Annotated in this window: 63 protein-coding genes (2 of these 63 cut by a window edge); 9 read left to right on the forward strand and 54 right to left on the reverse strand. The window is 54.5% G+C overall.

Annotated elements, in window-relative coordinates:
- Nucleotides 1-146, forward strand: the final stretch of a protein-coding gene (locus ACR1UW_RS13345; protein ID WP_044743145.1) for a 4-hydroxy-3-methylbut-2-enyl diphosphate reductase. It extends 805 nt beyond the left edge of the window; the window shows 146 of its 951 coding nt (coding positions 806-951); its start codon lies off the left edge, out of view; its stop codon occupies nucleotides 144-146.
- A gap of 79 nt (nucleotides 147-225) precedes the next feature.
- Here ACR1UW_RS13345 and ACR1UW_RS13350 read toward each other — a convergent pair whose 3' ends face one another.
- The 20 genes from ACR1UW_RS13350 to rpsU form a co-directional block, all read right to left on the reverse strand.
- The gene (locus tag ACR1UW_RS13350; protein WP_033007938.1) at nucleotides 226-1,347 is read right to left on the reverse strand and encodes a Nif3-like dinuclear metal center hexameric protein; all 1,122 of its coding nucleotides are present in this window, start codon (nucleotides 1,345-1,347) and stop codon (nucleotides 226-228) included.
- Nucleotides 1,344-2,048, reverse strand: coding sequence for a tRNA (adenine(22)-N(1))-methyltransferase (locus ACR1UW_RS13355; protein WP_033007937.1), 705 nt, complete (start codon nucleotides 2,046-2,048; stop codon nucleotides 1,344-1,346). Before ACR1UW_RS13355 ends, ACR1UW_RS13350 begins: the two co-directional genes overlap by 4 nt.
- A 144-nt stretch (nucleotides 2,049-2,192) precedes the next feature.
- Nucleotides 2,193-2,555, reverse strand: coding sequence for a cytochrome c550 (cccA, locus tag ACR1UW_RS13360; protein ID WP_050367558.1), 363 nt, complete (start codon nucleotides 2,553-2,555; stop codon nucleotides 2,193-2,195).
- A 108-nt stretch (nucleotides 2,556-2,663) separates the two neighbouring features.
- Nucleotides 2,664-3,182 (reverse strand): hypothetical protein, encoded by a 519-nt coding sequence (locus ACR1UW_RS13365; RefSeq protein ID WP_050367559.1) that lies wholly within the window; start codon nucleotides 3,180-3,182, stop codon nucleotides 2,664-2,666.
- A gap of 75 nt (nucleotides 3,183-3,257) precedes the next feature.
- On the reverse strand, nucleotides 3,258-4,388 hold the full coding sequence (gene rpoD, locus ACR1UW_RS13370) for an RNA polymerase sigma factor RpoD (protein WP_050367560.1): 1,131 nt from the start codon (nucleotides 4,386-4,388) through the stop codon (nucleotides 3,258-3,260).
- A gap of 34 nt (nucleotides 4,389-4,422) precedes the next feature.
- Nucleotides 4,423-6,219, reverse strand: a complete 1,797-nt coding sequence (gene dnaG / locus ACR1UW_RS13375) for a DNA primase (protein WP_050367561.1) — start codon at nucleotides 6,217-6,219, stop codon at nucleotides 4,423-4,425.
- 535 nt (nucleotides 6,220-6,754) lie between these two features.
- Nucleotides 6,755-7,555 carry a pyruvate, water dikinase regulatory protein gene (locus ACR1UW_RS13380; protein ID WP_033009661.1) on the reverse strand — a complete coding sequence of 267 codons (801 nt, stop codon included), beginning with the start codon at nucleotides 7,553-7,555 and terminating at the stop codon, nucleotides 6,755-6,757.
- Nucleotides 7,556-7,573: 18 nt separating this feature from the next.
- Nucleotides 7,574-8,200 carry a transcriptional regulator CcpN gene (gene ccpN / locus ACR1UW_RS13385; RefSeq protein ID WP_255350126.1) on the reverse strand — a complete coding sequence of 209 codons (627 nt, stop codon included), beginning with the start codon at nucleotides 8,198-8,200 and terminating at the stop codon, nucleotides 7,574-7,576.
- 82 nt (nucleotides 8,201-8,282) lie between these two features.
- Nucleotides 8,283-9,059 (reverse strand): DNA repair protein RecO, encoded by a 777-nt coding sequence (gene recO, locus ACR1UW_RS13390; protein WP_033009656.1) that lies wholly within the window; start codon nucleotides 9,057-9,059, stop codon nucleotides 8,283-8,285.
- A 31-nt stretch (nucleotides 9,060-9,090) separates the two neighbouring features.
- The gene (locus ACR1UW_RS13395; RefSeq protein ID WP_064502498.1) at nucleotides 9,091-9,234 is read right to left on the reverse strand and encodes a YqzL family protein; all 144 of its coding nucleotides are present in this window, start codon (nucleotides 9,232-9,234) and stop codon (nucleotides 9,091-9,093) included.
- Between the two features lie 102 nt (nucleotides 9,235-9,336).
- Nucleotides 9,337-10,245, reverse strand: a complete 909-nt coding sequence (gene era, locus ACR1UW_RS13400) for a GTPase Era (RefSeq protein WP_033009655.1) — start codon at nucleotides 10,243-10,245, stop codon at nucleotides 9,337-9,339.
- On the reverse strand, nucleotides 10,238-10,636 hold the full coding sequence (locus ACR1UW_RS13405) for a cytidine deaminase (protein WP_033009654.1): 399 nt from the start codon (nucleotides 10,634-10,636) through the stop codon (nucleotides 10,238-10,240). Before ACR1UW_RS13405 ends, era begins: the two co-directional genes overlap by 8 nt.
- 122 nt (nucleotides 10,637-10,758) lie before the next feature.
- Nucleotides 10,759-11,112, reverse strand: coding sequence for a diacylglycerol kinase family protein (locus tag ACR1UW_RS13410; RefSeq protein WP_033014681.1), 354 nt, complete (start codon nucleotides 11,110-11,112; stop codon nucleotides 10,759-10,761).
- 2 nt (nucleotides 11,113-11,114) lie between these two features.
- Nucleotides 11,115-11,585 (reverse strand): rRNA maturation RNase YbeY, encoded by a 471-nt coding sequence (gene ybeY, locus ACR1UW_RS13415; RefSeq protein WP_033009652.1) that lies wholly within the window; start codon nucleotides 11,583-11,585, stop codon nucleotides 11,115-11,117.
- Nucleotides 11,582-13,684, reverse strand: coding sequence for an HD family phosphohydrolase (locus ACR1UW_RS13420; RefSeq protein ID WP_044743138.1), 2,103 nt, complete (start codon nucleotides 13,682-13,684; stop codon nucleotides 11,582-11,584). The genes ybeY and ACR1UW_RS13420 overlap by 4 nt, the downstream gene beginning before the upstream one ends.
- A gap of 54 nt (nucleotides 13,685-13,738) precedes the next feature.
- Nucleotides 13,739-14,701, reverse strand: a complete 963-nt coding sequence (locus ACR1UW_RS13425) for a PhoH family protein (protein WP_033009649.1) — start codon at nucleotides 14,699-14,701, stop codon at nucleotides 13,739-13,741.
- A 2-nt stretch (nucleotides 14,702-14,703) separates the two neighbouring features.
- The gene (gene yqfD, locus ACR1UW_RS13430; RefSeq protein WP_498933690.1) at nucleotides 14,704-15,891 is read right to left on the reverse strand and encodes a sporulation protein YqfD; all 1,188 of its coding nucleotides are present in this window, start codon (nucleotides 15,889-15,891) and stop codon (nucleotides 14,704-14,706) included.
- Complete coding sequence (gene yqfC / locus ACR1UW_RS13435; protein WP_033009643.1) at nucleotides 15,888-16,181, reverse strand: sporulation protein YqfC; 294 nt, start codon at nucleotides 16,179-16,181, stop codon at nucleotides 15,888-15,890. Before yqfC ends, yqfD begins: the two co-directional genes overlap by 4 nt.
- Before the next feature lie 105 nt (nucleotides 16,182-16,286).
- Complete coding sequence (locus ACR1UW_RS13440; protein WP_033009641.1) at nucleotides 16,287-16,733, reverse strand: GatB/YqeY domain-containing protein; 447 nt, start codon at nucleotides 16,731-16,733, stop codon at nucleotides 16,287-16,289.
- Nucleotides 16,734-16,762: 29 nt separating this feature from the next.
- Nucleotides 16,763-16,936 (reverse strand): 30S ribosomal protein S21, encoded by a 174-nt coding sequence (gene rpsU / locus ACR1UW_RS13445; RefSeq protein ID WP_008879912.1) that lies wholly within the window; start codon nucleotides 16,934-16,936, stop codon nucleotides 16,763-16,765.
- A gap of 165 nt (nucleotides 16,937-17,101) precedes the next feature.
- Between rpsU and ACR1UW_RS13450 the strand changes: the two genes are divergently transcribed.
- On the forward strand, nucleotides 17,102-18,037 hold the full coding sequence (locus ACR1UW_RS13450; RefSeq protein ID WP_033009640.1) for a Na/Pi symporter: 936 nt from the start codon (nucleotides 17,102-17,104) through the stop codon (nucleotides 18,035-18,037).
- On the opposite strand, the gene deoC is transcribed toward ACR1UW_RS13450, so the two are convergent.
- The 13 genes from deoC to gpr all read right to left on the reverse strand — a co-directional run bounded on the left by deoC (nucleotide 18,034) and on the right by gpr (nucleotide 33,003).
- Nucleotides 18,034-18,705: a deoxyribose-phosphate aldolase gene (deoC, locus tag ACR1UW_RS13455; RefSeq protein WP_033009639.1), complete on the reverse strand. Its 672-nt coding sequence runs from the start codon at nucleotides 18,703-18,705 to the stop codon at nucleotides 18,034-18,036. The genes ACR1UW_RS13450 and deoC overlap by 4 nt on opposite strands.
- Before the next feature lie 166 nt (nucleotides 18,706-18,871).
- A complete protein-coding gene (gene mtaB, locus ACR1UW_RS13460) occupies nucleotides 18,872-20,221 on the reverse strand; it encodes a tRNA (N(6)-L-threonylcarbamoyladenosine(37)-C(2))-methylthiotransferase MtaB (protein ID WP_033009637.1) in 1,350 nt (449 codons plus the stop codon).
- A 67-nt stretch (nucleotides 20,222-20,288) separates the two neighbouring features.
- Nucleotides 20,289-21,065, reverse strand: a complete 777-nt coding sequence (locus ACR1UW_RS13465; protein WP_033009635.1) for a 16S rRNA (uracil(1498)-N(3))-methyltransferase — start codon at nucleotides 21,063-21,065, stop codon at nucleotides 20,289-20,291.
- Nucleotides 21,066-21,083: 18 nt separating this feature from the next.
- Nucleotides 21,084-22,022: a 50S ribosomal protein L11 methyltransferase gene (gene prmA, locus ACR1UW_RS13470; RefSeq protein ID WP_033009663.1), complete on the reverse strand. Its 939-nt coding sequence runs from the start codon at nucleotides 22,020-22,022 to the stop codon at nucleotides 21,084-21,086.
- 5 nt (nucleotides 22,023-22,027) lie between these two features.
- Nucleotides 22,028-23,176, reverse strand: coding sequence for a molecular chaperone DnaJ (gene dnaJ, locus ACR1UW_RS13475; RefSeq protein WP_047818718.1), 1,149 nt, complete (start codon nucleotides 23,174-23,176; stop codon nucleotides 22,028-22,030).
- 129 nt (nucleotides 23,177-23,305) lie between these two features.
- Entirely contained in the window at nucleotides 23,306-25,126 is a 1,821-nt protein-coding gene (gene dnaK, locus ACR1UW_RS13480) for a molecular chaperone DnaK (protein WP_033009632.1), read from the reverse strand.
- Nucleotides 25,127-25,148: 22 nt separating this feature from the next.
- Complete coding sequence (grpE, locus tag ACR1UW_RS13485; protein WP_044743134.1) at nucleotides 25,149-25,820, reverse strand: nucleotide exchange factor GrpE; 672 nt, start codon at nucleotides 25,818-25,820, stop codon at nucleotides 25,149-25,151.
- Nucleotides 25,821-25,917: 97 nt separating this feature from the next.
- On the reverse strand, nucleotides 25,918-26,952 hold the full coding sequence (hrcA, locus tag ACR1UW_RS13490) for a heat-inducible transcriptional repressor HrcA (protein ID WP_498729810.1): 1,035 nt from the start codon (nucleotides 26,950-26,952) through the stop codon (nucleotides 25,918-25,920).
- A gap of 83 nt (nucleotides 26,953-27,035) precedes the next feature.
- Entirely contained in the window at nucleotides 27,036-28,175 is a 1,140-nt protein-coding gene (hemW, locus tag ACR1UW_RS13495) for a radical SAM family heme chaperone HemW (protein ID WP_033009628.1), read from the reverse strand.
- Between the two features lie 107 nt (nucleotides 28,176-28,282).
- Nucleotides 28,283-30,112: a translation elongation factor 4 gene (gene lepA / locus ACR1UW_RS13500; RefSeq protein ID WP_033009627.1), complete on the reverse strand. Its 1,830-nt coding sequence runs from the start codon at nucleotides 30,110-30,112 to the stop codon at nucleotides 28,283-28,285.
- 144 nt (nucleotides 30,113-30,256) lie between these two features.
- The gene (locus tag ACR1UW_RS13505; RefSeq protein ID WP_033009625.1) at nucleotides 30,257-30,595 is read right to left on the reverse strand and encodes a DUF3679 domain-containing protein; all 339 of its coding nucleotides are present in this window, start codon (nucleotides 30,593-30,595) and stop codon (nucleotides 30,257-30,259) included.
- A gap of 15 nt (nucleotides 30,596-30,610) precedes the next feature.
- Nucleotides 30,611-31,810, reverse strand: coding sequence for a stage II sporulation protein P (gene spoIIP, locus ACR1UW_RS13510; protein ID WP_498933698.1), 1,200 nt, complete (start codon nucleotides 31,808-31,810; stop codon nucleotides 30,611-30,613).
- A gap of 74 nt (nucleotides 31,811-31,884) precedes the next feature.
- Nucleotides 31,885-33,003, reverse strand: a complete 1,119-nt coding sequence (gene gpr / locus ACR1UW_RS13515) for a GPR endopeptidase (RefSeq protein WP_033009621.1) — start codon at nucleotides 33,001-33,003, stop codon at nucleotides 31,885-31,887.
- 172 nt (nucleotides 33,004-33,175) lie between these two features.
- Between gpr and rpsT the strand changes: the two genes are divergently transcribed.
- Nucleotides 33,176-33,445 (forward strand): 30S ribosomal protein S20, encoded by a 270-nt coding sequence (gene rpsT / locus ACR1UW_RS13520; protein WP_033009618.1) that lies wholly within the window; start codon nucleotides 33,176-33,178, stop codon nucleotides 33,443-33,445.
- A 105-nt stretch (nucleotides 33,446-33,550) separates the two neighbouring features.
- Here rpsT and holA read toward each other — a convergent pair whose 3' ends face one another.
- On the reverse strand, nucleotides 33,551-34,588 hold the full coding sequence (gene holA, locus ACR1UW_RS13525; RefSeq protein ID WP_044743129.1) for a DNA polymerase III subunit delta: 1,038 nt from the start codon (nucleotides 34,586-34,588) through the stop codon (nucleotides 33,551-33,553).
- Nucleotides 34,589-34,872: 284 nt separating this feature from the next.
- Between holA and ACR1UW_RS13530 the strand changes: the two genes are divergently transcribed.
- Nucleotides 34,873-35,007, forward strand: a complete 135-nt coding sequence (locus tag ACR1UW_RS13530; protein ID WP_011231993.1) for a YqzM family protein — start codon at nucleotides 34,873-34,875, stop codon at nucleotides 35,005-35,007.
- A 70-nt stretch (nucleotides 35,008-35,077) separates the two neighbouring features.
- Here the strand turns inward: ACR1UW_RS13530 and ACR1UW_RS13535 are convergent, their stop codons facing one another.
- From ACR1UW_RS13535 to ACR1UW_RS13545, 3 genes are all read right to left on the reverse strand, one after another.
- Nucleotides 35,078-37,327, reverse strand: coding sequence for a DNA internalization-related competence protein ComEC/Rec2 (locus ACR1UW_RS13535; RefSeq protein ID WP_498933702.1), 2,250 nt, complete (start codon nucleotides 37,325-37,327; stop codon nucleotides 35,078-35,080).
- Complete coding sequence (locus ACR1UW_RS13540) at nucleotides 37,324-37,791, reverse strand: ComE operon protein 2 (protein ID WP_033009609.1); 468 nt, start codon at nucleotides 37,789-37,791, stop codon at nucleotides 37,324-37,326. Before ACR1UW_RS13540 ends, ACR1UW_RS13535 begins: the two co-directional genes overlap by 4 nt.
- A 129-nt stretch (nucleotides 37,792-37,920) precedes the next feature.
- Nucleotides 37,921-38,544 (reverse strand): helix-hairpin-helix domain-containing protein, encoded by a 624-nt coding sequence (locus ACR1UW_RS13545; protein WP_033011974.1) that lies wholly within the window; start codon nucleotides 38,542-38,544, stop codon nucleotides 37,921-37,923.
- Nucleotides 38,545-38,646: 102 nt separating this feature from the next.
- On the opposite strand from ACR1UW_RS13545, the gene comER reads away from it, so the two are divergent.
- Nucleotides 38,647-39,465, forward strand: a complete 819-nt coding sequence (gene comER, locus ACR1UW_RS13550) for a late competence protein ComER (protein ID WP_289668569.1) — start codon at nucleotides 38,647-38,649, stop codon at nucleotides 39,463-39,465.
- Between the two features lie 279 nt (nucleotides 39,466-39,744).
- Here the strand turns inward: comER and ACR1UW_RS13555 are convergent, their stop codons facing one another.
- The 8 genes from ACR1UW_RS13555 to ACR1UW_RS13590 are packed head-to-tail and all read right to left on the reverse strand — an operon-like array spanning nucleotide 39,745 to nucleotide 44,790.
- Nucleotides 39,745-40,488, reverse strand: a complete 744-nt coding sequence (locus tag ACR1UW_RS13555) for a class I SAM-dependent DNA methyltransferase (protein ID WP_498933705.1) — start codon at nucleotides 40,486-40,488, stop codon at nucleotides 39,745-39,747.
- On the reverse strand, nucleotides 40,485-40,841 hold the full coding sequence (rsfS, locus tag ACR1UW_RS13560) for a ribosome silencing factor (RefSeq protein ID WP_033014722.1): 357 nt from the start codon (nucleotides 40,839-40,841) through the stop codon (nucleotides 40,485-40,487). The genes ACR1UW_RS13555 and rsfS overlap by 4 nt, the downstream gene beginning before the upstream one ends.
- Nucleotides 40,838-41,416, reverse strand: a complete 579-nt coding sequence (yqeK, locus tag ACR1UW_RS13565) for a bis(5'-nucleosyl)-tetraphosphatase (symmetrical) YqeK (protein ID WP_033011967.1) — start codon at nucleotides 41,414-41,416, stop codon at nucleotides 40,838-40,840. Before yqeK ends, rsfS begins: the two co-directional genes overlap by 4 nt.
- Nucleotides 41,325-41,975: a nicotinate-nucleotide adenylyltransferase gene (locus tag ACR1UW_RS13570; RefSeq protein WP_047818731.1), complete on the reverse strand. Its 651-nt coding sequence runs from the start codon at nucleotides 41,973-41,975 to the stop codon at nucleotides 41,325-41,327. The genes yqeK and ACR1UW_RS13570 overlap by 92 nt, the downstream gene beginning before the upstream one ends.
- A gap of 40 nt (nucleotides 41,976-42,015) precedes the next feature.
- Complete coding sequence (gene yhbY, locus ACR1UW_RS13575) at nucleotides 42,016-42,309, reverse strand: ribosome assembly RNA-binding protein YhbY (RefSeq protein WP_033014727.1); 294 nt, start codon at nucleotides 42,307-42,309, stop codon at nucleotides 42,016-42,018.
- Between the two features lie 3 nt (nucleotides 42,310-42,312).
- On the reverse strand, nucleotides 42,313-43,143 hold the full coding sequence (gene aroE, locus ACR1UW_RS13580) for a shikimate dehydrogenase (protein ID WP_095859687.1): 831 nt from the start codon (nucleotides 43,141-43,143) through the stop codon (nucleotides 42,313-42,315).
- A gap of 19 nt (nucleotides 43,144-43,162) precedes the next feature.
- Entirely contained in the window at nucleotides 43,163-44,272 is a 1,110-nt protein-coding gene (gene yqeH / locus ACR1UW_RS13585) for a ribosome biogenesis GTPase YqeH (RefSeq protein WP_498933709.1), read from the reverse strand.
- A gap of 2 nt (nucleotides 44,273-44,274) precedes the next feature.
- Nucleotides 44,275-44,790 (reverse strand): YqeG family HAD IIIA-type phosphatase, encoded by a 516-nt coding sequence (locus ACR1UW_RS13590; protein ID WP_033011962.1) that lies wholly within the window; start codon nucleotides 44,788-44,790, stop codon nucleotides 44,275-44,277.
- 340 nt (nucleotides 44,791-45,130) lie between these two features.
- On the opposite strand from ACR1UW_RS13590, the gene ACR1UW_RS13595 reads away from it, so the two are divergent.
- Nucleotides 45,131-45,271: a sporulation histidine kinase inhibitor Sda gene (locus ACR1UW_RS13595; RefSeq protein WP_498933712.1), complete on the forward strand. Its 141-nt coding sequence runs from the start codon at nucleotides 45,131-45,133 to the stop codon at nucleotides 45,269-45,271.
- A gap of 47 nt (nucleotides 45,272-45,318) precedes the next feature.
- Here ACR1UW_RS13595 and ACR1UW_RS13600 read toward each other — a convergent pair whose 3' ends face one another.
- Nucleotides 45,319-46,098, reverse strand: a complete 780-nt coding sequence (locus ACR1UW_RS13600; RefSeq protein ID WP_498933714.1) for a phosphatidylserine decarboxylase — start codon at nucleotides 46,096-46,098, stop codon at nucleotides 45,319-45,321.
- A 122-nt stretch (nucleotides 46,099-46,220) separates the two neighbouring features.
- Between ACR1UW_RS13600 and pssA the strand changes: the two genes are divergently transcribed.
- From pssA to motB, 3 genes are all read left to right on the forward strand, one after another.
- Nucleotides 46,221-46,760 (forward strand): CDP-diacylglycerol--serine O-phosphatidyltransferase, encoded by a 540-nt coding sequence (pssA, locus tag ACR1UW_RS13605; protein WP_049624293.1) that lies wholly within the window; start codon nucleotides 46,221-46,223, stop codon nucleotides 46,758-46,760.
- A gap of 171 nt (nucleotides 46,761-46,931) precedes the next feature.
- Entirely contained in the window at nucleotides 46,932-47,729 is a 798-nt protein-coding gene (gene motA / locus ACR1UW_RS13610) for a flagellar motor stator protein MotA (RefSeq protein WP_498933716.1), read from the forward strand.
- Entirely contained in the window at nucleotides 47,722-48,516 is a 795-nt protein-coding gene (gene motB / locus ACR1UW_RS13615) for a flagellar motor protein MotB (protein ID WP_498933718.1), read from the forward strand. Before motA ends, motB begins: the two co-directional genes overlap by 8 nt.
- Nucleotides 48,517-48,638: 122 nt before the next feature.
- Here the strand turns inward: motB and ytvI are convergent, their stop codons facing one another.
- The 8 genes from ytvI to mtnN all read right to left on the reverse strand — a co-directional run.
- Nucleotides 48,639-49,664: a sporulation integral membrane protein YtvI gene (gene ytvI / locus ACR1UW_RS13620; RefSeq protein ID WP_498933720.1), complete on the reverse strand. Its 1,026-nt coding sequence runs from the start codon at nucleotides 49,662-49,664 to the stop codon at nucleotides 48,639-48,641.
- Nucleotides 49,665-49,798: 134 nt separating this feature from the next.
- Nucleotides 49,799-51,067 (reverse strand): cation:dicarboxylate symporter family transporter, encoded by a 1,269-nt coding sequence (locus tag ACR1UW_RS13625; RefSeq protein WP_498933722.1) that lies wholly within the window; start codon nucleotides 51,065-51,067, stop codon nucleotides 49,799-49,801.
- A 207-nt stretch (nucleotides 51,068-51,274) separates the two neighbouring features.
- The gene (sigK, locus tag ACR1UW_RS13630) at nucleotides 51,275-51,988 is read right to left on the reverse strand and encodes an RNA polymerase sporulation sigma factor SigK (protein ID WP_498935315.1); all 714 of its coding nucleotides are present in this window, start codon (nucleotides 51,986-51,988) and stop codon (nucleotides 51,275-51,277) included.
- 217 nt (nucleotides 51,989-52,205) lie between these two features.
- Nucleotides 52,206-52,361, reverse strand: coding sequence for a hypothetical protein (locus tag ACR1UW_RS13635; RefSeq protein WP_160149213.1), 156 nt, complete (start codon nucleotides 52,359-52,361; stop codon nucleotides 52,206-52,208).
- A gap of 321 nt (nucleotides 52,362-52,682) precedes the next feature.
- A complete protein-coding gene (locus ACR1UW_RS13640; RefSeq protein WP_047818773.1) occupies nucleotides 52,683-52,928 on the reverse strand; it encodes a YrhC family protein in 246 nt (81 codons plus the stop codon).
- Between the two features lie 62 nt (nucleotides 52,929-52,990).
- Nucleotides 52,991-54,124 (reverse strand): bifunctional cystathionine gamma-lyase/homocysteine desulfhydrase, encoded by a 1,134-nt coding sequence (locus tag ACR1UW_RS13645; protein ID WP_033011952.1) that lies wholly within the window; start codon nucleotides 54,122-54,124, stop codon nucleotides 52,991-52,993.
- Nucleotide 54,125: 1 nt separating this feature from the next.
- Nucleotides 54,126-55,049, reverse strand: coding sequence for a PLP-dependent cysteine synthase family protein (locus ACR1UW_RS13650; RefSeq protein ID WP_033011950.1), 924 nt, complete (start codon nucleotides 55,047-55,049; stop codon nucleotides 54,126-54,128).
- Between the two features lie 57 nt (nucleotides 55,050-55,106).
- Nucleotides 55,107-55,417, reverse strand: the 3' end of a protein-coding gene (gene mtnN, locus ACR1UW_RS13655; RefSeq protein ID WP_033011949.1) for a 5'-methylthioadenosine/S-adenosylhomocysteine nucleosidase. It continues 394 nt past the right edge of the window; the window shows 311 of its 705 coding nt (coding positions 395-705); the start codon falls outside the window, past its right edge; the stop codon is at nucleotides 55,107-55,109.

Below are 55,417 nucleotides of genomic sequence, written 5' to 3' on the forward strand. Positions count from 1 at the left end.
GCGCTTCGACCCCAACGCCGATCACCAAGGAAGTGATCGACTTCCTCGAGCAATTTGACCCGAACGACCCGGCGACATGGCAGCGGGAGCGGAAAGTGCCGCTGCACAAAATTTTGCCAAAAGTAAAAGCAAAGAAAGACGAGTAACAGCTCGCCCCGTTTATAAACAAAGGCTGTCCCGCAGTCGGCAAAACCGCCTGGTGGAACAGCCTTTTTCGCTTGCCGCTTAGATGAACTGAAACGGATCCGTATGAACGCTGGAGGCGATCACGTCCGTTTCCCACTGCCGCTTCCGGAGCTCTGCCATTAAATAGCGGGCTAATCCTTGCTTCATCACTTTTTCAACATTATGGCCCGGGTCGACAAGGCGCAAGCCGAGCGCCTGGGCGTCATGGGCCGTATGGTAGTACACATCGCCGGTCACGTACACGTCCGCTCCAGCCGAGGCGGCAGCAGCGACAAACTTGTTCCCGTCCCCGCCCAGTACGGCGACGGTTTGCACAAGGTCATCGAGCCGGCCGACGACGCGCACGGCCGGAACGGAAAATGCGGTTTTCACTTGTTCGGCGAAGGCGCGCAGCGTCACCGGCTGCGGCAGCCTCCCGATGCGGCCAAGCCCAAAGCGGCGCCCCTCGTTGTCAAGCGGATAAAGATCATAGGCCACTTCTTCATACGGATGGGCAGCCAGCATCGCTTGAATGACATTCCGTTCCAAGGAAGCAGGAACGATCGTCTCAATGCGCACTTCCTCCACTTCTTCGAGCTTCCCTTGTTCCCCGATAAACGGCTGCGCTCCTTCTTCCGGCAAAAACGTTCCGATGCCGTGGCTGTTGAACGTGCAATGGCTGTAGCGTCCGATATGGCCGGCGCCGGCATCGCCTAACGCCGCCCGCACCGCCTCGGCATGACTCGCCGGCACGTAGACAACGAGCTTTTTCAACGGTTCTGTATATGTTGGCACGAGCACCGCCGTCTCGCTTAAACCAAGCGCCTCGGCGAGCCAATCATTGACCCCGCCAAATGCGACGTCTAAATTCGTGTGGGCGGCATACACAGCGATGTCGTGCTTGATGCACGCCGCGATCGTCCGCCCGTGCCCGTCGTCCGTCAACAGCTGCTTAAGCGGGCGGTAGAGCGGCGGATGATGGGCGATAATCAAATCGACTCGTTGATTGATGGCTTCGGCGACGACGTCTTCCAGCACGTCGAGGGCGATCATCACTTTCCGGACCGGCTTGTTCAACGTCCCGATTTGCAGGCCGATCCGGTCCCCTTCCATGGCGAGCTGTTTCGGGGCAAGCCGTTCCACAAGCTGAATAACTTCATGACCGTACGGAACCCGGCTCATCGCAACGCCTCCTCTACCAATTGGACTTTTTTCTCCAGTTCGCGCATTTTCACCCTAGCCGCCTCGCTTTCCCCTTTCTCCGCCAAATCGGCGATAATCCGTTTCCAATGCAGAAGCTCGCGCTGCCATTTTTCGCGGAACACCTCGCTGTTTTCCCGGCGCAAAAACGGCCCAAGGAGCAATTCCGCCTCGAGATGGCGGTACGGCCGCCGGGCGTCGCCGCGCTCGGCGACAAGCACTTCGTAAATTTGCCCATCTTCCTTCAGTATGCGTTCGGCAATCAACTCCCACCCATGATCGAAGAGCCAGCGGCGGATCAGTTCAGCGCCAATGTTCGGCTGCAAAATGAGCCGTTGGACACCGACGAGCTTTTCTTTCCCCTCATCCAAAATGCGGGTGATAAGGGAGCCGCCCATGCCGGCGATCGTGATGCAATCCACTTCCCCCGGAGCGATGACAGCCAATCCGTCTCCTTTGCGCACCGAAATACGGTCGGAAAGCCCCGTCTTTTCCACTTGTTGCTGCGCGGAGCGAAGCGGGCCGTCAGCGACCTCGCCGGCAATGGCTTTTGACACATACCCGTGCAGGCAGGCATAGCAAGGCAAATACGCATGATCCGACCCAATGTCAGCGAGCACGGCTCCTTTCGGAATGAAGGAAGCGACCGTTGCCAACCGCTTTGATAGGCGAAACTCGTTCATGGCTCCTTTGGTGCAGCCCGCCTTCCTTCCACCGCTGGGCGAAGGCGGCCGCTCCTTCCTCCTTTCCTGTTCTCAAGGTCGCGCGCCTCTATTGTACTAAACAAAACATCCCTCTGCCAAAAGCAAAGGGATGTTCACCATCCATTATTTTAAACCGGCGAGCCATTTCGTCATCGCGTCGATGTTGTCAGCCGGCACAAGCCCGCCCGGCATGCCGCCGCGTCCGTTTTGCAGGACATCTTTAATTTGGTCCGCCGATAACCGTTCGCCGACTCCTTTTAATGCCGGGCCGACGCCGCCTTCATAGTTTTGGCCGTGGCAGCTAGAACACGTTTGTTGGTAAAACTGTTCCGGATTGAATTCAGCCGTTTGTTCCGTTTTTTCGCCGCCTTTTTTCTCTTTGGCCATTTCCTTCGCATCGCCTAGCCCTTTAAACGACAAGACGAACGTCAGCACAATCCCGAATGCCATGATGATGAAAAACGGGATGAGCGGATTGCGGTTCATCTCTTTTACCTCCTTTATGTATGATGAAGAACGCTGCAAACAACTTTATTTTACTGTAAATAATGGACAAGGAAAAGCCCTAAGTTGCTGAAATGGCTGCAATGCGCCTCAACGCCACCAGATGGCGGCGGCTACAAGCAGCGGTCCGCTGACAGCGGCGAGCGAAAAGTAGCGAAGGCGAAGCAGACGGCCGACTACAAACCAGAGAACACAGTTTCCGATCACGGCAGCGGCTAGCGCACCCGCTTGCCCCTGGAAAAAGCGGTCAACCTCCAACATGGATGCCACGAGCAAAATCCAAGCGCTTCCGATGAGCGGAAAGTGAAGAAGTTGTCGTTCGTTCCGCCACCGCCAGCAAAAAAACAGGCAAACAGCGAAAAAAAGGGCACAAAGGAGTGTTTGCAAAACGAATGACAATTCAGTAAAATAAATGGCAAGGGCGGCAGCTGGCAACAATAAACAAAGGCTGGCCTCCAGCCGGCTGCGCAACGGGCGGCGCGGGCTCAGGGAAGCATCGCCCTCGGTATAAAGCGCGAGCAAATAATTGCAATAATGCTCTGGCAGGAGGCGCGAACGTTTCCAATACTCGATTTCTCGGATAATCGTTTCCCGCCGTCTCCGGTTCATTTGCATTCCACCTTTCGCCAAAAGAAGAAGAAAAAAATAGTTTACTTCCGAAGAAGTAAACTATGGAACGAACGGTCATTCCAAAAAGTCTTTCAGCCGTTTGCTGCGGCTCGGGTGGCGCAGCTTGCGCAACGCTTTGGCTTCGATTTGGCGAATGCGTTCGCGCGTCACACCAAACACCTTGCCTACTTCTTCCAGCGTCCGCGTCCGGCCGTCGTCAAGCCCGAAACGGAGGCGGAGCACGTTCTCTTCGCGGTCGGTCAGCGTATCAAGCACATCTTCAAGCTGCTCTTTCAACAGCTCATAAGCGGCGTGTTCCGATGGCGACGTCGCTTCTTGGTCTTCGATGAAGTCGCCAAGATGCGAGTCGTCTTCTTCGCCGATCGGCGTCTCGAGCGACACCGGCTCTTGGGCGATCTTCAAAATTTCCCGCACTTTTTCCGGCGTCAAATCCATTTCCTCGGCGATTTCTTCCGGCGTTGGTTCGCGCCCGAGGTCTTGGAGCAGCTGCCGTTGGACGCGGATCAGCTTGTTGATCGTCTCGACCATATGCACCGGGATGCGGATCGTCCGCGCTTGATCGGCGATCGCCCTCGTAATGGCTTGACGGATCCACCACGTCGCGTACGTGCTGAACTTGTAGCCCTTGCGGTAATCAAACTTTTCAACCGCCTTGATCAGCCCCATGTTCCCTTCCTGGATCAAATCGAGGAAAAGCATGCCGCGGCCGACATACCGTTTGGCAATGCTGACGACGAGGCGGAGGTTGGCTTCCGTCAGCCGGCGCTTCGCCTCTTCATCGCCTTGTTCGATCCGCTTCGCCAGCTCAATTTCTTCTTCCGCTGATAAAAGGGGGACACGGCCGATTTCTTTTAAGTACATGCGCACCGGGTCATTGATTTTCACGCCGGGAGGAACGGATAAGTCATTTAAGTCGAATTCCGCCTCCTTGGCCAGCTCATCGATGTCCGGATCGGCTTCCAAATCGGATTCGCTGATGACTTCAATGCCTTGGTCAGCCAAGTATTCATAATATTCGTCCATTTGGTCGGAGTCCAAATCAAAGCCGGAAAGCCGCTCGGCAATTTCTTCGTATGTGAGGATGCCGCGCTTCTTGCCGAGCTCAGCGAGCTGCTCTTTCACCTGCTCCAGCGTTTCGCCGGCAGCCGCCTCGGCCTGCTTTGATTGGGCTGGTTTTTCGGCCATTTCATTACCTCCTTTAAAAACTCATACCACCATATTATGAGGAAGATAACATTTTTTTCATTTCAATCATTTCTTTGGCGATGCGGGCAGCTGTCAAAAAGTCCTTTCTTCGCTCCGCTTCCGTTTTTTCTTGTTCTTTTTCCTTTAGCATTAACCATTTCGGGCGATTCAACACATGCCTGATATAATCCTCGAGCTCCTGTTCGGAAACGTCATCTGCGATCAATAAAAGCGACAGCTCGCTCGCGAGCGGCTGCAACTCGCCGGGGATTCTTGAGATGAGCGCGCCCGGGTCGGCTTCATGCCCTTCTTCGTAAAAGGCGTAAATATAAGCGGCTAACGCCCGATGCTCCTCGATGTTAAACCGGCCGCCAATCCGCTCTTGAACGATCAGCGCCACATCGCGGCTTCTCATCATATGAGCAAGCAGCAGCCGTTCCGCATTTTGAAAAGCCGGCAGCAGCTTTTTCGCCAGCATCGGCCGCGCGGTTTCCCCATCGGGCGCCTCCCGCGGCTTTGTCCTCTCGCGCTGGTTGCGGGACAGCTGCTCATGAAGAGCGGAAAGCGACAACGAAAACTCTTCGGCGAGCTGGCGCAAATAATAATCTTGTTCCACCGGGCTCGACAGCTTGCCGATCTCCCGGAGCGCTTCATCAATATAGCGGAGCCGCTCCCCTTCGTGCTGCAAATTTTTTCCGCGCCGCAAATACGCCATTTTAAACGCCACGAGCGGCCGGGCGGCAGCCACTTCTCCGGCAAACCGTTCACCGCCATAAACACGTATATATTCATCCGGGTCAAGACCGTTCGGAAGGGATGCCACCTTGACGCGGCATCCCAATGCGCTCAGCTGCTCAGCAGCGCGCCAAGCGGCTTCGATCCCGGCGCCGTCGCCGTCATAACAAATCGTTATAGTGTCCGCATGGCGGCGCAAAATGCGCGCCTGCTCCTCGGTCAGCGACGTCCCCATCGTCGCAATGGCATAATCGATGCCGGCCTGCGCTGCGGAAATGACATCGGCAAACCCTTCGACAAGCAGCGCCTCCTGCCGCTTGCGGATCGGCACCCGCGCCGCATGAAAGTGGTATAGAATCGCCCCTTTGCGGAAAACGGGCGTTTCTGGGCTGTTGACATATTTCGGATGCCCTTCGCCGAGCAGGCGGCCGGAAAACCCCACCGTTTCGCCGCGGTGGTCGTGGATCGGAAACATAATGCGGTTCCGGAACCGGTCGACGTATCGCCCGTCCTCTTTTTTCGTCAACAACCCCGCCTTTTCCATCATCGGAAGAGAAAAGGAATGGCTCTCCAGCAACTTGGCCGCCGCATCGGGTGCATCCGGGGCATAGCCGATTTCAAACCGGTCGATCGTTTCTTTTGTCCATCCGCGCGCCTGCAAGTAATCAAGCGCGGCTTGTCCTTCTTTTGTATGAACAAGCAAATGATGGTAAAATCGTTTCAGCAAGGCATGCGCTTCCGTCATCGCCTTCGCCTCGTCCGTCTGACCGTCATCGCGCCCGCGAACATCCAGCTCATAGACGGACAAATCGACGCCTGCCTTGGCCGCAAGCCGTTTGGCCGCTTCCACAAACGGAATGCCCTCGATGTCCATTAAAAACGTGAAGGCATTCCCTCCTGCTCCGCAACCGAAGCAGTGGAAAATTTGCTTTTCCGGAGAAACGGAAAACGACGGCGTCTTTTCCCCATGAAAGGGGCATAAGCCAAAATAGTTGCGGCCCTGCCGTTTCAGCTGGACGTATTCGCCGATGACATCCACAATATCGACGCCGCGGCGAATGGCTTCAATCGTTTCTTCGGGAATGCGATGTCCCATACGAACAACCCCGTATCATAATTTAATTTATTCTCGGCTGTCAGCCGATTTCCCTTTTACTTTCGACAAATTTTTTCAATTCCTCCGTTTTGCCTTCCCCCTTGCCCGCAACAGCCGGCCCTCCCAATCCGTCCGCCGCCTCCGTAAAGCAAACGGCGTCAAGCTGGCGAAAGGGCGCTTCGATATATTATATTTCAAGGCCAAAGGGAACATTTCATTTTTTTTTTGACTTTGTTGCAGCGGACAACCTGGCCCCTAAAGCAAGGGAAGGCTTCACACCCCCTATTATTCTACATCATCCCCAAAAATCCTTCTTTTTTTTCGGGCGCCCGGCGGTTTTTGTCGAAAACTTTTCCCTTGTTTTCCTTGACAAACAGCTATAAATAGTTTACTCGCCTTATGCCCGCTCTAAACCTATGCAGGGTCATTTTTCCCGCAATTTTTTATTATAATATAACTCAGGGACGTATGCCATAAAAAAGCGCACGATTACCGGCAGGAAATCGTGCGGACAAAACAGGCGGATCCAACGTTCTTAACACTTCAACTTTTTCATAATGATGCTTGCCGTTTCTTCCACAGCTTTGTTCGTTACATCGATGACATCGCAGCCGATTTTTTTTACGACTTCGTCAAAATAAGCCAGCTCTTCTTTAATGCGATCCATGTTCGCATAGATGGCTTGGTCGTTCAAGCCGAGCGATTTCAAACGCTCGCGGCGGATCGACAGCAGCTTGTCCGGGCTGATTTTCAAACCGAAGCATTTGCCTGGCCCGACTTGAAACAGCTGCTCGGGCGGCTCGACTTCCGGAACGATCGGTACGTTTGCCACCTTCAGCCGCTTATGCGCCAAGTATTGCGACAGCGGCGTTTTCGATGTGCGCGATACGCCGATCAACACAATATCAGCGCGCAAAATGCCGCGTGGGTCGCGGCCGTCGTCGTATTTGACGGCGAATTCGATCGCTTCGATTTTTTTGAAGTAATCTTCGTCGAGCACGCGCACCTGGCCCGGCTCATACCTTGGCGTCAGCTGGAACAAGCCGCTCATTTTTTCGATGAGCGGGCCGATGATATCGTAAGCGACCACCCCTTCGCGCGCCGCCTCGGCAAGCAAAAATTCGCGCATTTCCGGAACAACGAGCGTAAAGGCAATAATGGCTTGGTTCATTTTGGCCAACGCGACCACTTCGGCTAACGTCGTTTTATCCTCTACGTATGGAACGCGCTTGATTTGAACCGGCGAGGCGTAAAACTGGCTGGCCGCCGCCTTGACGACAAGCTCAGCCGTCTCCCCGCCCGAGTCGGATACGACATAAACGAGGCGTTGATTCATTTTGTTCCTCCTTTTCGCTCACACATCGTCTTTGGCTAATGAGACGAACGCTTTCGTCATATTCGTTTTCGTAATGCGGCCGATCACTTCATACCCCTTCTCCGTTTTGCGCACGACCGGCATAGCGTCGATTTGCTTCTCGATCAGCCGTTCGGCCACCTCAATCAGCGGATCATCTTTATAACAAACAGCGATGTTCGGCATCCTTGTCATGATAATATTAACGGGAATCGCTGTCAGTTCCTGTTTGCCGATGCTCGCGCGCAGCAAGTCTTTGCGCGACAAAACGCCCGCAAGAAGCGACTCCTCATCGACGACAAACAGCGTGCCGACGTCTTCCAAAAACATCGTGACGATCGCATCATAGACGCTCACGTTTTCGTTGACGACGACCGGGATGGACTGGTAGTCTTCAACTTTTAATTTTTTAATCTTATCGGCGAACAGCTGCGTGCCCGTTTTTCCGGTATAAAAATAACCGACGCGCGGCCGCGCTTCCAAATAGCCGGCCATCGTCAAAATCGCGAGATCGGGCCGCAGCGTCGCCCGCGTCAAGTTCAGCTTTTCGGCGATGCTCTCGCCGGTGATCGGCCCGTAGTCTTTGACAATTTGCAAAATTTGTTCCTGGCGTTTATTCAGTTCGATCGTCGCTCACCACCTTGCCAAAAGGTCCCACACGCTATCATCCTTGTTTATATTATACTACATCACGCGTTTACAAGGAAAATTAAGCATCCTGGCCGCTATCGGGGGCGAGTGTGTCTTTCAGCACGCTCATTTGCTGCAAAAAGCGTTTCGCCTTCAGCGACAGGCCGGCATATTCATCGTAGTACGCCGACAGCACCGCCTTCAATTCCGCCTTTGTCGTTTCTTTGACCGAAATCGCGCCCAGCCGGGCAAGATCAATATGGAAAAACAGGCGCAACAGCCGGGCCGACGCCGGCGACAACGGCATCCGGTGCGGGTCGGCCTCCTCGCAGCGATGACAAAGGAAGCCCGCCTCCTTGACCGAAAACGAGACGCTCCCTTCTGTCGCCCCGCAGCGCGCGCAACGGTCAAGCACCGGCGGAATGCCGAGCACTGGGAGCATTTTCATCTCATAAATCAACGCCATGATCTCTAAATCGCGCCCTTCGCTCATATACTGTAACGTCTGCCGCAACAGCTCAAACAAGTACGGATTGCGCTTTTGCTCTTCTGTGCTTTTGTCGGTGAGCTCCACAATATACGCGGCATAGGCAGCGGCAAACAAATCTTCACGCAGCGCCCGCATCGAATCAATGAGCTCCCCTTGATGGAGAACGCCGACGCCGCGGCTGCGGCGGATCAAATAATGGCCATAGGCGAGCGGCTGCGTAACAGCAGAAAGGCGGCTGCTTGGCTTTTTCGCACCTCGCGCCATCACAGCCACCTTTCCCCATTCCCTTGTAAACAATGTGACAATTTTATTCGTCTCGCCATAATCGATGGTCCGCATCACGATCGCTTCACACTTTTCAAACATTGAACCACCACCAATTGGGCCAGCGACGATGCTAAGAGATCGGCTGGTCGATTTCTTTCTGGTCGGTGTTCTGCTCCTCACCGCCGAGCCGCTGCTCCCGTTCCAACTCTTTAAACAACAAGTACGTATCGATATTGCCTGTTTGGCTAAACAACTTCCACGTAAACTCAAGCATGGAATGACACCTCTTTCCGCCTGCAGGCATTGCATATTGGTGGTTTTACCTATAGGTTGGCTCGGTCAAAACCCGTTTATGTCGCGTAAAATTTTCTAGCCGTCAATACTCGTCCTCGCGAAACCCGAAGTCGCGCAACTGCGAAAGGCGGTTGCGCCAGTCCTTTTGCACCTTCACCCACAGCTCCAAAAACACTTTGGATCCAAGCAGCGCCTCAATGTCAGCGCGCGCCCGCTGTCCGATTTCCTTTAACATCCGGCCTTGCTTGCCGATGATGATTCCTTTTTGCGAATCGCGCTCAACAACGATGACAGCCCCGACGTAAACCGTGCCCGTCTCTTCGCGCCGCTCAATGCGTTCGACGACGACGGCGATCGAATGTGGAACTTCCTCGCGCGTCAAGTGAAGCGCTTTCTCGCGAATGAGCTCGGCGATGATAAACTGCTCCGGATGGTCGGTGACTTGATCCGGTGGATAATATTGCGGTCCTTCCGGCAACCGCTCTTTAATTTGCTCCAGCAGACGCTCGACATTGTTTCCTTCAAGCGCTGAAATCGGCACAATTTCCGCAAAAGGGTGCAAATCCTTGTACTGGTCAATGAGCGGCAGCAGCTCATCCGGGTGAACGCGGTCGATTTTGTTGATCACCAAAAACACCGGCGTATCGACTTCTTTCAAGCGCTCCATAATGAACGCCTCGCCGCGCCCAAACCCTTCCTCGGCATTGACCATAAACAAAATCAAATCGACTTCGCGCAGCGCATTGAGCGCCACTTTCATCATAAAATCGCCGAGTTTATGCTTCGGTTTATGCACCCCGGGAGTGTCGATAAAAATGATTTGCGCGTCCTCATCCGTGTACACGCCTTGGATTTTATTGCGCGTCGTCTGCGGCTTGTCGCTCATAATGGCGATTTTTTGCCCGACGACACGGTTTAAAAACGTCGATTTTCCTACGTTCGGTCTTCCGATAATGGCAACAAACCCTGATTTGTATCCTTCCTTATTCATGCATATCCTCCGCTGAAAAAGCATCTGGCAGCAGTTCTTGAACGGTGACGATTTTGACATCGCCGTTGATATTGGCCAAAATGACTTTCATATCGCTAGGGCAAAGCTCAGCGATCACTTGACGGCATGCGCCGCACGGCGGAACCGGGCGGGGAGTGTCGGCAATGACCGCGAGGGCGGCAAACTCCGTTTCCCCTTCGGAATACGCCTTAAACAGCGCGGTCCGCTCCGCGCAATTGCACACGCTGTAAGCGGCGTTTTCAATGTTGCAGCCGCGGTACACACTGCCGTCTTTCGTCAGCAACGCGGCGCCGACTTTGAATTTCGAATAAGGCACGTATGCGAATTCGCGCGCTTTTTTCGCTTCGGCAATGAGCTGTTCGATCTCCATGAATGGCTCTTCCTTTCCTGAAAGCAAACGCTGCTTTCTTTTATTTTACAAAAAATCGCCGCCAATTTCATCATTTGAAACGAAAATGTAACAGAAAAATTAGAATTTTCTCTCTCGTTCGTTCAGCGAAGATGCGGCCAAAACAGCAGCGCCCCGATGATGACAGCAACCCCGGCAGCCACGAGCACAGCCGCAGCAGCGATATCTTTCGCCGCTTTCGCCAGCGGGTGAAACTCCCCTGTCACCAAGTCGACCGTGCGCTCGATGGCTGTATTCACCAGCTCGAGTGTAACGACCGCACCAACTGTCAGCACTAACACAATCCACTCCCAGCGCGACAGCCCGACAGCGAAACCGAGCGCAAAGGCAACAACGGCGGCCGCCAAGTGAAAACGCAAATGCGCCTCCTCCTTCACCGCCGCCTTCATTCCCGCCCAAGCCCAGGCGAAACGATCCCGTTCCCTCGCACCTCGCATGGCTATCGCGTCAATCCGAACCGCGTCAATATTTCCTCTTGCTTGGCAAACATGACGCGCTCTTCCTCTTCCGTTTCGTGGTCATAGCCAAGCAAATGCAAAAAACCGTGCACGGCCAAAAACCCGAGCTCGCGCATGAACGAATGCCCGTATTCCGCCGCTTGCTCTTTCGCCTTCGGAATGGAGATGACGATGTCGCCAAGCACCAGCGGCATATCGGCGCCGATGATGTCGACTTCGCCCTCTCCTTCCTCTTCCAACGCGAACGAAAGCACATCAGTCGGAGCGTCTTTGCCGCGATAGTCGCGGTTCATCAGGCGAATGCGCTCGTTGTCCACGAATGAGACGCCCACTTCCGCCCCGTCCGGCACGTTCTCGCTCGCTGCCGCTTCGCGAAGGAGTTGCTCGAGCATCTCAAGCTGCTCTGCGGTCACTTCGCCCGTTTCGTCGATAAAGTCGATGTGAATGGTCATGCATGCTTCACCTTTTCCTTTCGTACTTCCGGGTATTCAATGCGCGAATGGAAGACGCCGTTGAGCGTCTCACAAAGCGAACGGGCGACGATCTCCAACTCTTTCATCGTGATGTCGCACTCGTTCAACTGGTTGTCCTGCAGGCGGTCGGCGATGATCCCCCGGACGATCTTTTCGATTTTTTCCTGCGAGGGGTTGGCCAACGAACGGACAGCCGCCTCGACGCTGTCGGCAATGTTGATGACCGCCGCCTCTTTCGTCTGCGGCTTCGGCCCGGGATAGCGGAACTCGGCTTCGGAGACCACTCCCGTTTGCTCGAGCGCTTTATGATAAAAATACTTGAGCAGCGTCGTGCCATGATGCTGTTCGGCGATGTCGACAATCTCCTTTGGCAGCCGGTGCTTGCGAAGCAAGGCGACGCCGTCGGTGACATGGGCGATAATAATATTTTTGCTCAATTGCGGCGACAAATGATCGTGCGGATTGCCGCCCATTTGGTTTTCAATGAAATAGCGGGGCCGCTTTGTCTTGCCGATGTCGTGGTAATAGCAGGCGACGCGCGCTAGCAAGCCGTCGGCGCCGATCGCCTCGCACGCCGCTTCCGCCAAATTGGCGACCATGATGCTGTGATGATACGTCCCCGGCGCCTCCGTCAACAATTTGCGCAACAGCGGGTGATTTGGATTCGACAGCTCAATGAGGCGAAGCGGCGACAAAATGCCGAATGCCGTCTCAAACACCGGCAGCAGCCCGATCGTCAAAATGGCGGAGAAAATGCCGGAGGCCGCCGCCATGAGAAGAAAAAGGCCGATCTCAGCCAGCGAGTAGCGGCCATTTTTCATTAGCAACAACGATAGGAGCAAACCCGTATTGACGACGGCAACAAGCACACCGGCCCGCCAAATTTTCGCCTTCGCCAGCTCCTTCGGCAGGCAAAACGTCCCAGCCAGGCCGCCAGCGAGCAAATAAACAGCCAAGGACACCGATACGGCGCCAGTCGCCCCGATTTCTTCATTAAACAAGATGCTGCCGCACACCGCCCCAATGATGGCGGTCATCACCGCCAGCCGCTCGCCAAGCAGCACGCGGACAAGCATCGGACCGAACGCTGCCGGAACGAGATAGCCGGCCGAAACGGCCCCGCCGGACGGCAGCAGGCGAATGAGCACCGTCACCGCCATCATCAACGTGAACACCGCTCCATAAAGCAGCAAGTTTTCATTCGTCTTCTCGGCGCGGAAATAGTAAACGAGCGGCGCAAGCAAGAGCAGCACGAACAAACAAAGCCCCGCGGCCGGCCAATGCGGGCGTCCGCCGCCAAGCAGGCCGACGAGCTCAAGCCGGTGGTAAATGTCACTCGTAATAAATTGCCCTTCCTCCACGATCACTTGCCCTTGCAAAATTTTCACCGGCTTCACTTCATCCATCGCCTGCCGCCGCTTTTCTTCCGTCGCCGTCCGGTCGTAGACGACGTTCGGAATGACAGCCTGCCGGCACAACTTGGCGACGGTTTCGCGCAACGCCGGCGACAGCGCCGCATACTTGAGCTCTGTCGCTGCTTTCGCGCGCGCCTCGTCAAGCTCCGCCTGGGAAATGCGCTCGCTCATGGCCGCATGCACGGCCGTCAACGCTGCTTCTTTGGCTGTCTCGAGTTCACCGGGAGAAGCGCTGAGCAGCCGCCGCCATTCTTCAGAGGACAGGTAGGCAAACCACTCCGGCGGCAGCCGTTCCTCGAGCTTCGCTGTCAAATCACCGGGCGAACGGCCCGAACCCGCCTCGTTTTGCACGCTCTCAATGGCGGCAAACAGCGAGGAAAGAAGATCGACACGGTTTTCGGCATATTCTTTTTTCAACGTATAAACGTCTGCCACTTTGGCGGCTGCTTCTTCTTTCAGCCTGGCTGTCGCTTCTTTGTCCTCAACCGTCACCGGCGAGCGGATCGTTTCTTTAGCGACGTCAAACAGGCGCAGCTCATATTGGCGCGGTTTCACTTGCCAGTACAACACAGCAAACAACAGCGCAGCCAAAAACAAAAACAGCCAAAAGCGGACGAAGCGGACGTCTTTTGTCCGCTCGAGAAAAAAACGAAGCCTTCCCACCGGTTTTCCCCTCGCTTTGTAAGAAAAGCTGTGCCATCCATCCCGGTCTGTGCTCTATAAGCCGGCCTCATCGTAGGCATTAATAATTTTCGCCACAAGCGGATGGCGGACAACATCAGACTGCTCCAAAAACACAAAAGCAATGCCGCTGATGGAAGCCAAAATGCGCTTCGCGACCGACAGCCCCGACTCGACTCCTTTTGGCAGGTCGACTTGGGAAATATCGCCGGTGATCACCATTTTTGACCCAAAACCAAGCCGGGTTAAAAACATTTTCATTTGCGCCGGCGTCGTATTTTGCGCTTCGTCCAGAATGACGAACGCATCCTCAAGCGTCCGGCCACGCATATAGGCGAGCGGAGCGATCTCAATCGTGCCGCGTTCAATGAGGCGCTGCACGTACTCCGCTCCGAGCACGTCGTTTAGCGCATCGTACAGTGGGCGCAAATACGGGTCGACTTTCTCCTTCAAGTCGCCGGGCAAAAAGCCGAGGCTTTCCCCCGCCTCGACAGCCGGTCGGGTCAAAATGATGCGTTTGACGCTGCCGTTTTTCAGCGCCTTCACCGCCATGACAACCGCCAAGTACGTTTTCCCGGTGCCGGCCGGCCCGATGCCAAACGTCAAGTCGTGTTGTTCAATCGCCGCCACGTAATAACGCTGGCCGAGCGTTTTGACGCGGATCGACTTCCCTTTGGCATTTTTCGTAATCTCTTCTTCGTACAGCTGGATGAGGCCGTCAAGCGCCCCTTTTTTCGCCAGCTGGACGGCATAGATGATGTCGCGCTCGCTGACGGCCACCCCTTTGCGGATGACAATCAATAAATGGCGAAGCAGCTCATCGACGAGCTGGACTTGCTGCGGCGTTCCGGAGACGTTGACCGTCTCCCCGCGCGTCACAATCGACACGCCAAGCTCTTCCTCAATCCGCTTTAAATGGGCGTCATGAACGCCAAAGAGCGCCGCCGCTTCCTGTTGATTGCGCACGTGTTGGCTGATCGTGACAAACTGCTCTGACATTCTCAATCTCCTTGAACGATGGGTTGTGGTACAGCAATATTTTCGATGACTTCGTAATGCAATTCTACCCTTACTTTACCATTCTCTTTCGTCTGATGCAAAACTTTTTCGCCGCGAATGACCGCCTCTTCCGGCAGCTTGGCCCGCAGCTCGCGGCGGGCGATCTTTTTCGCTTCTGCAAACGCCTCTTGCCACGTATAGCTCCGTTTCACTTCCTCGGCTTCACGAATCGTAACACGCTCGTAATACACCGGCAAGTCCCATTTCCAAAACCGAAACGGCCGCTTTTTCGTTTCGATGACCGTATGGGCGAACGCCGGCTTCTCCCACCCCCAGATTGGAAGGGAAAAGCGGCCCATTGCGATATAATGCCGTTCGGCGAACGCGCCGGTCAACACATGAAACGTCGTCTCAAGCGGCAGGACAACGGTGGACTTGTACCATGTCTCGCCAAGCACCTTTCCGGTCGCCGGTACAAATTTCGTTCTCCCCTCGGCGCCGATCACGCCGGAAACGAGAAGCTGACCTTTTTGTACATAATCATTGACGGAAACGAGCGGTTGTCCTTCTTCAACGAACAAATCGGCGATCACCGCCTCTTTTTTGGCGACTAAATGGCGCGGGGGGATCGGTTCTTTCGGTTCCGGAATTTCTTTTTCCACGACGCGGAAATGCAGCGACGTCCCTTCCCACTCGACGCCGACCCATGTAATGTCATGGATGCGTTCGGTCAGTTTCCTTTGCAACGTTTCCGGGTCATCGATCAGGAATTGAAACACGCCGCGCTCGACGCCCATCCGTTTTAGTTCGCGGACGATTTGATGTTCTGTCTCGGGGGAGGCGCCTTCAATGTCAATGCTCCACACAACGTTGGACAGCAGAAATACAATGGCCGCAAAAAGGAGCAGCCCGAGCCCAAACCCGCTGTTTCGCCGCGCCCGTCGCCAAAAAAACGGCAACCCTCTTCTCCCGACAAACGAAAGCTTGCACTCGCTTTGCCGGGCGATATGGCGAAACCGCTTGACATCGCTGAGCTTAATGAAAAATGTCGCCGTCTCCCGGCTATGATTTTTCACATTCCATACGGCGATGCCCTGGCGCACGCAGGCGTTGATCAGCCGTTCGATCCCTTTTCCTTCCGCCTTGACACGCACGCTGCCGGCTAACGTGTCAACCCATTCATTTTTCATCGTTTGTCCTCCTCTATATAAACGACTTGGCTGATTTTCCCCTCCAATAAAATTTCTTCCGGCAAAATCGTTTTGATGACAAACTGTTCGCCGCGGACAAGCAGCTGCCCGTTCCGCAGCAAAAGGCGGAGCTCTTTATCGCTGAACGCGAGCAGCCCGCGGTGGTTTTCAATGTAAATATGTATGTGCCCCACCATCGTGATGCGGGGCAGATCCATGACGATATCGGCGGGAAGCTCGAGCTTTTCCGCCATCCACCGCTTCATCTGCTGGCGCCATTTCTTCACCATACAAAAAGACCCCCCTTTCATCTCATATGTATGAGACAAAAGGGGGTTCTAGCACCGCTTTTCAAAAACAACGGGCCCGCCTGCCGGCAAGGCCCATTGCTTGTTTTATGAAAGCTGTTGTTGCACCAATTTATTGACGAGCGAACCGTCCGCTTTGCCTTTCACTTTCGGCATGATGGCGCTCATCACTTTTCCCATATCCGCCTTCGACGAAGCCCCGACTTCCTTGATCGTCTGCTCGATCAGTTCACGAAGTTCGTCCTCTGTCAGCGGTTTCGGCATATACGACTGAACGATGTCAATTTCGGTTTTTACTTTTTCGACAAGATCTGAACGGCCAGCGTTTTCAAATTCGCGGAGGGAGTCTTTACGCTGCTTCAGTTCACGAGAAAGAACGGTCAGCTCTTCGTCTTCCGAAAGCGGGCTTTTGCCGAGCTTGATCGCCTCGTTTTGCAGCGCCGCCTTCAGCATACGGAGAACAGACAGCTTTTCTTTCTCCTTGTTTTTCATCGCCTGCTTCATATCGTCATTCAAACGATCGAGAAGACTCACCGATTATACACCCTCTTTAATGCATGCTCTTAGTGCTTGCGCTTTCTAGCCGCTTCAGATTTTTTCTTCCGTCTGACGCTTGGTTTTTCATAAAATTCGCGCTTTCTCACTTCTTGCAAAGTACCCGTTTTCGAAACGGCGCGTTTAAAGCGACGAAGAGCGTCGTCGATCGACTCGTTTTTGCGAACGATCGTTTTGGACATCCTGCTTCCCTCCCTCCGAACAACAACCATTGCATATTGTACTTGTCAATTATAATACATGCCGGCGGAAAAGGTCAATAAAAAAAGCGCGATCCCGGCGCCGAAAAAAGTGGTCATCGTCCGCGGACGAGGCCCATACATATAGGATGAAAGGGGAGATCGCCCGTGGGGCCGCTTTTGATGCTGTTTGCCATTTACACCGCCATTTTTCTGATCGGCATGTTCATGATGAAGGCCGGGTTTTACGCGTTATCCGGCCATCGGTTGAAACGATGGCTCATGCGCTTTACCGCTGCGCCATGGCAAGGATTTCTCACCGGGATGGCGGCAACCGCCCTCGTGCAAAGCAGCTCGGCGGTCATGGTGATGACGGTCGGCCTCGTCGCCACCGGCTATTTATCGTTTCGCCAGTCCATCGGCATCATTTTAGGCAGCAACATCGGCTCAACCGTCACAACCGAGCTGATGACACTCGATATCGGCGACGGCGCCATTCCGCTTCTCATCGGCGGCGCACTTCTCGTCTTCATAGGACGCCGCCGCTTCGTTTACAGCATCGGGATGATCGCCGTCGGCCTTGCCGCCTTGCTGTTTGCCATGAACGGCTTCTCCAGCCTCGCCAAGCCGCTCGCCGATTACCCGCTTGTTGACGCCTGGCTCAAGCAAACGAACAGCTCGACCGCCATCGGACTCTTCGTCGGCATTGCCTTGACCGCCCTCGTCCATTCGAGCGCGGCGACGATCGGCATCGCCATGGGGTTTTTAAACGAACAGTTGTTGACGCTTCCAGCCGCCATCGCGATATTGCTTGGCGCCAACATCGGCACGTGCATTACCGGGCTGCTGGCCTCCATCGGTTCAAGCAAAGAAGCCCAGCTGACCGCTTATACCCATTTATGGCTGAACGTCGCCGGCGTTGCCGTCTTTGCCTTCTGGACGGAGCCGTTCGCCCGTTTTGCCGCCATGCTCAGCCCGGCGCCGGATGTGCAGCTCGCCCATGTGAGCGTCTTGTTTAACACCATTTGTTCAGCCGCCGCGTTGCCGTTTGTCGGCATCATCGAAACGGCCATCTTGCGTTTGCATGGCCAAAAGCGGGCTTAATAATCGGCGCGCCCAGTTTGGCCGCTGACGATGGCAACCCCGGAGCTCGTCCCGATGCGCGTCGCCCCAGCCTCGATCATCGCCTCAGCTGTTTTCCGGTCGCGAACGCCTCCTGAAGCTTTGACGCCCACATTGTCGCCGACCGTTTTTCGCATCAGCGCGACGTCTTCAACCGTCGCGCCGCCGCCTGAGAACCCAGTCGATGTTTTCACATAGTCAGCGCCCGCTTTCACCGCCAATTGGCAAGCGCGCACTTTTTCATCATCCGTCAAAAGCGCCGTTTCAATAATTACTTTCACGAGTGCTTTTCCGGCTGCCGCTTCGACGACGGCGCGAATATCGCGCTCCACCCAGTCGTCGGCTCCGCTTTTTAAGGCGCCGATGTTGATGACCATATCGACTTCGCGCGCGCCGTTTTCGATGGCGTTTTTCGTTTCAAACGCTTTCGTTTCCGGCGTTGTCGCCCCAAGCGGAAAGCCGATGACCGTGCAGACGCGGACATCCGTGCCGGAAAGTTCCCGCGCCGCCGTTTTCACCCACGACGGGTTGACGCATACTGAGGCAAACCCGTACTGTTTCGCCTCCGCGCATAATTGAACGATTTGCTCTTCCGTTGCCTCCGGCTTGAGCAGCGTATGGTCGATCATGTTCGCAATGTTCACTGTCATGGACACTTGCCCCTTTCTGCCGCTGCAAAAAAATAAAAGGTCTGACGTCTACCATCATACCATGTCTGCGAGGCAAAAACTAGCCGTCATCTGTATAGTTCCCGAGAAAAAGAAGAAAAAACCCCAGCCGAGGCTGGGGTGTCTGTGCTTGTCTCTCCATATCAGGTTATGAGCTTAACTTTACGGAATGAGCTGCCCCATCCGGCACAATGCGGACAAACTCACCTTCGTTGTACGGGTAGCCGGCTTTCGTGATTTTTACTTTCACGAGTTCGCCGACCATCTCTTCTGTCCCCGGGAAACGGACTTTCAAATAGTTGTCCGTATAGCCGATATACATGCCCGGATGATCTTTGTCTTGCTCTTCTGGAATGACTTCGAGCACGTGCCCTTCAAATCGCGACGCGTATTCTTTCGCCAGCTGATCAGATAGGGCAATGAGTCGGCGGACGCGGTCATGTTTCGTCTCTTCGTCCACTTGGTCCGGCATGCGCGCCGCCGGTGTGCCAGTCCGCTTCGAATACGGAAAGACGTGCAGCTCGGAAAACTGCTGCTCGCGGATAAAGTGGTACGTTTCCATAAATTCCTCTTCCGTTTCACCCGGAAAACCGACGATGACATCGGACGTTACGGCGAGTTCCGGGAACACTTCCCGCAGGCGGGCAAGCCGCTCGGCGAAAAATTCCACCGTATATTTGCGGCGCATCCGCTTGAGCACCGTGTTCGACCCGGATTGAAGCGGAATGTGCAAATGGCGAACGATTTTGTCCGAACGCTGCAACACATCGATCACTTCATCGGTAATTTGGCTCGCCTCAATCGACGAAATGCGAATCCGTTTCAGCCCCGGCACTTGCTCATCCAAATCGCGCAGCAGCGCCGCGAAGTTATAGTCTTTTAGATCGGTGCCGTAGCCGCCCGTATGAATGCCGGTCAACACGATTTCCTTATAGCCGGCGGCGACAAGCTGGCGCGCCTGGCGGATGATTTCTTGTGGATTGCGCGAACGCATCAAGCCGCGCGCCCACGGGATGATGCAAAACGTGCAAAAGTTGTTGCACCCTTCTTGAATTTTCAACGATGCCCGCGTCCGGTCGGTGAACGACGGCACATCCATTTCCTCAAACACGCGCGTTTTCATAATGTTATGGACCGCGTTGATCGGCTGGCGCTCGCGCTGAAACTGCTCAACGTAGTCCAAAATTTTATGCCGGTCTTGCGTGCCGATGACAATATCGACGCCCGGAATCGCCATCACTTCCGCCGGCGATGTTTGCGCATAGCAGCCGGTCACGCAGACGACGGCATCCGGATTGCGGCGCACCGCACGGCGGATGACTTGGCGGCTTTTTTTGTCGCCGGTGTTCGTCACCGTGCACGTGTTGATCACATACACATCGGCGCGGCTCTCAAACTCCGTCCGTTCGTAGCCGGCCTTTTTAAACAGCTGCCAAATCGCCTCTGTTTCGTAATGATTGACTTTGCAGCCTAATGTATGGAAAGCCACTGTTGGCATGTTGTTCACCTCACTGCAGGCCATGCCGCTGAGCCAGCAGCATGACTGAATTTGTTCAAACCGTTGATTACTGTTGCGCCGCCTCCCAATCTGGCGCGCGCAGCTCCCATTCATAGGAAGCCGCGGCAAGCAGATAAAGCGGCGCCGTTTCCGTGCGCAAAATGCGCGGGCCAAGGCTGCACGGCAAAAAGCCGCCTTGTCGGAGCCGCTTTGCCTCCTCAGGGCTAAATCCACCCTCAGGTCCGAACACGGCTAGCAGCGTGCCGCCGGGCTTGAGGCCGGCAAGCAGCGCCGGCAGCGAACCGTGCCGTCCCCCGCGCCCTTCTTCTTCATAGGCGAATAGACGTTGATCCACCGTTTCGCCAAAAGCAAGCAGCGCGTCCAGCGAAAGCGGCGCCCGCACCTCGGGCAATGACGTGCGTTCCGCCTGTTCGGCCGCCTCTTTCGCAATTTTTTTCCACCGTTCCACTTTTTTCTCCGCTTTCTTCATGTCCCATTTGACGACCGAACGGGCGGCGAAAAACGGCAGAAAGCCGGCGGCACCAAGCTCCGTCCCTTTTTGGATGACAAACTCCCACTTTTCGCCTTTCGGCAGCCCCTGGGCGATATAAATGCGCACCGGCAATTCGCGCCCCTCTTCCTTCCATTGTACAATACGGGCGCGCACATGCTCACTGGCAATTTGTTCAATGCTGCATACAGCCGTGCGCCCGTCCGGAAAGACGCAAGCGATCGCATCCCCCGGCTTCATGCGCATGACGCGGGCGATATGGTGCGCGTCAGCGCCGCTGATCGTGACGACTTCGCCTCGGCGCTCCCGTTCGGAAACGAAATATCGCTGCAACGAACATCCCTTCTTTGTTTACGACTTGATGGCGACTAACGCGACCCAATCTTCCATCACGTTCACTTCCTCAATGACAAACCCAGCCGCCAGCAGCCCGTCTTTGACGTCCTGCTTTTTCGCCTGGATGATGCCGGAGGTGATGAAGCGGCCGCCCGGCTTCAGCAGCCGGAAAGCGTCGGAGGCAAAACGCAAAATGATTTCCGCCAAAATGTTGGCGACAATCACATCAGCCGGCTCATCGACATGGTCAAGCAAATTGTTTTGCGCCACCGTAACGACCGACTGCACTTTATTGAGCTTGACGTTCAGCCGTGCGCTGTCGACTGCGACCGGATCCAAATCGAACGCCCGCACCGACCGGGCGCCGAGCATCGCCGCAGCGATGCTTAAAATGCCGGAGCCGGTGCCGACGTCAATGACCGCATCGCCGGGGCGCACATATTTTTCGAGCGCCTGCAGGCACATGACCGTCGTCGGGTGGGTGCCGGTGCCAAACGCCATGCCCGGATCCATTTCAATGATCAACTCATCATCGGAAACCGGCTCATACGTTTCCCACGTCGGCACGATCGTAAACTTCTCCGACACTTTCACCGGATGATAATGCTTTTTCCACGCCGTCGCCCACTCTTCCTCATTCACTTCGCTCAATGTAATCTTATTTTTTCCAAGGTCAATATCATATAGCCATAAATTGTTAATCGCTTGTTTAATTTGTTCGACCGTTTCGCCAAGAAAGCTGTTGACCGGCAAATACGCCTTAATGATGACGCCTTCTTCCGGATAATCGTCCGGATTGAGTTCGACGATTTCCCCGTACCAGTCATCGCGGTCTTTCACAAGATCGTACGGATCTTCAATGACCACGCCGCCGGCGCCGGCCTCATGCAAAATGTTCGAAATCGCCTCGACCGCCTCGTGCGTCGTATGAATGCTGATTTCCGACCATTTCATCGCGCTCACGCTTCTCCTTTAAACGCCTTTTTGACTTTCTCAAAAAAACGGCCGTGCGGCCCGTCGTGCATCGTCTCCCCACCAAGCCGGTCAAACTCGCGCAGCAGTTGCTTTTGTTTTTCCGTCAGCTTCGTCGGCGTCACGACGCGGACGATGACGTGCTGATCCCCCTGTCCATAGCCGCGCACGTTTGGCACTCCTTTCCCTCTCAGGCGGAAGCGCGTGCCCGTTTGCGTGCCGGCCGGAATTTTCAACTTCACATCGCCATAGAGCGTCGGCACCTCAATCTCATCGCCGAGCGCCGCTTGAGCAAAGGAAAGCGGCACTTCACAATAAATGTCGAGCCCGTCGCGCTCGAAAAATTCATGCGGCTCCACGCGGAAAATGATGTACAAGTCCCCCGGCGGCCCGCCGTTGACCCCTGGCTCCCCTTGGCCGGCGACACGCAGCTGCTGGCCGTCGTCGACGCCGGCCGGGATTTTGACATGAATCTTTTTCCGTTGCTTGACGCGGCCCGTCCCGCCGCATGTCGGACATTTTTCCGGAATGTACCGGCCCGTCCCGCCACATGTCGGACATGTCCGACGGTTGATGATGCGGCCAAACGGCGTCGCCTGCTCGCTCGTGATTTGCCCGCTGCCGCCGCAACGTGAGCACGGCTGGGGGCTTGTGCCCGGTTTGGCGCCGCTGCCATGGCACGTTTCGCACGTCTCTTCGCGCGGCACTTCAATTTCCGTTTCTTTTCCAAATGCCGCTTCCTCAAATGTGAGCGTCATCATGTATTCCACATCGGCCCCTTTGCGCGGCCCGCTCGCCCGCCGGCGCGGCCCGCCGCCGAAAAACGTCTCAAAAATATCTTCAAACCCGCCAAAGCCGCTAAAGCCGCCGAAATCAAACCCTCCGCCTTGGAATCCGCCGCCGCCAAACGCTTCGTTCGGGTCGGCATGGCCGAACCGGTCGTAGCGGGCCCGCTTTTCGTCGTCGCTCAATACTTCGTACGCCTCTTTAATTTCTTTAAACTTTTCCGCGGCGTCCGGCGCTTTGTTAATGTCTGGATGATACTGCTTCGAAAGCTTTCGGTACGCTTTTTTGATCTCGTCTTTCGTCGCGTTTTTGCTGACGCCGAGAACTTCGTAGTAATCGCGCTTCGCCATCGTTGATCATCCACTCCCGATTCATTCACATAAATTTTATTTTATCATTTCCCTTTGGTTAATGGCAATATGTGAATGCTAGAAAAAAAGTCAAAGCCAAGGCAGGCCTGACTTTGACTTTCGGCAGCATTATTTGTCATCCTTCACTTCCTCAAATTCCGCATCAACAACGTTGTCCCGTTTGGCCGCGTCGGCTTGCGCTCCAGCGTCTTGCGCCTGTTTCGCCGCTTGCTCATACAGCTTGATCGACAGCTGCTGCACCGCTTCCTGCAGCGCGTCTTTTTTCTTGCGGATGTCATCGATGTCGTTTTTCTCAAGCGCCGCCTTCAACGCATCTTTTGCCTCTTGCGCTTTCTTGATCTCATCGGCGCTCACTTTTCCTTCGACTTCTTTTAACGTTTTTTCTGTCGTGAAAATAAGCTGGTCCGCTTCATTGCGCAGTTCGGCAGCCTCTTTCCGCTTCCGGTCGGCTTCGGCGTTTTCTTCCGCCTCTTTGATCATGCGCTGGATTTCTTCTTCCGACAGGCCGGACGACGATTTGATCGTGATCGACTGTTCTTTGTTCGTCCCCAAGTCTTTCGCGCGCACATGGACGATGCCGTTGGCGTCAATGTCAAACGTCACTTCAATTTGCGGCACGCCGCGCGGCGCCGGCGGAATCCCAGTCAGCTGGAAGCGGCCGAGCGTTTTGTTGTCCGCCGCCATCGGACGCTCCCCTTGCAGCACATGAATGTCTACGGTCGTTTGGTTGTCGGCGGCTGTTGTGAACACTTGCGACTTGCTTGTCGGAATGGTCGTGTTCCGCTCGATCAATTTCGTAAATACGCCGCCCATCGTCTCAATGCCGAGCGACAGCGGTGTGACGTCAAGCAAGACGACATCTTTCACTTCGCCGGCAATGACCCCGCCTTGGATCGCGGCGCCGATCGCCACGACTTCGTCCGGATTGACGCCTTTATGCGGCTCTTTGCCAAGCTCGCGCTTAATCGCTTCCTGGACAGCTGGAATGCGGGTCGAACCGCCAACCAAAATGACTTTGTCAATATCGGCAGGCGTCAAGCCGGCATCTTGCAGCGCCTGGCGAACCGGCCCCATCGTCCGTTCAACGAGGTGGGCGGACAGTTCTTCAAACTTCGCCCGCGTGAGCGTCGTTTCCAAGTGAAGCGGACCGTTTTCATTGGCGCTGATAAACGGCAGCGAAATTTGCGTCTGCGTCACGCCCGACAGTTCTTTTTTCGCCTTTTCAGCCGCATCTTTCAAGCGCTGGAGCGCCATTTTGTCTTTGGACAAATCGATGCCGTGCTCTTGTTTGAACTGATTGACCAAATAATCGATGATCACTTGGTCGAAATCGTCGCCGCCCAAATGGTTGTCGCCGGCGGTCGCTTTCACTTCAAAGACGCCGTCGCCAAGCTCCAAAATCGAAACGTCAAACGTTCCGCCGCCCAAGTCATAGACGAGAATCGTTTGGTCCTCTTCTTTGTCGAGGCCGTAAGCAAGCGCTGCTGCCGTCGGCTCGTTGATGATGCGCTCGACTTCAAGCCCGGCGATGCGGCCGGCGTCTTTCGTCGCTTGGCGCTGCGCGTCGTTGAAATAGGCCGGCACCGTAATGACCGCCCGCGTCACCGGTTCGCCCAAGTAGTCTTCGGCGTACGATTTCAAATATTGCAAAATGATGGCTGAAATTTCTTGCGGCGTATATTGCTTTCCTTCAATCTCCACTTTGTAGTCCGTGCCCATATGGCGCTTGATCGAGATGATCGTGTTCGGGTTCGTGATCGCCTGCCGTTTGGCGACTTCGCCCACTAAGCGCTCCCCGTTTTTGAACGCCACGACCGATGGGGTCGTGCGGTTTCCTTCCGGGTTCGGGATGACTTTCGCCTCGCCGCCTTCGAGCACGGCGACGCAAGAGTTCGTTGTTCCTAAGTCAATGCCGATAATTTTACTCATCGCTCATCACCCTCCATTTCCGTTATTGGCTGACTTTGACCATCGCAGGACGGAGAATGCGGTCTTTCAGCTTGTAGCCTTTTTGCAGCTCTTCGACGACTGTATTCGGCTCATAGCCATCTTCGTCCGTCTGCATGACCGCCTGATGCAGATGGGGGTCAAACGGTTTTCCGACCGCCTCAATCGCCTCGACGCCTTCTTTTTTCAAGGCGTCCAAAAGCGAGCGATACACCATCTCCATTCCTTGCAAAATCGATTTTGCCTGCTCGTTTTCCGTCTCTATTTTCAACGCGCGCTCAAAGTTGTCGAGCACCGGAAGCAAATCGCTCGCCAAACTTTGGGCGCGGTATTTTTCAGCCGCTTCCAGCTCTTGGCGCGTCCGGCGGCGGAAGTTTTCAAAATCGGCATACAGGCGGAGATAGCGGTGTTCCATCTCAGCCAGCTTCGCTTCCAGCTCCGCTACTTGCGCTTTGGCGGCAGCCAGCTCCTCTGTCTCGGCGCGCTCCTCCCCGGCAGGTTCGGCCCCCGCGGAAGCCTCCGCCGGCTTCCCATCGCCTTGCCCGGCGGCATCGTTTTGCCTAGCGTCGTCCCTTTCGCCTTCCGGTTGCACGCCTGCCTCTTCCGCCGATGCCGGCTGTTCCATCTCCGGCTCGTTGTATGTAGCTTGACCAGCACGTTTGTCTCCTTGTTCCATTGCCTTCACCTCCCCTTCGGGCTCGTCATTCTATGTATCAATGGCCACAAGGAACGGATGGATTGGCGAATCCATCCGTTAACCAATATGGCCATTGTTACTGATTTTGATACCATTTCGTCAGCGCGGCCGACAAATCGGAAGCGACGCGGTTCAACACCGTGATGACGCGCGAATACTCCATGCGCGTCGGCCCGAGAATCGCGATCGTTCCGAGCGGCTCCTCGCCGACCGAGTATGTCGCCGTAATGAGGCTGCAGTTTTCCATGCCGTGCAATTCGTTTTCCCGGCCGATCGACACCTTCACCCCTTTTTGGCTTTGCTTGCGAAGCAGACGGTAAATGTCTTTTTCCTGCTCAATGATGTTCAGAAGCGGGCGCACTTTTTCAATGTCGCTGAATTCCGGCTGATTGAGCATGTTGGCTGTGCCGGCGAAAAACATTTTCTCCTCTTCAGGGAGATCGAGCGTGTCGATCAGCATATTGAGCAGGCTGTCATAATTGCGGATGTGCCGGCGCAGCACATCGGCCACTTCCGTCTTGATTTTTTCTTTTAAATCGATGAGCGGAACGCCGCTGAGCCGCCCGTTCAAAATGTTGACCATCTTTTCAAGGTCGCCGGCGTTGACCGATGGCGGAATCGTCACGACCCGGTTTTCGACATGGCCGGTATCGGTCACAACGATGGCCACAGCCGTCTGCTCGTTGAGCGGAACGATTTGCATCCGCTTCAGTTTGCTTTCTTTAAACGCCGGACCGAGGGCGATCGACGTGTAGTTCGTCAAGTCGGATAAAATTTGCGCCGACTTTTGCATCAGCTTCTCGAGCTCATAGATGCGTTCGGCAAACACGGAGCGGATTTTCTGAATATCGGCTCTTGTCAGCCGCTGCGGCGGCAGCAGATGGTCGACGTAGTACCGATACCCTTTTTCCGACGGCACGCGGCCAGAGGAAATGTGCGTTTTTTCAATGTAGCCGAGCTCTTCCAAATCCGCCATTTCATTGCGAATCGTCGCTGAACTGAACGCAATTTGGTGCTTTTTCGATAACGTCCGCGAACCGACCGGCTGCCCGGAACGAATGAAATCGTCGATAATCACCTGCAAAATCAGCAGTTGGCGGTCCGTTAACACGTTTCTCACCTCTGTTAGCACTCGAACAATTCGAGTGCTAAATCTATTACTAGGGTAACAAATCGCCCGGCAAATGTCAATCTTTACATTTCGCCGAGAAAGGCGGCGAACACTTCGTTGCCGAGCAGCTTGCCGCGCTTTGTCAAGCGGACGTGGGTCTCCGTTTCTTCCAAGCGCCCGTTTTCCACTTCGGCGCGGATCGCCTTGCCGAAGATATCGTGCATATCGCGGCCAAACTTTTGCCGGAAGCGGGCTTTCGACACCCCTTCCGTTTTGCGCAACCCTAAAAACATTTCCTCTTCCATTTGCTCTTGAAGCGTCAACCGGTGCACATCACGGTGCGGCCATTCGCCGTTGTCCACCTTGGCGATATAATGGCGGACCGGACCGATATTGGCGCGCCGCACCCCGCCGATATAGCTGTGCGCCCCGGCGCCGATGCCGTAATACTCTTCGTTGTTCCAATAAGTGAGGTTGTGACGGCTTTCAAACCCCGGAAACGCGTAATTGCTGATTTCATACTGCTGGTAGCCGCACGCTTCGGTTCGCTCCATCGCCGCTTCGTACATGGCCGCTTCCGCCTCTTCTCCCGGGAGATGGAGTCGGCCCTTGCGCCACTCGTTGTAAAAGATCGTTTTCGGCTCAAGGATAAGCGAATAGGCGGAGAGGTGCGGAACGTGAAGCGAAAACGCGGCGTCCAAATCGGCGAGAAACTGCTCAAGCGTCTGCCCGGGAAGCCCGTACATCAAATCGAGGCTGATGTTGGCAAACCCGGCCTCCCTCGCCCGCTCTACCGCCTGCACGATATCCCCGCGCCGGTGCGTGCGGCCGATCGCTTGCAGAAGCCGGTCATCAAACGTCTGCACCCCAAGGCTCAACCGATTGACCCCGGCTTCGCGGAGAACGGCGAGTTTTTCTTTTGTCAGCCCATCCGGGTTCGCCTCAACCGTAAATTCAGCCGTTTGCGGATCAAACTGAAAATGGCGGTGAATGCTCTCAAGCAAGCGCCCAAGCTGCGCCGGCTCCAGCACCGTCGGCGTGCCGCCGCCGATAAACAGCGTCTCAAGGCGGTTGCCGAACTCGGCCGCCGTCCGCGCCATTTCCTTGTCCATCGCCCGCAAATAGTCGTCAATCGGCTGACCGGCAGCAAACACTTTGTTAAAATCGCAATAATGGCAAATATGGGCGCAAAACGGAATGTGAAAATATGCTGATGTTGCCATCGTCATCCTCCCTTCGGCTGCAGCCGGACTGCCGTCCCTCATCTTCCCGTCAGCGTCGCATGGCGATAAACAAACAAGGCCATCCCCGAAGGAGACAGCCTTGCCCGTCATTTTTTCTGGTCGTCGATTTTCAAGACAGCCATAAACGCTTCTTGCGGCACTTCGACCGAGCCGATTTGTTTCATCCGTTTTTTTCCTTCCTTTTGCTTCTCGAGCAGCTTCCGCTTCCGTGACACGTCGCCGCCGTAACATTTGGCGAGCACGTTTTTGCGCAGCGCCTTGATCGTCGAGCGGGCGATGATTTTGTTGCCGATGGCGGCTTGCACCGGCACCTCAAACTGCTGGCGCGGAATTAAGTCTTTCAGTTTTTCCACGATCACTTTGCCGCGTTCGTACGCCGCCTCGCGATGGACGATAAACGACAAAGCGTCAATTTTTTCGCCATTCAACAAAATGTCCATTTTGACAAGATTGGACGGCCGATAGCCGATCAACTCATAGTCGAATGACGCGTACCCTTTCGTGTTCGACTTTAAGGCGTCAAAAAAGTCGTACACGATTTCCGACAGCGGAATGTCATAAATCAGCATGACCCGCTTTTCGTCCAAATATTGCATATCAACGAACGTGCCGCGCTTTCCTTGGCACAGCTCCATGACCGGCCCGACGTAGTCGTTCGGCACCATGATCGTCGCCTTCACATACGGCTCTTCGATGCGGTCGATTTTCTGTGGATCCGGCATGTTCGTCGGATTGTCGACCGAAACTTCGGTGCCATCGGTCAAATGAACTTTGTAGACGACGCTCGGAGCCGTCGTAATTAAGTCGATATGAAACTCGCGCTCAATCCGCTCTTGAATGATTTCCATATGCAGCAAGCCGAGAAACCCACAGCGGAAGCCGAACCCAAGCGCCTGCGACGTTTCCGGCTCAAAGTGGAGCGCCGCATCGTTCAATTGCAGCTTCTCGAGCGCCTCGCGCAAGTCATTGTAGCGCGCCGTATCGATCGGATACATGCCGCAAAACACCATCGGGTTGAGCTTCCGGTAGCCGGGGAGCGGCTCGGCGGCCGGCCGTTCGGCGTCGGTGATCGTATCGCCGACACGCGTATCTTTGACATTTTTAATGGACGCTGTCAAATAGCCGACATCGCCGACCGTGAGCTCGTCGACGATTTTTTGTTTCGGCGTAAAGACGCCGACTTCGGTCACTTCAAATTCTTTGCCGGTCGACATCATTTTAATGCGCTGGCCCGGCTTCACCGTCCCGTCGACAATGCGGACATACGCGACAACGCCGCGGTACGGGTCGTAAAGCGAGTCGAAAATGAGCGCTTTCAGCGGCGCGTCTGGATCGCCCGACGGAGCGGGAATTTTCTCCACGATTTGTTCCAAGATTTCTTCAATGCCGATGCCGACTTTCGCTGAAGCGAGCACGGCTTCAGACGCATCGAGGCCGATGACGTCCTCGATTTCTTGGCGGACGCGCTCCGGTTCGGCGCTTGGCAAATCAATTTTGTTAATAACAGGCAAAATTTCCAAGTTGTTATCGATCGCTAAATACACATTTGCAAGCGTCTGCGCTTCGATGCCTTGCGCCGCATCGACGACCAAAATCGCTCCCTCGCAGGCCGCCAAGCTGCGCGACACTTCGTACGTAAAATCGACATGGCCCGGCGTATCGATCAAATGGAAAATATACTCCTCGCCATTTTTCGCTTTGTATGTCAACTGGACCGCATTCAATTTGATCGTAATGCCGCGCTCGCGCTCAAGATCCATCATGTCCAACGTCTGCTCGCGCAACTCGCGCTCCGACAGCGCGCCTGTTTTTTCCAAAATGCGGTCCGCAAGCGTCGATTTTCCGTGGTCAATGTGAGCGATAATGGAAAAGTTGCGAATCCGTTCCTGCCGTTTCAACCGTTCTTCCCGGTTCATCGTCTCTCACTCCTGCTTTTTCGCAAAACTACACTAGCTTTGATTATAGCAACAGAGGAGAGAAGATTCAATGACAAACAAAAAAGCCGCCCATACGAGGCGGTGAATCGTCTGCCGGCGCCGCGCCGAAAGCGGCGGACCGATTTAGTCGACGGCCCGCCCAGCGAATGACAGCAACGTTTCCACAAGCGCGGTTGCGCCATCGGCCAGCCGCCGGCCGAGTTCAGAAAAGAGGTTGAACGTTTTCAGTTCCCGAACCACTTCTTGTTTTTTCTGCAAATCGCCCGCCGCCACTGTCTGCCCGAACACGGCTGCCTCAATCTCCCCGTTTCCGTTTTTCTCGAGATCAATGACGGCGGGAAGCGACGGATCCGCATAGCCGCGCATCTTCTCAATGCCGCGGTGCGCCTGCTGCATGCCGAGCAGCACGCCAAAAAACAAGAGGAAAAGCGCTGCGCTAAACCGGATGAACCATCTTGCCATATGCGATGCCCCTTTTTACTTTTTCTCCGCCGGAGCCGGCGCCTCGACTTTTTCCGCCTGCCAATAATACTCGCTGAACACATCGGCAAAGGCCGCAGCCGAACGGAACAGCTCGGCGAACGTATTGTCGACGCCGCCAAACTCCACTAAAATGGCGTTCCTGGATAAATCTTGGTTAAATTTCCCATCGGTTCCTACTCCTTGCTTCTTAATGACCCCGCGGCTCAACCCCGGGTATTTCTTCTGCAGCAAATGGTGCAGCTCGGTCGCCAGCTGCAAGTTTTTTTCGTATTCCGCGTTCTCACCGCCGACGATAAACGCCACGCGCGCGTAATCAACACCGTTGATCGTCGTGGTCGTATACTTCCGGCGATGCGCATCGCGGTGAATGTCAATAAAATATTGCAAGTCACGGTTTTGCTTCATCGCTGCCACGACCGTCTGCCGCGACATGTTATACGCCTGTGCGTATGTCATTCCTTTTTTCAACAGCTCCGCTTCGATGTCGGTTTTGTTCACTTGCGCGCCGATGCCCCTCTTCTCCAATTCTTCCATCAATTTCTCCCCGACTTTGGTCACATTCACGCTCCGATGAAACGCCAAATTTGGATCGGTCACGCCTTTTAAAGCCGGCAAATACGACTCGCGCGTATGTGTATGGTAAATATAGACGACTTTTCGGCCTTGCGTCGTTTGCTTCGGGGGCGGGAGCGCTTTTTCGTCTTGGGTTTGCTCGGCTTGCTCAAGCTCCTCGACTGACGCCTGCCGCTCGGCAAGCATCACTTCCAGCGGCGGCGCCGACTCATACGGGATGTTCGTGTAGTCGGTCCCTTCTCCGGCGATTAAAATTTTGCTGTCATACAAGGCAAAGCCCGGCAGCTCGCTGCCGAGCAAGCTGCGCGGATCGTCGGGGTTGATGCTTGTCGCCAAGCGGAACAACAGCGATGAATAGTTCGTCTGTTGCCGCTCTTTTGGAAGCATTTGGAGAAAATACCGGTTTTCGAGCCCAAACAGGCGAATGAACATCTCTTCCGGAAAATGGGCGGCCATATCGTTCAGCGATGATGACGACGGACGGTATTCGGGCCGCAGCGACGTAAGCGCTCCGACGAGCATAAACATCATCATGCATCCAAGGATGATGAGCATAAACAGTTTTTTTAAGCTGGCTCCTGGAACGGCGATCACGACGTTGGGGGAGCGCCATCGTTTCATATTCCCACCCTTTCCCGGCTTGTCTCCTCACTTTAACGTATGGCCAAGCCGGGAAAGATAGAACCGTTTTTTGTCTAGTGGGTGTAAGAGCCGACGTTGCCTTGGTCAACCTGCCGGTGCAGCGCCGCGTTCAAGCCGCCGGCCAGTAAGTTCGCCATATCGCCGATGAACGAATCGACCTCTTTTGGCGTCACCATTAAGTTATGACCGAGCGGGGCGAGCACTTCGTAAATCAGACGCCGCTTTTCTTCATCACCAAGCGTGCCGACCATGCCGAGAAACGTCGACCGTTCGGTTGGCGACGGCATATCTTGCTCCGTCAGCTTCTTTTTGCGCCCGAACGCCCAGCCGGCCGGAGCCAGCGCGCTTGACGGCCGCTGGCTTTCGCGCATTTCGCGGCCGAAATGCTTTAAAATGAAATCGATCGTATCGCTTGTGATCGAAACGGCATCGACGACCGTCGGGACGCCGATCGAGATGACCGGGATTCCGAGCGTCTCGTAGCTCAATTCTTTCCGCTTGTTGCCAACGCCCGAGCCGGGGTGGATGCCGGTGTCGGAAATTTGGATCGTCGCGTTGACCCGTTCGATTGAACGGGCGGCCAGCGCATCGATGACGATGACAAAATCCGGCTTCGTTTTCCGGACGACGCCATCAATAATATCGCTCGTCTCAATGCCGGTCGTTCCCATCACCCCTGGAGCGAGGGCGCTCACCGGGCGAAATCCTTCCTCAACACTTTCCGGCTGCAATTGAAACAGATGACGGGTGACAAGCACGTTTTCCACCGTCAGCGGCCCAAGCGCATCCGGCGTGACGTTTTGGTTGCCAAGCCCGACAATTAGGCAGCTCGCTTGCTCGGGAATGCGGAGCCGTTGTAAAAAGGCGCTCAGTTGTTCCGAAAAAATACGCTGCACTTTTTGCTGCAATTCCGTATTTTGTTCACGGATGCCTTGCGCCTCAATCGTCACATAATGGCCCGGCTTTTTGCCGATCGATGCCGCTCCTTGTTCCGTGACGTGCACGTGCGACAGCTTGACGCCATCGATCTCTTGGTCGCGGATGATGACCCCCTCAATCGGGGAGGCGCCTTCCTTTTTTTGTTGCAAACGCTCCTCGACCGCAATTTCATGCGCCTCGATCGCCAAGTCGGTGCGCACCGAATACATGCGCAAATCGAGCGGCTGTTTCATGTCGTTCCTCCTTGTGCCGTTTTCTTTTATTGTCGCCGCAATGAAGCGCCGTCATTCATATTTCGTAAAGGATTTTTGCTTGAACACTCTTGCATAATCAAAACACGTTTGATAGAATAACACTTGTTCTTGTTCAGAGCAAAAATCGGAACGATAACGGAGGTGAACGGACGTGGCGAACATTAAATCGGCGATCAAACGCGCGAAAACGAGCGAAAAACGTCGGGCCCACAACGCCTCGATGAAATCGGCCATGCGCACGGCCATCAAAAAATTTGAAGCGCTCGTTGAATTGAAAGACGTGGAAAAAGCGCAAGAAGCGTTCATTGTCGCGTCGAAAAAATTAGACAAAGCCGCGAGCAAAGGCCTTATCCATAAAAATGCCGCCAGCCGGCAAAAATCGCGCTTAGCGAAAAAATTGAACAGCATTCAAGCTTCCTAATGAAAAACGACCTGGCGCCAGGTCGTTTTTTTGTCCCCTCTTTTTTCTTTGTGGCGCCGCCATGCAGGCGAAGCAGACGGCAAAAAAGCCAACGGCGCATGCTTTTTATCGCTGGCTTTTCCGCCCCGGGCGAGCGCCCCAACGCATCAACAACAGCTCAACGGCCAACCGGCGGTCCATGGCTCCGCTTTTTACGTCATAATCAGCGGCGGCCAGCTCGGTGATCGCTTCCGTCAGCTCCGCATCGGAAAAGCGGGCGGCTTGGGCAAGGGCGAGCTTGACGCGGAACGGATGCACGTTGAGGGCCGAAGCGATTTGCGTCTGCCCATAACCTGTTTGGGCGAGCCATTTCACTTGCGCCAACAGGCGGAAATGGCTTGCAAGCAACGCCAAAATTTTGATCGGCTCCTCATTATGTTCAAGCAAATCGTAAAACGTCTGCAATGCTCCCGGGATATCGCGCCTCGCCACTTGTTCGACAAGCGCAAAGACGTTTTCTTCCGGCGTGCGAGCGACAAGCTGCTCGACGGCCGCCTCATCCACCACTCCGCCCGGTCCGGCAAACAAAGCGAGCTTGTCGATTTCGTTCGCCAGCGCGGACAACCGCGTTCCGGCCCGCTGCAAAAGCAGCTCAATGGCTTCCTCGGCCACCGATGCTCCTTGGCTTTCCAACCGGCGGCGCACCCAAGCGCGCAGCTCCGCTTCCTGAAGCGGGGCGGCGGCCACAACTTCGCACTGCTCCTTGGCGAGCTTGGTAATTCTTTTCCGCTCATCGAGCTTGTCATACGGCGCCAAAAAGACGACGATCGAGAACGGCGCCGGCGCCCTGAAATAGTTCTCCAGCTTAGCCAAATCGTGCTCGATCTCTTTGTCCTTTTCCGCCGTAAAAAAATATGGATTCTTCACCAAAATGACGCGCCGTTCGCCGAAAAACGGCACTGTCTCCGCCTCCTCAAGCGCCGCCTGCACCGGCGTTTCCTCGCAGTCGTACACGGCCAGATTCCACTCGCGCTCCTCCTCGCTAAGAGCCGCCTTGACGAGGCGGTCATACGTTTCCGTTAATAAAAACGGCTCGCTGCCATATAATAAATAAAGCGGAGAAAACCGCCGTTTTTCCATGTTTCCCCATACACGTTCCAACATGTTCCCTTCTCCATTTCCAAGCGAAAGTCTCTTCTAGAAAGATACACCGTTTTTCGCCATTTTACAAGGGAACCGGCCGTCGGGAAAACCGGTTCCCCTTTATATAAACGCCAGCCGACAAGTCCTAGGACCTTATCAGCCAGCGGGTTATTTTTATGTTTTCCCAGCCGTTTGAAAGTATTTGTGTCAACTGTTGTCAAGGAAGGAAAACAAGCGGGCGGCGGTAGATTTTTTCATCATTTTCGTCTATACTAAAAATGATTGTGCAGAGGAGGGGGAAAGCGATGAACGTATTTGAAAAAGAAGTGCAAAGTCAACGAAATGACGCCGTCGATTCCGCCGTCGGCTTCATTGTGTCGTTCGGCTTTTTCGCCACCATGTTCATCATCGCCACGCTGATCGAATTTTTCGGCCGGTAAGGATTGCTTGCACAAGCAATCCTTATTTTTTGTCTTGGCTGAAACGTTCCGTTTTTTTGTGCACTACATCTTATGGTTTCATCACCTGAAAGGTTCCACCGTTTTCGCCATACACATAGCGAATGGCTCCGTTTTCATCCGTCCGCCAAACGATCGCCCGCTGTTGCCTAAGCCGCATAAGCACCTCGGAGGACGGATGCCCGTAGCGATTGTAGCGGCCGACGGAAATGATGGCCGCTCGCGGCTTGATTGTCCGCAAAAACGGCTCTGTTGTCGACGTTTTGCTGCCGTGGTGGGCGACTTTCAATACATCGGCACGCAGCGTCGGATAAGCATCGATGAGCGCCTGTTCCGCCTCTTCTTCGATGTCCCCAGCAAACAGCCATATCAAGCCGCCGAGACGGGCGAGCAACACAAGCGAGCCGTTGTTGTCCTCGTTGTTGCCTTTTTCTGGGTGGAGCACAATGAACTGCACGCCTCCCTCTGTCCATCTTTCTCCCCGCACAGCGATTTTAACCGGCCCGGAAAACGGGCGCGCCATCTTTTGGACGCGCGGCAGCGCCCCTGGGCTTGTGACCATTTCCTTCACCTTGACCGCTTCGAACACCTCAGGAGCGGACCCGATATGGTCGGCATCATCGTGCGTCAATATGAGCTTATCGATCGTTCGCACCCCTTGCGCTTTTAAAAACGGGACGACGACATCGCGGCCGACGGAAAACGGGTGAGCCCGCCTGCGCCACGATTCCTTTCCCCATTCTGCCGCCCCGCCCGTGTCAATGAGATAAACTGCTTTTCGATAAGGAAGCTCAATATAAATACAGTCCCCCTGCCCAACATCCAATACCGTCACTTCCCCGTGCGGATCCACGTATGGGGCGGCCAGCTGAAGCGCCGTCGCCGCCGCCACCGCTGTCAATCCGCGGATCAGGCGGCCGCGTTCCCAATCCAAAAACGCCGCCGTGATGGCCGTCAGATAGCCAGCTAAGCACCACGGCCCCGGACGGCCGAGCACAAGCATAAACGGGTGATCGGCCGCGAAAAAATAGACAACCGCGTCTGTCAGCTCAATGAGACGGCTAAACAGCCAAATGAATGGAGAAAAGGGAAAAACTGCAGATAGAAACGCGAGTGGCAAAATGACAAATGAATACCAAGGGACGAAGAAGACATTCAGCCCTATGCTCCAAACAGAAATTTCATAAAAATGGTAAAGCAAAATCGGCAGTGCGGCAAGCTGAGCGGCGAGCGCGGTCTGAAGCAAGTTTTGGAGCATCGAACGAGCAGAGGCGAGCACCGACACATGGGCAAGAAGAGCAAACGTGACAAGAAACGACAGCTGAAAACCGACATCCCAAACCATATAGGGATCAAAGACGAGCAAGGCAAGCGTTGTCCAACTCAACGCATCCAGCGGATGGATCCTTCCTTTTTTCCACTGAACGGCCAACACCATCATCCCAGTCGCACAAGCGCGCAGCACCGACGGCGAAGCGCCAGCGAGAACGGCGTACACAGGCAAAAACGCCAACAGCCCTACCAGCACGGCTTCCCTCGTCACGAAGCGAATCGCACCGGCAAAACCAGCGCCAATCAGCAGCGTGACATGCCCTCCTGAAATGGCTAGCAGATGGATGAGACCGAGCTGCTGATACCCTTCAAGGACCGACTCATCAAGGGTGCGCTGCTCCCCATAAATCAGTGCAGCGGCGATGCCAGCCGCTTCCGGCGGAAACCGGGCTTCAATGCGGCGGACGCCAGCCTCGCGAATGGCTTCAAGACGTTCGATGATAGTGGGACGGACGCGCATGCAAGCAGAGAGATCGATCGCCTCAGGGAGAAAGAGCCAATGAATGCGGTGGCGGCGCAAATAAAGGCGGTAATCAAACGCATACGGATTGCCAGCTGGCATCGGGCGCTCAAGCGTTCCGGTGACGCGGCATACCGTTCCAGGCACCAGGTGCGCTTGCAGCGTCTCTTTTTCCGCAGCCGTCCGAATGATGTAACGGAGCTGCACCCGCTCCTTGCCAGCTTGCACCGCCGCCTGCAATCGATCACCGTCAATTGCCGGCGCGGCGGAAAAACGAACGGAAAGCGAATGACGGCCGCCGGAAAGGGAAGTGTTGTTATGATAGTCAACGATGAGAAAATAGGCAAAAAAGGAGAGAGCGGCAACGAGAGAAGGAAGGAAACAGTGCGGCCGGCGGATGAAAAGAAGAAGGAGATACACAACGAGGAGAAGACAGGCGGTTGGGGACGGCGAGGCCGCCGCGACGGCCAAAAGCGCCGCCGCAGCGGGATAGACGGCTTGTCCTTTCATGATTCCCCGCCGCCGGAAAGCAAGGCGAACACATCCATTTTCAGCGGCACTTGCACGAGACGGACGCCAGCTTGAGCAAACAGCTCCAAGGCGTACGGGTGGTTTTTGTAGTCTTGGGCGTAATAGACCGCGCGGATGCCGCTTTGAATGATCGCCTTGCAGCAATGCAAGCACGGAAAATGAGTGACATACATCTCCGCCCCCTCGGTCGGGACGCCGAACTTGGCGCATTGCAAAATCGCGTTCATTTCGGCGTGAATCGTCCGCACACAATGACCGTCAATGACGTAGCACCCCTCATCAATGCAATGGGCGCCGCCGGCGATCGACCCGTTGTACCCGCCGGCGATGATGCGCTTATCGCGCACGATCGTCGCTCCGACGGCGAGCCTCGTGCACGTGCTGCGCAGCGCAAGCAAATGGCTTTGCGCCATAAAGTATTGATCCCATGTGATGCGTTCCATTTTCCATCCCTCCGCTCGTGTCCATGCTTTTAGTCTACCCACTGCCTCCTGCCCCCGTCAACGCCGAAAAACGTCCACAGCAGCCTTGATCCGCCATAAATTAAGAAGCATTGCCCTCCCCCGCCTCGCTTACGGAACAAGCAAATACGGCTTCAATTTCTCCAGCGTTTTTTCACCAATTCCAGTCACATTCAACAAATCCTCCACCCGCCGAAACGGCCCGTGTTCTTCACGATAGGCGATGATCGCGTTTGCCTTCGCCGGTCCGATGCCGGGAAGCTGCATCAACTCCTCTTCCGTCGCCGTATTGATGGCCACTTGCATCCCGTTTCGATCCCCATCGCTTGGAGACTTGCCGACGGCATTTGACGCCGGTGCGGCCTCGCCTTTTTTCGGCACGTAAATCATCATTTCATCGTGCACTTTTGCTGCCAAATTGACTTTCGTTTCATCCGCCTCATCCGCTAATCCGCCGGCTAGGACGATGACATCGCGAACGCGAGCGTCCGCCGCCACCTCATACACTCCGGGGTTCGCGACCGCCCCTTTCACATCCACCACAGCGGTTTTTGACGCCTCGTTCTTTTTTTCTTCCGTCCGGGCGGCATCCGTTTCAGCCGCCGCCGGCAAGACGACTTGCCCCTTTTCATCCGTCGGATGATGAAACACCCATAACCCCGCCGCCGCGGCAAACAACAAGAACATCCCTACTTTTCCATACCGTTTGCCAAGCTCCTGCACATGCTCCCACATACGATCCCATCCTTTCCATCTCAAGTCATAAACCGAGCCTTTTTCTCATACATATCAAAAAAGAGAGTTCCGGTGAACCAAAACCGGGAGGGGGGACAACACATGAACATCGGCGTCATCGGCACGGGGAATATGGGCACCATCTTAATCGAAGCGTTCCTCGACTCCGGCGCCGTGAAAGCGGATCAGCTCGTCATCACGAACCGTACGCTTGCGAAAGCGTTCGCGATACAACGCGCGCATCCCGGCATGGCAGTGGTTGCCGATGCGGCTGAAGTCGTCAAACAATCCAGTCTCGTTTTTTTATGCGTCAAACCGCTCGACATCCACCCATTGTTGCAGCAGCTGGCCCCGCACTGGACAAAGGAGCATTGCCTTGTGTCGATCACAAGCCCGATCAGCGTAAAACAGCTTGAAACAGCCGTCCCTTGCCAAGTCGTGCGCGCCATTCCGAGCATCACAAACCGCGCGCTCTCCGGCAGCATACTCATCACAATCGGATCACGCTGTTCGGCCGACTGCCGGCAAACGATCGATGATCTTCTCCGGCGCATCGCCTCGCCGGTGTATATCGATGAGGCCATCACCCGCGTCGCTTCCGACATCTCCAGCTGCGGTCCGGCGTTTTTCAGCTATTTGCTGCAACGCTTCATCGACGCCGCAGCGGCCAAAACCGCCATCACGAAAGAACAGGCGACGATGCTGGCGACCGACATGATCATCGGCTTCGCGGAATTGTTGAAGCAAAACTTGTACACGCTCCCGACGCTGCAGGAAAAAGTGTGCGTCAAAGGCGGAATCACCGGGGAAGGAATCGCCGTCCTCGAACAGCGGCTCGACGGCGTCTTCGAAGAAGTGCTGGCGAAAACACATGAGAAGTTTCAAGAAGATGTGGAAAAGGTGAAGCAACAATTTTCGTGAACATGAATTCGACAGCAAGCGGCAAATTCCTGCTTGGCCTGACCAAATTTGTTTCAATCCTCACCCGGCTTAATAGCCGGGTGCATAATCCTTCTAACTCACACATCTTTTTCAATTGCACAGCAGTCGAATCGCGTCGATCACAGCGCTGGCTATACATGCGCATAAAAAAAAGAGCCATCCGGCTCTTTCCTTCTTTTCATCCTATTTGGCGCAGTGTTCAACCATGTCTCCAATGCTTCGCTGGCAACAGCGCCTTCGTTTTTGTCGATCTCGCCCTCACCGCCTCCGCGCCACAAAAAACCACCGTTCGGACGTCTCGGTCGGAGGCGCATCGGTGAAATCGGCGGTCACTTCAAGCACCTCAAAGCCGGCGGAATCGAGCCATTGCTCATAGACAGCGCGCTCGAACGTGCGCTGTTCGTGCCATTCGTCATAGCGCTCGTAAAGATCGCCGCGGCGGGCGAAAAACGTCAGTTCGTGCCCGACGCTGTGCGGCCAGTCAAGCGGATGGCACGTCCAAATGTAGCTGAGGTCGTCATCCTGGTCCGCAAACACGGCGTCGCGGAACAGGACGTCCATTTTGTAAACCGAGTGGACGTCAAACAGCAGCAGCCCTTCAGGACCGAGCGCGTGGGAGACGGCGGCGAACGTCCGCTTCACATCCTCTTCATCCGTTAAATAGTTGAGAGCATCGCAAAACAGGAAGGCGCCATCGAGATCAGAAAACCCGTCGAGCTCCGCCATGTTTTGTTCGAAAAACGGCACCTCCACTCCCGCCGCTTCGGCTTTCGCCTGGGCGACGGCGAGCATATGTTCAGAGAGATCCACGCCGGATACTTGCCATCCGGCCTTGGCAAGGCGGATGGCAAGCTCTCCCGTCCCGCAGCCGATGTCGACAACCCGCCGTCCCGGCCGTTTGGCGTATCGGGCGAAAACCCGCTCGACAAATGATTGCCACGCATCATACGGCGCCTCGGCCATGAGCGCATCGTACCAATCGGCGAAACGAGCATAGGTCATGGCTGCAGCACAGCCGCGACGTCTTCCATCGGGGCGTCCCCCCAAAGCCGTTCGAGATTGTAATAGTCGCGCTCGTCTTTCGCAAACACGTGGGCGACGATGTCGCCGAGGTCCACAAGCACCCATTTCGCCTCCTGGAATCCTTCAACCCGCTTCACCGCTAAGCCGTGCTCTTCCGCTTGGTCTTGAATTTCGCGGGCGATGGCCTGCACTTGTTTGTCCGAATTGCCATGGCAAATGACAAAATAATCGGCAACGGGCGAAATGCCTTTCATATTGAGCACGACAATGTTTTCCGCCTTTTTATCATCCGCGGCGCGAACGATAAGCTGCAACGCCTCTTGTTCCGTCACTGTTTTGCTTCCCCCTTCACTTCACTCACGAGTGAATTGTACGCATGAATCGTATCTGGATAAATGAGCTGGCGCTTCTCAAGCAAAAACGCAATCGTATTTTTCACCGCCTGCAACAGCGCGCGATCGAGATCTTCCTCGGCGAGGCGCCTTACTTCCTCAACGCCGGGAAACTTCCTCCCCGGTTCGATATAGTCAGCCAAATAAATAATTTTTTCAAGCAGCGTCATCCTAGCTCTTCCCGATGTATGGTAGCGAATGGCATCCAGCACGTCTGGATCGTCAATGCCGACTTCCGTCTGCACCAAATAGGCGCCGACGGGCGCATGCCACAATTCACTGTTGTACGCAAGCAAGTCGTTGGGCATATTGTGCGCCAAAATGATTTGTTTCATTTCTTCAACCGGGCGGAATTTCGCATAGTCATGGAAAATGGCGGCCAATTCCGCTTTTTTGACGTCGGCGCCATACTGGTTGGCTAGCTTAACGGCCGTTTCGACAACGCCAAGCGTATGCTCGTAGCGCTGCTCCGTCAACTGTTGTTTCACAATCAGCAACGCCTGTTCTCGCTCCATATAATCCCTTCTCCTCAATATAAAGTCTCACACCTTCCGGCACGAGGTAGCGGATCGTCTGCCCGTTTTGCACCCGCTGGCGGATAAGCGACGAAGAGACGGCAAACTGCGGCACCTCCACCTCGACGACCGGGTATGGCGTTTCCATGGAATAACCGGGGCGCTTCACCCCGACAAACGTCACAAGCTTAATCAGCTCGTCAATGCGGTGCCAGTTCGGCAAATATTCGACCATATCCGCCCCGATAATGAAATAAAACTCATCATCCGGATGCATGGCGACGAGCTGCCGGACCGTATCGTACGTATAGGAAGGCCCCTCCCGTTCAAGCTCGATCGTCTCAACATGAAAGCATGGATGACCGGCCACCGCCAACTCGAGCATGCGGAGCCGATCCTCGCTTTTCGTCACTTGTTCGTGCTGCTTATGGGGAGGAATGCGGTTGGGCAGAAACCAAATTTGTGACAACTCAAGGGCGTCAAGCACTTCATTCGCCATAATCAAATGGCCGTAATGGGGCGGATCGAACGTTCCGCCGAGAATCCCGATTTTTCCCATCTTCCTTCCCCCCGCCGTTTCATCTTGGCCGCGCCGCTTGTCAGTCAGGCAAAACGATTTGTTTGTGTTCTTTCGACTCTTTGTATAAGACGATCGTATTGCCGATCACTTGCACAAGTTCGGCCCCCGTCCCGGCTGCCAGCTGCTCAGCGACGGTGTAGCGGTCTTCTTCGCAGTTTTGCAACACGCTCACTTTCAACAGTTCGCGCGCCTCCAGCGCTGCGGCAATTTGTTTCGTCATCTCTTCGGTGACGCCGCCTTTGCCGACTTGGAAAATCGGCTTGATATGATGAGCTTGCGCCCGCAAAAACCGTTTTTGTTTTCCCGTCAGCATATGTTACCTCCTTAACGCTTCGATGACAAGCTGTTTCATCCGGTTGACATCCGGCCATTGGCCGGTCCATTTTTCAAACGCTAGCGCTCCCTGGTACACGAGCATGCCGACGCCGTTTTGCACACGAGCGCCGCGTGCTTTCGCTTCCTTCAGCCACTTCGTTTCAAGCGGGTTGTAAATGATATCCGATACGATCGTCCCCGGCTGCAGCCGTTCAAGGGAAAGCGGCTGCGCCTCGACACGCGGATGCATGCCGACAGAAGTGGTATTGATAATAATATCGTATTCGTCAAGCCGCGTTTCCGCCTCGGCGAGTGAAAAATACGCCGAGCGGCCATCCTCCCCTTCGCGCACGAGCTGCTCCGCCTTTTCCACCGTCCGGTTGGTCATATCGATGCGCTTGGCTGCCGTCGACAGCAATGAAAAGTAAATGCCGCGTGCGCCGCCGCCGGCGCCGATCAGCAAAATCCGCTTGCCGTCGAGACTGACGTCCATTTCCTCCTCGAGCGCCTTGACGTAGCCAGGTCCGTCCGTATTATAGCCGACGAGCCGGCCGTTGTCATTGACGATTGTATTTACCGCCCCGATGCGGCGCGCATGGTCGTCGATGTCATCCAAAAATGGAATAACCGCCATCTTATGCGGAATGGTGACGTTCACCCCGGCAATGCCGAGCGCCCGCACGCCGGCGATGGCCTCACTGACTTGCTTCGGGTGAACAGAAAATAGGTGATAGCGCGCCGGGATTCCGAGGCGGACAAACGCGTCGTTATGCATAAGCGGCGACAGCGAATGCTCAACGGGAAACCCGAGCAGCCCATATACGTTCTCCATATTCTCCCCTCCCATCACGTTAAATCAACGATTGACGAATAAATACATCCACCCCTTTTGGAGCGTGGACTACAAGTTGGGCTCCCGGGTCGTTGCACGTCACCCAACCAAGTCCGGAAAAGACGATATCCGTCTTCTGCTCCTTCACAGACAGCGACCGCGGCACAAGCGGCGGAAATTCAGCGGCATAGCGTTTGTTTGGCGGCGACAGCAAATCGCCAAGCTGATTGGCATAAAGGGATTCAGCTTTTTCCAACTTTGTCCGATGAACCGTCAACTCATTGGCCATGTAGCAGACGAACGAGCGGCGCCCGCCTTTGATGTAATCGAGGCGGGCCAAGCCGCCGAAAAAGAGCGTCTGCCCTTCGTTGAGCTGATAAACGCGCGGATGGATTTCCCGCTTCGGCGTAATGATCTTCAAGTCGCGCGCATCAACAAAGTGCGCCATTTGGTGATGATTGATGATCCCCGGCGTATCATAGAGCTTCGCCCCACCCTCGAGCGGGATTTCGATCAGATCGAGCGTCGTTCCTGGGAAATACGAAGTGGTAATGATATTCCCCTTGCCTGTCGCCTCTTGGATGATCCGGTTAATGAACATCGACTTGCCGACATTCGTGCAGCCGACGACATACACATCGCCGCCGTCGCGGCAACGGTCGATCGCTTCCATCACCTTTGCCACGCCGATTCCTTTTGCCGCGCTCACCAGACAGACGTCTACCGGACGCAGCCCGAGCTCTTCCGCCATGCGGCGCATCCATTGCAACAGCTTTGGATATTTTACCGATCTCGGCAGCAAATCAACTTTGTTGCCGACAAGCAAAATCGGGTTGTCAGCCGCAAACCGCGGCAATCCTGGAATAAAGCTCCCGTTAAAGTCAAAAATATCGACGATGTTGACGACAAGCGCCTTCGATTCCCCGATGCGGTGCAACATGCTCAAAAAATCATCGTCGTCAAGCGGCACATCTTGCACCTCGTTGTAATGTTTTAGGCGGAAGCAGCGCTGGCAAATCACCTCTTCCGCATCTTTTTCGAGCACGCTTTTTGGCGCATACCCCGCGTTTTTCGGGTTTTCGAACTGAATGGCCGCCCCGCAGCCGATGCAACGCAGTTGTGGCTCCACGATCATTCCTCCCAATAAATCATCCCTTTTTTCCGCATAGCGTTTAAAATTTTCCGTTCCATTTTCCGGTTAACGCGCGTCCATAATCCGTCCGTCTGGGCGACCGGGACGACTAAAATCGTATTCAATCCAAGGCGGTTGCCGCCAAGCACATCGGTCAGCAGCTGATCGCCGATGACGACGACTTCCTCTTTGCTCAGCCCCATCATGGCCAGTGCCTGCAAAAATGCGCGCGTCAGCGGTTTGCGCGCCTCGAAAATGAACGGAATGCCAAGCGGTTCGGCAAACGACTGCACGCGTCGTTTATTATTATTCGATACGATCACAACCTTAATGCCCGCCCGCTTGACCGCCTCAAACCAGGCGGCCAGCTCCGGCGTGGCGCTGGGCCGGTCCCATTCAACGAGCGTATTGTCCAGATCGGTGATAATTCCTTTTACCCCTTTTTTCTTCAGCTCGTCCGGCTGAATGTCAATGACGCGCTTCACAAATTGGCTTGGCAAAAAATAATGAAGCATATCGCTCACCTGCCTTTGTCTTTGCTTTTCCCATGATAGCGAATTTGGCCGTTCATTTCAAAACAAAGTTTGGCAGCCGCCCGGCTGCAGACATGCAGAACAGAAAGTTTTCGACAAATTCCGTGCCCTCCCGGTTTGTGGATAACTGTTATCCACAACATTCACAAAGTGATGGTCATGCCTACACTATTTTATAAACAAGTTTTCCACACATTATCCACCATCCCCTGTGGATAACAGAACGGTTGTTCTATTTTGCAAATCGTGGTACATTGAAAGTAACTTACCATTATATGTATAAACCCATCATTTCATTCCATTCAAAAGGAGGGCTTCGCCGATGAAACATTTATCGGATGAACTGTTGATCAAGTCGTACTTCAAGGCGAAAGAACTCAACTTAAGCCCGGAATTCATCGAATTGATCGAAAAGGAAATCCAGCGCCGCTCATTGACCCATAAAATCAAGCTGTCGTCGTGAAACGGAGGCCTTCGGGCTTTTTTTGTTTGCCGCCTTCATCCCGGCGCCTAGCGCCAATAGCCGAGCCGTTCGCCGACTTTCACCGGCATCGGCGCAGCAATGCGTGGGTCAGGGGCGAAACTTCCGCGTTCAAACAGCAAGACGACCGTTGAACCGAACGAAAAATACGCCATTTCCTCTCCTTTGACAAGCTGTTCACCCTCATGGGTCAATTCAATGCTGTTGACGAACATGGCGCCGATTTTGACGATCGCCATCCGCTTGCCGCCTGCCTTTACCTCCGTGATAAGGCGATAATTTTTTTCAAGCGGCCGCTTTCCGTATTTCAAGCCGAGACGGTTGACCGGATACGATTTGCGTCCGAGCGTCCACTGCCTCTCGATCATCCCAGATATTGGGCTGTGGATGCGGTGATAATGGCTCGGGCTTAAATACAGAATAAAAAAGAACCCGTTCACATACGGCTGCGCCGCCTCGGCGCTGCCGAGCATTTCAGCAATCGAATACGGTTTTCCCTTGACGATGATTTCACTGTTTTCCCGGATGATGCCCATTTCTTCAATCACTGCATCAACCGGGCTGACGACCGTATGCTCATCAGCATCGACCGGCCTCACCCCGGCCTTCAGCCGGCGGACGAACAGTTGCTGCAGCGTTTTATAATTTTTTAAGCTTTTTTCCATTTCTTCTTGATTAATATGGTAAATCTTCGCATACGATGGTATCAACCAGGCGCTAAAGCGCGACTTGGCGAACGAAGCGAGCAGCTTCGAAGAAAGCGAGTGGTTGGTCAGCTCAATCAACAAACGGTACAGCCATTTTCGCAAGCACGTTCCCTCCAATTTATGAAACGTCCAGTCGTTACTACCTTCCATATTACCGCCAAAATGAGTATAATGGTAGTAGAATTTTCTTTTGGCGCTTTCTGTTGGAAAAGGAGTGGGGAGAGTTGTTCTTATCGGATTATTTAGATTATACGTTAAAAAAGCTGAAAGCAAACATGGCAAACATTTTGACGATGACGAACTTGTCGCTTGGCGGCTTTTCCGTCTTGACCACGCTGAAAGGGCAGCTTCATATGAGCGTGCTGCTTGTTTTTTTGGCGGCATTTGTCGACCGCTTTGACGGCGCTGTGGCACGCAAGATGAACATTGAATCCGAACTTGGCAAGCAGCTCGATTCGATGAGCGACATCGTCTCCTTCGGCGTCGCGCCCGCCTTGTTAATGTACGAAGCGCTGTTTTACGAATTCGGCGCGCCGGGGGCAGTGTTCACCATCTTGTATATCGCCTGCGGCGCCTTCCGCCTCGCACGCTTCAACATCACAGAAAACAACGGCTACTTCGCGGGACTGCCGATCACCGCCGCCGGGGTGCTGATGACGCTCGGTTATTTAGCCATCCCGTACTTCCCGCCACAATCGTTTATGTTTTTGGCGCTCATTTTATCGTTTTTAATGGTCGGCACGTTTAAGTTGAAAAAAATATGACGATCGCCGGAGCTGCCCCTTTCCAATGACCAACGGACTGGGCGGCTTTTTTATGTCCAAAGTCACACCTTTTTCCCTTTTCAACCTTCTCTATTCAGTATATGATAAATATGGTTTCTTCATAAAACAAAGCAGCATGGATCGTTTGCACAAAAAAGCGGGGGGATCAATTTGGATAAAACATCAGTCGTCGGCCTCATCCTCGGCGTGATCGCCGTCGGGCTCGGCATGTACTTTAAAGGCGTGTCGCCTGCTGTGTTGATCAATCCAGCCGCCATTTTGATCATTCTCGTCGGCACAGCCGCGGCGGTCGTGATCGCTTTTCCGACGAAGGAAATTAAAAAGGTGCCGAAACTCTTGAAAATCATTTTCACCGAATCGGCCACTCCAACAATTGAGCAGCTCATCCCACTGTTTGTCGACTGGGCGAACGTCGCCCGCCGCGAAGGGCTGCTGGCGCTCGAAGCGAAGCTGGATGACATCGAGGATCCGTTTTTGCGCAACGGGCTCAGCATGGCGATCGACGGGCAGACGCAAGAGTTCATCCGCGATGTGATGACGGAAGAAATTGCCGCCATGGAAGAGCGGCACGAGGCGAACGCCGCCATTTTTACACAGGCCGGCACGTATGCGCCGACGCTTGGGGTGTTGGGCGCTGTCGTCGGCTTAATCGCTGCGCTCGGGAACATGGAAAATATCGCTGAGCTCGGCAAAGCGATCAGCGCTGCGTTCGTTGCGACCATGCTTGGGATTTTTACCGGCTATGTGCTTTGGCATCCGTTTGCCAACAAACTGCGGCGGAAATCAAAAGAAGAAGCAAAAGTGCGCTACATCATGATCGAAGGGGTGCTCTCCATTTTGGAAGGACAAGCCCCGCGCATGATCGAACAAAAACTTGCGTCCTATTTGCCGGAAAGCGAACGCCATCAGGCGCTGGCGCAAGCGCAAGGGGAAACGGTCAATGGCTAAGAAAAAAAAGCACTCACACGATGACCACATAAACGAATCTTGGCTGATTCCGTACGCCGATTTGCTTACGCTGCTTCTCGCTTTATTTATCGTTCTGTTTGCCAGCAGCCAGATCGACCAAAAAAAGTTTCAAGAAATCGCCCGCGCCTTCAGCACCGCCTTTGCCGGTGGGACAGGGGTGCTTGATTTCCAAAGCCCCATTGAACCGATCACACCGCCTGCGGAAGACGAAAAAGGGCGGCAGCAAAATCAGCAGCAACAGTCTCAGACTCCTTCTTCGTCTATAAACGAAGGAGAAAAAGAAGAGCTGAAACAAATCCAAGCGAAAATTGACAGCTATATTCATCAAAAACACTTGACAGGGAAATTGCAGACATCGTTGACGGATGAAGGGCTTGCCATCACCATTTTGGATGACATTTTATTCGACTCCGGCAGCGCTGAAGTACGCATGAAAGACCGGCGTCTTGCGGCGGAGATCTCCGCTTTGCTCGTCATGAACCCGCCGCGCAATATCATGATCAGCGGCCATACGGACAATGTGCCGATTCATAATGAGAAATTTGCTTCCAACTGGGAGCTGAGCGTTATGCGCGCCGTCAATTTCATGAAAGTTCTGCTTGAGAACAAGCAACTCGACCCTCGCTATTTCAGCGCCAAAGGATATGGCGAATACAAGCCGATCGCCACGAACACGACCGCCGCCGGCCGGATGAAAAACCGGCGCGTCGAGATTTTAATTTTGCCCCGCATCGACGAAAGCCGTTCACCGGCGCCTGCACAGTAAAAGACCGCCTTGCTGTCCGGCGGTCTTTTGCTTTTCTCCGGGCTCTCCACCCGTTTCATGCCCTGTTCCGTTTCAATGTTCCAATTCATAAAAAAGGAAAAGGCCGACGGCGGGCAACCTGTTCACAGCTTGATCGTCCACTTAATTACCCCGGCCTTGGCAAGCGCCTCGATCAAAATGACAACGACCGGCCCGACAAACAGCCCGATAAAGCCAAGCAGCTGGAAGCCGAGGTAGACGCTGACGAGCGCCGCAAGCGGGGAAATGCCCAAATTGGTGGAAAACACTTTCGGCTCGATGATCCGGCGCACGACGGTGATGACGACAAACAGCACAATCAGCCCGACGCCAAGCGCATTGTTGCCGTTCGCCATGCTGATGATGCCCCACGGAACAAGCACTGAGCCGGTCCCCAAAATCGGCAAAATGTCGACGATGACGATGACGAGCGCCATCAAGGCAGCGTAATCAATGCCGAGCACGAGCAACCCGGCCAGCGCGAGAAAAAACGTCACCAGGCTGAGCAAAAATTGCGCTTTAATAAAGCCGATCCCCGCCTTGCTCAGCTGGGCGATGACCATCCCGAGCCGCTGGCGGGTGCGCTCTGACAAATAGCGGCTGATCGACTGTTTCATTCGCGGCAAGTCGAGCGAAATGAGAAACAATGCGACCAAGTAGACTAAAAAGTGAATGAAAAACGCCGGGATGGCGGTGATATAATGAACGAGCGACTGCGTCAAATTCGTCGCAAACGACAGCAGCATCTGTTGCACCGTGCGCACGCCGCGCTCGAGCGAATCAATGATTTCCTGGGGGATCGAACTTGAATACGACCGCCACGTTTCGATGAGGCGGTTGAACACTTTTGTCGCCTCGCTCAGCACGTACGGAAGGTTTTGCGAGAGCGCCATCACTTGCTGAACCAAAATGACAACTAAAAAATAAAGCGAAAACCCAAGGATTACCAAAAAGAGTGAAAAAATCGCCGTTACGGCGTGCGCGCGCTTCAGCCGATACTGGTCTTGCAGGCGGCGGATAGGCGGCTCCAACAAGAGGGCGGTGGCAAGCGCCAGCAGGAGCGGCACGCTGTACGGCAGCAGCCATAAACAGATCGCCGACAAAAGCGCAATGATGATCCAACGTTTCACATGCGTCCCTCATTTAATCAAGATTTGTCAAAATGATGTTCCACTTATAAATATAGCGAACACACTGCGGGCCGGCAACTGTTTTTGCGCATAAAGCGAAACAGCGGCTGAACGATCAGCCGCTGTTTTCCCGGTCAGGCGCTTTGCTGGCGCAGTTCGGCAATATATTGTTTCCCTTGTTCTTCGTTATATTGCCCTTCCCATTTCGACATGACGACCGCTGCCAGCGAGTTGCCGATAACATTCACAACGGTGCGCGCCATATCCAAAATGCGGTCAATGCCGGCGATAAACGCCAATCCTTCGACCGGAATGCCGACTGTGCCGAGCGTCGCCAACAACACGACGAACGAAACGCCCGGGACGCCGGCGATTCCTTTGGACGTCACCATCAAGACGAGTACGAGCGAAATTTGTTGCGACAGCGGCATGTCAATGCCATAGAGTTGGGCGATAAATACAGCCGCCAGCGCCTGATACAACGTCGACCCATCCAAGTTGAACGAATAGCCGGTCGGAACGACAAACGAGGTGACAGCCTTCGGGCAACCGAACCTCTCCATTTTTTCCATAATTTTCGGGAGCACCGTCTCCGAACTCGACGTGCTATAGGCAAGCACGAGCTCATTTTTTAAGATTTTAATAATATGAAAGATATTCACACCTACCAATTTCGCGGTGCCGCCGAGCACAACGAGCACGAAAAAGGCCATCACTGCGTAAACGAGCACAACAAGCTTGCTGAGCGGAAGAAGTGAAGCGACGCCAAATTTCGACACCGTCACCCCGATCAAGGCAAAGACGCCGAACGGCGCAAACTTCATCACTTGGTTTGTCACGTAAAACATCGCTTCCGCCGTTCCTTGGAAAAAGCGAAGCACCGGTTTTCCTTTTTCGCCGATCGCGGCTACACCCAATCCGAACATGACCGAGAAGAAAATGATCGGCAACATGTTTCCTGTCGCGAGGGATTCAAACACATTTTTCGGCACGATGTTGACGAATGTCTCGACCATCGAATGGTGCTGCACTTCATTCGTCGTATCAATGTATGATTGAATATCGGTTTTCTCAAGCGATTTCATATTGACGCCGGCGCCTGGTTGAAACACGTTTGCAGCCAAGAGGCCAACGACAATCGCAATCGTCGTGATAATCTCGAAATAAAGGATTGTTTTGCCGCCCAGCTTCCCGAGCTTTTTCACATCGCCGACATTGGCGACGCCGACAATTAAGCTCGAGACGACAATCGGAATCACGATCATCTTAATGAGACGGAGAAAAATGTCCCCAATCGGTTGCAAATACGTTGCCACGTTCGGGTTTCCGTAGAAAACGGCTCCGACGATAATCCCGAGAATAAGACCGATCAAAATCTGCCATGCTAACCCGATCTTTCTCATCATGTTTCACCTCCTTTAGACAATTTTAGACAAAAAACGACAAAATTATTTTGCTATTAAAAATAAAATCTGTCAATACTTTTGAATGAAACCGCTTTGTTGCAAGGAACTATCAATATATTTTGTTTTTTTATAATAATTTAAATACTTGTATCGTTGGCAAAAGAAAACAGGCCGCCGGTCAGGCGCCTGCCTCATTCCCGAATTTCATGATCGCCGCTTTTCTTTTTCCTGCCGGTAAAACTCATGAAACATTTTCATTAATGCCCGTTTTTCGATGCGCGAGACGTAGCTTCTTGAGATGCCGAGCTCTTTGGCGATTTCACGCTGCGTTTTCTCCCGTTGCCGGCCGAGGCCAAACCGCTTGACGATCACTTCTTTTTCCCGCTCGTCTAGCACGCTGATGTATCGTTTCACTTGCTCAATCTCCATGTTAAGCTGAATTTCGTCGACAATGTCTTGCTCTTCGGATTTCAAAATATCGAGCAGGCTGATTTCATTTCCTTCCTTATCTTGGCCGATCGGATTGTGAAGAGAAACGTCCTTGCGTGTTTTTTTCAGTGAACGCAAATGCATCAAGATTTCGTTTTCAATGCATCGGGCCGCATATGTGGCCAACTTCGTCCCTTTCCCCGGCGAATAGCTTTCAATCGCCTTGATCAAGCCGATCGTCCCGATCGAAATTAAATCTTCCACTTCTTCTCCCGTATTTTCGAACTTTTTGACAATATGGGCGACAAGGCGCAAGTTATGTTCGATGAGCCGGTTGCGGGCTTGCTCGTCGCCTTTGGCCATTAACTCCAAATATTTTTCCTCTTCTTTGGCGCTTAACGGCTGGGGAAACGCGTTGTTTTTAATGTACGAGACGAGAAACGTCAATTCTTTCAACAAAAACGCAAACGCTGAAAAAATGCCGGACATGCTCTCACCCCCGCCTGCTGTCATCGGCGGAAACCGCCTATCGTTATGTATATGCAGGGGCGTTGTTGTCCGTGTCTGGACAAAAAATTCAGCCGACCCCCTTAACGAGGCCGGCTGCGGGCAAACGTGCCACCCGTATCAGTGAACAAACGCACTCATTTCTTGTGTTGCAGCTCGCCTGCTGTTCCCCTCCCATCCCAGACAGGCGCCCGCCTTGTTACACTCCTGCTTCGGCGCTCACTTCCGCAGCGACGACGAGCGCAATCGACGCCGTAATCACAACTGCCGTGACGATGGCGAACATCCCCGTTCCCTCCTTGGCCTTCTCGTTTATTTTTATTTTACCAAAGAAGACGGGGAACGCTTCCGCCACATTTTGAACAATTCATGAAATTCGACGGTCAACAACAGCGCGCGGAGCACCGATCGCACTTTCGACTGAGTCAAGTGGAGTTTCCCCTTTGCTTTATCCACGTCACCAGCCATACGAGTACAATGGACATACATCGTCTCCCCTTTCATCCTTCATTGCTGAACATGTTTACAACAATCGTTGATGGAAAAAGCATTTGCGGTCAACAAGCTCCTCCTCGGCTGCACGCGCGAACCGCTCCTCTTCCCTGTTCCCCTGCCGCGGCTTTCTCCGCTCAATCGTGATCGTGAGAAAAAACCCACCTTTCGGCAAAAGGCGGGTTTACGGTTCAAACGGGTTCTCTTCTTCAAGCTGACAGACATAACGGGCAGCGCGGCGCGAGCAGTACAACGCCGCCGCCAAACACCCGGCAACCGCCAGCAAGGCGAACGGTTTTTTCGCTGCCTCAAGCGCTCCCGGGATGATCGTCCCTAAATAGAAAAACACACCGAGCGAGAACAAGACAAGGCTGTACATCTTGAAATCGCCCGCCTTCGCCCGCAGCTCGTCTCGTTGCTGCTCGTTCAAGCCCGATCCCTCCTCTCCCCTTTCACTGTATCATACATGGACGGAAGGGAGGAGCGGCAATTTCAGCCAAGCGCCTGCGCCAAATCGTCGAGCAAATCGTTCACATCCTCAAGCCCGACGGACAGGCGGATGAGTCCGTCTGTAATACCGAGCTGTTCGCGCCGCTCTTTCGGAATCGAGGCGTGCGTCATTTTCCCCGGCAGCGAAATTAAACTTTCGACCGCCCCTAAGCTTTCGGCAAGCGTAAAGTAGCGTACGCGCGACAGCACGTTCTCCGCGCGCTCCAAGCTGCCGACATCAAACGAAATCATGCCGCCGAATCCACGCATTTGTTGTTTGGCCAGCTCATGGTTCGGATGATTTGGAAGGCCTGGATAATAGACGCGGGCAACGGACGTATGCTCGGCCAAAAAGGCGGCAATGGCGCGCGCGTTTCGTTCATGCTCTTCCATCCGCACGCCAAGCGTTTTGATCCCGCGCATAAGCAGCCACGAGTCTTGCGGGCCGAGCACGCCTCCGGTTGAATTTTGCACATAATGGAGCCGTTCGGCAAGCTCCGGCGTGCGGACAACCGCCAACCCGGCGACGACGTCGCTATGGCCGCCTAAATATTTCGTCGCGCTGTGGATGACGATATCGGCGCCAAGCGCAAGCGGTGTTTGAAAGTACGGAGTGGAAAACGTATTATCGACGATCAACAGCAGCCCGCGAGCACGGGCAATGGCGGCGGCGGCTTGCAAGTCAGTGATTTTCAAAAGCGGATTCGTCGGCGTTTCAACGTAAATCGCCTTCGTGTTTGGGCGAATATGCGCTTCAATGTTGGCGACATCGCTCGTGTCGACGAACGTCGCCTCAAGCCCGAACCGGTTCAGCACGTTCGTCATGACGCGGTACGTGCCGCCATAGACGTCGTCGGTCAGCACGATATGGTCGCCGTTTTGAAACAGCATCATGACAGCCGTAATGGCGGCCATGCCGGAAGCGAACGCAAACCCGGCTTCGCCGCCTTCAAGGTCGGCAATGAGCTTTTCGAGCGCCGCGCGCGTCGGATTGCCGGTGCGCGAGTATTCAAACCCTTTATGTTTGCCGACTTCCTCTTGTTTGTACGTGCTCACTTGATAAATTGGGACCGACACCGCCCCAGTGTACGGGTCGCCTGCGATGCCGCCATGGATGAGCATCGTCTTTCGTCTCATCTTATCGCCCACCTTCGTAAATGTTTTTGCTTAAATATCGCTCGCTCCCGTCGGGGAAAATGACAACGATGTTCGTCCCGGGCTTCGCTTGTTCCGCCTCGAGCAAAGCGGCATGAAACGCGGCGCCGGACGAGCTGCCGACAAGCAGCCCTTCCCGCCTTGCCAGCTCGCTGACGCGGCGGAAAGCGTCGTCGTCGGAAATCGTGTAAATAGCGTCAAAATACTCCGGATCCATAAACGGCGGCAAAAACTCCATGCCGATTCCTTCGGTTCGGTGCGGCCCCGGCTCGCCTCCGCCTAAAATGGATCCTTCCGGCTCAACGATGACCGTTTTAATGGCCGGATTTTTTTCTTTTAAAAACGTCGCCGTCCCCATGAACGTGCCGCCCGAACCAGCGCCGGCAACAAAAACGTCGATTTGTCCGCCCAAGTCGTCCCACAACTCCGGCCCGAGCGTTTTGTAATACGTCCTTGGGTTGGCCGGGTTTTCGAACTGCTGGGGGCAATAGGCGCCCGGAATCGTGCGGGCGAGCTCTTCGGCTTTGCGAATCGCCCCCTCCATCCCCTCTTCGGTCGGCGTATGGACAATTTGCGCCCCAAGCGCCTTCATCAGCTGCTGCTTTTCAACGCTGAATTTTTCCGGTACGCAAAAAATGACGTTGACGTTCTTGCCGATCGCCGCCAGCGCCAAGCCGATGCCGGTGTTGCCGGCCGTCGGCTCGATGATCGTGCCCCCTTCTTTTAGTTTTCCCGACGCGAACGCCTCCTCGAGCAGCTCTTGCCCGAGCCGGTCTTTAATGCTTCCGCCTGGGTTGAAATACTCGAGCTTCGCAAACAAACGGACGCCTTCCGGCAACGGAAAGCGTGTAATCTCGATGACCGGCGTATGGCCGATTAATTCATGAATGCTTTTTGCTACCCGCATCGTTGGTCACTCCATTCCTCACGCTCATTTGGCGGCGGGACGGCGGCGTTTTGGCGTTTATTTTCGCTTCTGCATGGCGGACAACACAGCCAACACCAGTTGTGCAGAGTGTTTCGCCGCCGTCTCCAAAAACTGTTCAAACGACACATCCGACTCTTGACCGGCAATATCGGACAGCGCCCGAATCACCACAAACGGCGTCCCAAACTGCACGCACACTTGGGCGATGGCGGCTGCCTCCATTTCGACGGCGCACAGCTCCGGAAACTGGCTGCGCACAAATTTGACGCGTTCCGGATCGTTCATAAACGAATCGCCAGTCGCGATCAAACCGACCGCCGCCTGCAAACCGTCAAGCCGCGCTGCTG

Origin of the sequence: Geobacillus lituanicus, assembly GCF_050994965.1 — a bacterium.
Taxonomy (GTDB): Bacteria; Bacillota; Bacilli; order Bacillales; family Anoxybacillaceae; genus Geobacillus; species Geobacillus stearothermophilus.

Excerpts from the sequence above, each read along its gene's own strand:
- deoC (WP_033009639.1), bottom strand. The coding sequence starts at position 18,705 with ATGACAGTGAACATTGCGAACATGATCGACCATACGCTGCTCAAGCCG.
- mtaB (WP_033009637.1), bottom strand. The coding sequence starts at position 20,221 with ATGCCAACAGTGGCTTTCCATACATTAGGCTGCAAAGTCAATCATTAC.
- sigK (WP_498935315.1), bottom strand. The coding sequence starts at position 51,988 with ATGTCCGGCATTTTTTCAGCGTTTGCGTTTTTGTTGAAAGAATTGACG.
- rpsU (WP_008879912.1), bottom strand. The coding sequence starts at position 16,936 with ATGTCCAAAACGATCGTTCGCAAAAACGAGTCGATCGACGACGCTCTT.
- yqfD (WP_498933690.1), bottom strand. The coding sequence starts at position 15,891 with ATGAAAAATGAATGGGTTGACACGTTAGCCGGCAGCGTGCGTGTCAAG.
- ACR1UW_RS13405 (WP_033009654.1), bottom strand. The coding sequence starts at position 10,636 with ATGGAGATCGAACAGCTCATTGCCGAAGCGAAAAAAGCGCGCGAATTC.
- ACR1UW_RS13350 (WP_033007938.1), bottom strand. The coding sequence starts at position 1,347 with ATGAGCCGGGTTCCGTACGGTCATGAAGTTATTCAGCTTGTGGAACGG.
- ACR1UW_RS13535 (WP_498933702.1), bottom strand. The coding sequence starts at position 37,327 with ATGAAAGGACAAGCCGTCTATCCCGCTGCGGCGGCGCTTTTGGCCGTC.
- ACR1UW_RS13545 (WP_033011974.1), bottom strand. The coding sequence starts at position 38,544 with ATGTGGGAGCATGTGCAGGAGCTTGGCAAACGGTATGGAAAAGTAGGG.
- recO (WP_033009656.1), bottom strand. The coding sequence starts at position 9,059 with ATGTTTGAAAAGTGTGAAGCGATCGTGATGCGGACCATCGATTATGGC.
- yqeK (WP_033011967.1), bottom strand. The coding sequence starts at position 41,416 with ATGGAGCGAGAACAGGCGTTGCTGATTGTGAAACAACAGTTGACGGAG.
- yhbY (WP_033014727.1), bottom strand. The coding sequence starts at position 42,309 with ATGCTGACGGGAAAACAAAAACGGTTTTTGCGGGCGCAAGCTCATCAT.
- motB (WP_498933718.1), top strand. The coding sequence starts at position 47,722 with ATGGCTAAGAAAAAAAAGCACTCACACGATGACCACATAAACGAATCT.
- rpoD (WP_050367560.1), bottom strand. The coding sequence starts at position 4,388 with ATGGCCGAAAAACCAGCCCAATCAAAGCAGGCCGAGGCGGCTGCCGGC.
- prmA (WP_033009663.1), bottom strand. The coding sequence starts at position 22,022 with ATGAAATGGTCGGAAATCAGCATTCATACGACGCACGAGGCGGTCGAG.
- ACR1UW_RS13365 (WP_050367559.1), bottom strand. The coding sequence starts at position 3,182 with ATGAACCGGAGACGGCGGGAAACGATTATCCGAGAAATCGAGTATTGG.
- hemW (WP_033009628.1), bottom strand. The coding sequence starts at position 28,175 with ATGGCAACATCAGCATATTTTCACATTCCGTTTTGCGCCCATATTTGC.
- ACR1UW_RS13590 (WP_033011962.1), bottom strand. The coding sequence starts at position 44,790 with ATGCTTCATTATTTTTTGCCAAGCCAATTTGTGAAGCGCGTCATTGAC.
- spoIIP (WP_498933698.1), bottom strand. The coding sequence starts at position 31,810 with ATGAAACGATGGCGCTCCCCCAACGTCGTGATCGCCGTTCCAGGAGCC.
- ACR1UW_RS13555 (WP_498933705.1), bottom strand. The coding sequence starts at position 40,488 with ATGACCTATGCTCGTTTCGCCGATTGGTACGATGCGCTCATGGCCGAG.
- grpE (WP_044743134.1), bottom strand. The coding sequence starts at position 25,820 with ATGGAACAAGGAGACAAACGTGCTGGTCAAGCTACATACAACGAGCCG.
- gpr (WP_033009621.1), bottom strand. The coding sequence starts at position 33,003 with ATGAAACAGCCGCTCGATTTGCGCATGTATTCGGTGCGCACCGACTTG.
- ACR1UW_RS13530 (WP_011231993.1), top strand. The coding sequence starts at position 34,873 with ATGAACGTATTTGAAAAAGAAGTGCAAAGTCAACGAAATGACGCCGTC.
- era (WP_033009655.1), bottom strand. The coding sequence starts at position 10,245 with ATGAATAAGGAAGGATACAAATCAGGGTTTGTTGCCATTATCGGAAGA.
- dnaK (WP_033009632.1), bottom strand. The coding sequence starts at position 25,126 with ATGAGTAAAATTATCGGCATTGACTTAGGAACAACGAACTCTTGCGTC.
- ACR1UW_RS13425 (WP_033009649.1), bottom strand. The coding sequence starts at position 14,701 with ATGTCAGAGCAGTTTGTCACGATCAGCCAACACGTGCGCAATCAACAG.
- holA (WP_044743129.1), bottom strand. The coding sequence starts at position 34,588 with ATGTTGGAACGTGTATGGGGAAACATGGAAAAACGGCGGTTTTCTCCG.
- ACR1UW_RS13395 (WP_064502498.1), bottom strand. The coding sequence starts at position 9,234 with ATGCTTGAGTTTACGTGGAAGTTGTTTAGCCAAACAGGCAATATCGAT.
- ACR1UW_RS13625 (WP_498933722.1), bottom strand. The coding sequence starts at position 51,067 with ATGAGAAAGATCGGGTTAGCATGGCAGATTTTGATCGGTCTTATTCTC.
- ACR1UW_RS13650 (WP_033011950.1), bottom strand. The coding sequence starts at position 55,049 with ATGCGGGTAGCAAAAAGCATTCATGAATTAATCGGCCATACGCCGGTC.
- ACR1UW_RS13380 (WP_033009661.1), bottom strand. The coding sequence starts at position 7,555 with ATGAATCAACGCCTCGTTTATGTCGTATCCGACTCGGGCGGGGAGACG.
- ybeY (WP_033009652.1), bottom strand. The coding sequence starts at position 11,585 with ATGACCATTCACATCGACTTTATCGACGAAACGGGCGAAGTGACCGCA.
- dnaJ (WP_047818718.1), bottom strand. The coding sequence starts at position 23,176 with ATGGCGAAGCGCGATTACTACGAAGTTCTCGGCGTCAGCAAAAACGCG.
- lepA (WP_033009627.1), bottom strand. The coding sequence starts at position 30,112 with ATGAACCGGGAAGAACGGTTGAAACGGCAGGAACGGATTCGCAACTTT.
- yqfC (WP_033009643.1), bottom strand. The coding sequence starts at position 16,181 with ATGGTGAAGAAATGGCGCCAGCAGATGAAGCGGTGGATGGCGGAAAAG.
- ACR1UW_RS13410 (WP_033014681.1), bottom strand. The coding sequence starts at position 11,112 with ATGCGAGGTGCGAGGGAACGGGATCGTTTCGCCTGGGCTTGGGCGGGA.
- ACR1UW_RS13355 (WP_033007937.1), bottom strand. The coding sequence starts at position 2,048 with ATGAACGAGTTTCGCCTATCAAAGCGGTTGGCAACGGTCGCTTCCTTC.
- ACR1UW_RS13595 (WP_498933712.1), top strand. The coding sequence starts at position 45,131 with ATGAAACATTTATCGGATGAACTGTTGATCAAGTCGTACTTCAAGGCG.
- comER (WP_289668569.1), top strand. The coding sequence starts at position 38,647 with ATGAACATCGGCGTCATCGGCACGGGGAATATGGGCACCATCTTAATC.
- aroE (WP_095859687.1), bottom strand. The coding sequence starts at position 43,143 with ATGGAGAACGTATATGGGCTGCTCGGGTTTCCCGTTGAGCATTCGCTG.
- cccA (WP_050367558.1), bottom strand. The coding sequence starts at position 2,555 with ATGAACCGCAATCCGCTCATCCCGTTTTTCATCATCATGGCATTCGGG.
- ACR1UW_RS13505 (WP_033009625.1), bottom strand. The coding sequence starts at position 30,595 with ATGGCAAGATGGTTCATCCGGTTTAGCGCAGCGCTTTTCCTCTTGTTT.
- ACR1UW_RS13540 (WP_033009609.1), bottom strand. The coding sequence starts at position 37,791 with ATGGAACGCATCACATGGGATCAATACTTTATGGCGCAAAGCCATTTG.
- ACR1UW_RS13645 (WP_033011952.1), bottom strand. The coding sequence starts at position 54,124 with ATGAGACGAAAGACGATGCTCATCCATGGCGGCATCGCAGGCGACCCG.
- dnaG (WP_050367561.1), bottom strand. The coding sequence starts at position 6,219 with ATGGGACATCGCATTCCCGAAGAAACGATTGAAGCCATTCGCCGCGGC.
- ACR1UW_RS13570 (WP_047818731.1), bottom strand. The coding sequence starts at position 41,975 with ATGGGAAAAATCGGGATTCTCGGCGGAACGTTCGATCCGCCCCATTAC.